We start from the raw sequence: 56,391 nt of genomic DNA on the forward strand, positions 1-56,391 counted from the left end.
CTCCCCCGGTGCAACCTCGAAGGCGAGGTGGGCGTTGTCGCTCCATCGCCAGGGGTTGGGCAGCGCACACAGGTACCAGGCGAGCGGCTGGTTGGCCGCCGGCAGTTCGACGAGCTGGTGCCGGCGCTTCGGGTCAACCCGCGGGCGGTCCGGCTGTCCGAAGGCCCGCAGGCAGTGCTGGTCGAGGGCCACGTGGCGCACCCCTGCAAGCCACATGATGTGGTACAGAGAACGCGACTCGATTCCCACCCTTATTCGTTCCGACATGAGCTCCCCACTGAATTCTCAATTGCCGAGAGAAGAGTTCCTCTCTATAACCAATTTTATCAAATTCCCCACCAATTCCAGATGCCTGTCATGCCGGAAACCATTCGGGTAGGGCATGTTAAATTCCTCCTCGAAGGCCCTTTCGTACTCCTCTTTTGGGAGGGGGATGGGACGGCGGCATGTCGCCTTGAGGTTGGACCCGCTGAGGTCGGTGACCTTCACGTCCTCGAAGTAGCGGCGCAGCATGGGCTCCAGCGTCTCGGGGGTGTGAAAGCGGAGCTTCTGCCATTTCCCCTTGACGAAGTTCATCTCGACGTTGTCCTCATCGAGGAAGCTCATCTTCGTGGTTGCGGTCTGTGAGGTGACCCGCTTGGCCTGCTCGTCGCGCAGCTCGCGGGCGAGGCTCCGTGTGCCGAGGCACACCACTCCGTCGGCGGCGCACAGGGCGTTGACGGTGGTCATCACCCAATGCTGGTAATCGAGCGAGGTGGTGGCGTTGATGACGGAGTCCAGCACGACGACGTCGTACAGCCCGTTGGCCCGGATGTCCTTGTCGATGTCGCGGATCATCCCGACGACGGCCCTGATGTCGACGGCGTATGAGCCGTCCCGGCAGCGATAGGGCTCGTAGTCGTGAATGTTGAAGCCCTTGGCACGCAGGTGCTTGGCGTAGTCGCCGTATCCGGCGCCGAAGTCGACCACGCGGTGCGTGGGCTTGAGCCAGGGCGTGACCAGCTGGTCCCAGGTCTCGGAGCCGTAGGCGAGCTTGCCCGCCTTGGCCTTGGAGGAGAACTGGCGGAGCCGCTTGGGCTGGACGATGTGCTGGTTCCAGACGGGCGCCTTGCTCTCGATGGCGCTCCAGTCGTACACGCCGTACTCGCCGGTGAGGTCGGCGTGGAGCTGGGCGGCGTCGGACGAGGCCACCGTCCAGGCGAGGAGGTCGAAGCGCGAGAAGGAGGCGACGACGGCGTACTCGGCGTTGAGGACGATGCGGCCCTGGTCATCGATGACGACGCTGCCCCAGGGGCCGTGGCCGGCGGTCATGTGGCCGATGGCGTTGACGAAGGAGAGGTTCTTGCGCTCGGCGACGCGAATGGACTGCCACGGAATCCAGGACCAGGCGCCGATCTCGCCGGGCTCGGCGTAGACGACGCTGGCCTCGGTCTCCACCCGGTTGTGCAGGAGGTTGAACTGGATCTCGTCCTGGAGGCGGACCTTGGTGCCGAGCATGACCGCGGGGGTGTGGGTCATGCCTATGGCCTTGAGGCCCTTCGTTCTCTGGTGGCCTGCGACCAGCGTGCCGTCCGCGTTGAGGATCACCGGCTTGACGACTCCGTGGCGGCGCAGCGACGCCTGGAGGCGGACGAAAGCCGTCTCGCTGAGGCGGCGCGGGTTGTAGTCGGCGGGGCGCAGTTGGTCGAGCGGGTACGCCTCGTGGAACGTGGTGGTGGGCGCCTTGCTCATGCGGCGTCGCTCTCCTGGTGGGCTTCCTGGAGGACGTGCCAGCCGAAGCCGAGGTCGCTGTTGGTGTCGTCCACGAACTTCGTGTAGATGGCATTGAGGGCTTCGACCTCTTCGGAGGTGATCCGGACGCGCTTGGACTCCCACTGGAGGTAGCCCCACTGGAGGTAGTCGACGGTGGCTGCGGCTCCGGTGCCCGCGCCGTCGGAGGTCAGCTCCAGCGTCTCGGGGAGCGAGGTGTCGTCCAGGAGCCGGTCGACGCTCTCGCGGTCGTACCCGGTGCCGGTGAGGTCGGGAATCTCGGAGAGGACTTCCGCGAGCAGGACGGTGTCGTAACCGGCGAGGTCGTTGGTCCGGTTGTCCACGATGACGATGCGGGCCGCGGCGTCGTCATCGACGTCGACCCAGGTGGCCGCGATGTGCTCCCAGCCGAGCTGCTGGGCGGCTGCGACGGTGTGGTTACCCGCCAGGATTTCGTTCGGCCGCCCGGTGTGGGTGCCCTTGTTGATCACGACGGGCCGGTACTGGCCGTTGACCGTCAGCGACTCGGCGATGGCCGGGATGTCGCCGGTGCGGGGGTTGCGGTAGTACGGGACCAGGTCGCCGATGGGGACGGCGAGCGGCTGGAGCTGTTCGGGGATGTTGGCGAGCGCAGTCACGGGCGTCCCTTGTGTAGGCCGTTCCCCGCGCCCTACGCACGCCAACACTAGACGATCAGCAGTGGGGTCGGCTCGGTTCGGTCGGTCGGTTGGCGTCCTCGGGAGCCTCGCCTGTCGTCGGCGAAGCGCCGCTGACGATCAGGGGGTTGGCCGCCTCGGCCCGGTAGTAGCCGAGTTCGGCTCGGATAGCGTCGAGCTGGCCGTCGGCGCCACCGCCGCGGCCTGCGTGGCCCCTTCGGCATCTGGCCCGTCGGCGACCACCAGATCGACGAGGACCCAGAGCACGAGCATCAAGCCACCCGGATGCTCGGCGCCACACGCCGCGCGCAGCGGAGCCGGATCTCACTTCGCCAAAACGCGACCATCGAAAGCAAGGAGGACTCGCGCAGGCGCCGACGATTTGCTTGATCAAAAATGGGTTGCTTCTTCGATAGGAAAGCGATGTGGATCACAAACGGTATCTAAAGGTTGCGTAAACAGGTCTGGACCAGGGAAGGTCTTCACGTCCCGGGCTGACCGCCGGGATGCGGGCACGTGCGCTGGTTCCTAGGCCATAAGTGCGCGGTCGTGCCCGCATCGTTACCGCAAAGGAATTCTACGTGAACCGCAAGTCCCTACGTATCTCCAGCATCGTCGCCCTCACCGCGGCGACGGTGGCCGTGGCCGCGCCCATGGCGACCGCTGCCGAAGGGCAGCACGCCCTCCAGGCTCGTCACGCGCAGCAGACCCAGCAGGTGAAAAACGCGCAGGACCCCATCGACCTGGTCGCGGCCGTCGAAGAGGCTGGCTTCGAGGAGCGGCTCCTCGCGCTCCCCTCGAACCCGACGCCGCAGCAGGTCGTCGAAGCCATGTACCCGGGCAACCCTGAAGCTCAGGAGGCCGCCCTGCCGCTCCTGGACGGCTCCAACCAGGCCTTCGCTTCGACCAATCCCGAGAATGTGGTGCTGTACGGCTGGTGGGACACCACCAAGCGCGTCGCCGCCTGCGTCGGCGCGGTCGGCGCGTTCGTCGCGGGCAATGCCCTCCTGATCTCCAAGGCCGCCAAGTACGGCGGTGTCGTCAAGGGCGCCAAGCTGATCGCGCAGGCCGGTAACCGTGAGGAGCGTCTGAAGCTGGCCATCGCCATCTTCGGCAACGTCACAGGCATCACCGGCATGGTGAAGGGCTGCGGCGGCTGATCTGCCCCAGGGGAAGGAGAGTCACACCATGCAGAACGTGTTCATGGGGGCATTCGTCCTCGCCGTCGTTGTGCAGAGCGCGACACTGTGCGTGTTCCTCGTCCAGCTCTGGCGCTCCCTAAAGCGCAAGGGGCCCGAGCCGACCGCGCTGACGGGGCTCGACGCCCTGACGGGGGCTGCGGTATTCGGCGGGTCCTCGACCGTCCTCCAGTGGGTGAACTCCACCTGGAACGACGTGAGCTGGTCGGACACGCTGCTGTTCGCGGCCGTGTTCGGCATCGCCACCGCCGGGTGCATGGCGGCGGTACGACGCAGGGGGCACGCCCAGGTGCAGCATGTGCTGCTCGTCGTTCCGCTGGGCTTCGGAATTATCGCGGGGGCATCCGGAGCAGCGGTGTGACCCTTCGGGGCTGAGCGTGGGGCTCGGGGCGGAGATCCGTCCCGAGCCCCACGTGGCCGCCTAAGCCGACTGCCTCGTAGCGCGTGCGAGAGCGGACCGCCGCCCGCGGCGCGAACGAGATCAGCACGGTGCGCCTGGAGGAATCCTGATCCGACCCTGTCCCGACAGGCGCCACCGGCAGGGGCGGCTGGGTGAACAGGCGCCGCACCGGCCGTCGAACGTCCGCAGCCTGGACGTTCGACCTCTCCGGGTATCACGGCCTTCCCTCTTCCGCGCGACCGATTACCCGTGCCTCATCGAGCACTTTCCTTGGTCGGAGGGTGATCGCCGCGGCGGTGACAGCGGCCGGCGCCGGACGCTATCGGTTGTTGCAGCGGCAGATGCCTGGGGGCAGGCACCAGGCATCGCAGGCGTTGCACCACTCGGCACCCGGCACGGGGGGCTCCGGGTGCTGGGCCTGCTGGGATGACGGGTCCTGGGTCATGCCGCCGTTCTCCTGGGTCGTCGTCTGGTGGCGATGGCTGCTTCGAGTGCCGCACCTGGGTGCACCGCGTTCGGGTCGGGGCTCTGGTGAATCCTTCGGCCCGGGTCTCGCTCGTCGGCGGCCCTGTCCGGCGGGCCGTCTCGTTCGATGAGCAGACGCAGGTACAGCTCCCGATCTTCCGGATTGCCTTTGAAGTCCTCTGCGCTCATGTCGCTCCGGAGTGCACGGGACCCGCTCCCGACGTGGGCGGGAGCGGGTCCGGTCGTGTTCGTGGCGCGCGGTCTGGGCGGCTCTGCGTCGGCGCGGAGCCGGTGCCTGGCGGGTAGGGCGCGGGGGGTTGGCCACCCGCCAGGCACCGAAGGGATGCCGCATGCCACGGCATGTTGGTGGGCCGGTTCCTCGGCTGTGGCCGTTCCCACCAACGAGATAGACCGTATCACCGTTGAGTGTTGGGATCTATCTGCTGGGAAGAGTGATCCCGCCCGTCATGCGGGGCTCCGCAGCCGGGCCCGTCCAGGGGCGCCGTCCCGCTCTGCTCCCCACCCTGGTTCGTGGCGCTGGCGACGAGCAGTGCCGCTTCGAGTTCCACGAGACGCGCCGCGACCATGATGGGGAAGCGGACATAGACGGAGCCACCGGCCTGGTTGAGCAGTTCGGCCGCGGCGAGGAAGGTCGCATTGCTGGCCTCGTTCAGCGCCTGCGGGTCGTTGTCGCGGCGGGCCTTGACCAGATGCCGCGCGGCCTCCCGGACGAGCTGGGCGGCGTCAGAGTCGTACTCCTCAAGGGCGTTGGCCGTGGCCGGCACCCCTTCGAACAGGTTGCGGTTGATGTTGCGCATGGTGCGGATGTCGTTCATCACGATGGGTCTCCTGACGGAAGGGGGGGCGGCCCGCTGAGGGCCGCCCCGGTGTGGGCCGTTCAGGCTGCGGGGGCGACCGGCTCGGGGTCGACGTCGTCCGCGTCCGCCTCCGCGTCCGTCTCCGGGGTGCTCTCCTGCTCCGTGTCGTCAGTCGCCTCGGCCTGCGGGGCGGCGGAGGCCGCCTCCGCCTCCGCGTCCGTCTCCCCAGTCACGTCGGCGGACGGCTCGGCGGCGGGCTCCAGGCCGGCGAGGGCGGCGTCGGCCTCCGCGACCAGGTCGGGCGCAGCCGCCGCGGGGTTGACCATGATCTCGCTGGCATCGGCGTGCGCCTTGGCCTGGCAGAGCTGGAAGCGGGCCTTCCGGACGAAGTTGGCGACCCGGTCCATCTGCTCCAGCCGCTTGCCCACCTGTCCCTCCAAGGCACGGGCCAGCTCCATCGGATCCGCCTTGCCGATGCTGTCCAGCAGATCGCACATCTCCTCGATCCGATCGAGGTCACTCTTGGTCTTGGCCTGCGCGCGGGCGCGCTGCGCCTTCTCCTCGGGGGACATCTCCTCGACGTCGACCATGGAGTCCTGCTGGGCCGCCTTCTCCTGCTTGCGCATGGCGTAGGCGAGGTGGACGAGCTGGTTGTCGCTCTTGTCGCCCTTCTTCCAGTCCTCGAAGACGGCCTTCTGGTTATCCCGGGAGAGGGCGGCGATCTGGACGGCGGCCTGGGTGCCGATGTGCCCGAGGTCGACGGCGGTCTGGATCTCGGGGCGCAGGTTGAGGAGAGCCAGGCGCTGGTTGACGTACTGGACTGACTTGGAGAAGGTCTTCGCGACGGCGGGCACCTGCTCGGAATCGCCGTCGAACTCGTCGTCCAGGACCTTCTTGAAGCCGCGCGCCTCCTCCAGCGGAAGCATGTCCTCCCGGTTCAGGTTCTCGGCCATGGCCTTCTTGAAGGAGTCCATGTCGCTGATCTCGGCGTCACCCTCGGTCTGGAGGATCTTCGTCTCGATGGTGATGTTGCCCGCCAGCCCGTTGGCGCGGAAGCGGCGCTCGCCGGCGACCAGTTCGTAGCCGCCTTCCGCGACCTTGCGGACGACGATCGGCTGGAGGAGACCGTGCTCCTTGATGGAGTTGGCCAGCTCGGCCAGGGCCTCCTCGCTGAAGGTCTCGCGGGGCTGGTTCGGGTTGCGGCGGATCTGGCGCATCTTCAGGGTGGCGAACTTGTGCGGCATTTCGGTCTCCAAGAGGTCGGCGGGGGCTTCTTCTCTCCCCCTTCCTTCTGGTTCTATTCTATATGCATAACGGAGAAGGGTCTACATTCTCCAGAAGATTTCCCAGGTAAAACGCCTGAGCGCGAGCTCACCCCCGTCGAACCCGCGCCCCACACCGCACTTCGCTCTCAGCTCGTGACAGCCACGCCCGCCGCATCCGGCAGCTCGACGCTCAGGTCTACCCGCCTTGGATCAACTACCGCCAGCGCGCCAAGCAGTCCCCACACCCCCTCGCCCCCCAGCTGAACGTTCGGCGCATCTCCGGACTCCTCCAGGCGAGCCAGCACGCGCCCCAAATCGACATCCACCCCGACGCCTCCATGTCTTGCTGCGCTCAACCCCGCCGACGGGGGCGGCGGACCACTTAGATCCCCACGCAAGTAAGTTCGCGGCACACCTCAGACCATGGGAGGACCGTTCACAATCGCGCAGCAAAGAGCGGGATAGGGGCGGCGGACCGAGTGCTTGCGCAGCGTACTACTGCCGTTACAGATCTTGCGGCGGTGCGCCATTCATTGTCAACCGACCTAGACATTAGACTGTCTCTGACCGTCAGCCCCAAAGCCCCGCCAGCGCCTCAGCATCCACTTCGCGCCGCCAATTCGAGCCACGTGTCGGCCTTACCCGAAGAAGGAGTAGCCCCGGCCATGCCGCTCGGAAACGTCCCGCTCGCCGGCAAGCTCGCCATCCTGCTTCGGCGGAAGCTCCGTGCAGACGGGAAAACTCCCAGCACACGTGCACTTGCCGCCGCAACGGCAGCAACGCCCGGGGGCAAGCCGGCGATGACACATCAGGTCGTGAACGACCTGATCAACGGCGTCAAGGACAACTCGACGATCACTCAACTCGTAGGACTCGGACGCGCTTTCGAATGCCCCGTGGCGTATCTTTTGCCGGGATACGACGATTTGACTTCACTGACGGTCTACGAGAGCCAACGAGACGCCCGCGAAGCACTGCGACTCATCCACGACTTGGACGAGGCAGGGGCCGCCGAACTCTTGCAGGCCGCACGTGAGATCAGACTGCGCCACGGCCGCAACGACCTCAGCGTCCCCGAGGTTCCCGAGTCACTACCGCCCGCTGCAGAACCACCGCGGCCCGGGCGGCGAAGGCGTCTCAGCTTCGAGGAAGCGGCAGAACGGGCTGCCTCTGATCTGGAAGGAACCTGAACGAATGGACGGCATCGTCTTCGGCCTGTGTGCATTGGTCTGCATAGCAGGCACTGTGCTCTCAGGCCGAGAGGCCTGGCGCCAGCGCAACCGCAGCGAATACGGCATCGCCCGCTTCGCCCGCACCGCGGCCTTCGGAGTCTGCGGAGTGGGTGTCCTCTTCGCAGTGCCCGCCATCGAAAGCGGCATCGAGTCCCTGACCGGCCTCCACAATGCGGCCAAGCTGGGCGCCCACATCTGCGCCGTCCTGTGGTGCGGAAGCCTTCAGCTGATGCTCGTGGACTGGTCGTACAACCGGCACGTCCTCAAAGCCAGCCTGTACGCCCGAGTCGCCTTCGGCATCTGCGTACTGGCCGCCATGCTTCCTCTGTTCATCGGAACCACGGCCGACCACGTGGAGTTCACGACGGAGTACGCGCGGATCCCCGGCGTCACCGTCTACCTGATGGTCTACCTGTGCTACGTCGCCGTGACCTGCGGCGAGATCGCGTTCCTCTGCTTCGGCATGGCGGTGTCCGCACGCCGGGGCCGCCACAGCTGGACGGCCCGAGGACTGGCTGTCTCAGCGACGGCCGCCCTCCTCGGAGTCGCCTACGCCGCGAGCAAGGGCTCCTACCTTGTCACCCACTACCTCGGCCACCCCTGGCCCCTGCGCTACGAGGAGATCGTCTCCCCGCTCCTGGCGGGCCTGGCCGTAATCGCTTTGATCACCGGCCTGACGATGGCGATGGTCGGCAAGCGGCTCGCGACCAAGAAGACGCTCGCCTCATCTGACGCTTGACAGGCGCGGAGGCAACTGCCGCCAGTGCAAAACCACTCGCCCTGGCTCAATGGCGCGGACGCCGCGGGCGCTGGCCGGGAACACCTCGATCTTGTCCAGCAGCAGTCTCGTGATGGCCGACTTCGACGTGTGCGGCGCGCTGTTCCACCACCGGACGAGTTCCTTGGCGCCGCCCAGCTTGAAGTTCGCCAGCTGCTCGGCGTAGCGCAGCCTAGACCGGCCGTCCTTGAGGCTGGCCGTGAGCTCACGTTCAGCGGCAATGAACGCCTCTTTGCTGATCTCTCGCTTGCCGTACAGGGCCCCCACCTCTGTGCGGCGTTCGACGAGATCCTCGATGTCGGCCCGCATCTCCTTGATCTGCTGCTTGACGGCCTCTTGCGCCGCGAGGATCTGGTCGCGGATGCCGGGCTTGAGGAGTTCCGCGACAACGTATTCGCCCACGTGCGTCTCCAGAAGCTCGGCATCAATGCGGACTTCTCCGCACCCACCGCGCCCCTGCCTGTCCTTCGGTCGGCACCGATACCCCGGAGTGCCCGCGTTCGTACGGGCCCCCTGCAGAGCGTGCCCGCATTTGCCGCAGTGGCTGCCCTCGTCGACGAGTAGATACTCGTGGGGCGCCTCCGGTGCCGCCGTCTTCCTGCTCTGCTCCCGTTCCAGAAGAGCCTCAAACTCTTCGCGGGTGATGGGGGCCGGGTGGCCGGCGTCCACGAGTTGGCCATCCTCGTCGTATCGCAGGCCTGCGATAGCCGGGTTCCGGAAGAGGCGCCCGACCGACGCGTCCTTCCACTCACCGCCCATGGTGCCCCGGTAGCCCTCGCCATTTGCCCACACGGCGATCTCGGCGTTCGACTTTTTGCCGATCAGCGCGCGGCTCACCATCTGACGCAGAGGGTCCACTTCGTCGTCACGCAGTCGCTGGCGCGACTGATCGTCGAACCCGTATAGCCGTGGCATGCGGTCGTCCGTTCTTCTCTCGTGCCCCGTGGCCACCCGAGCCTAGGCCGAGTCCCCCCGCGGGACCGTGACCTTGGCGGACTGATCACCACCGGCCACGACTGATCACTGCGCAGGCGAGGTTACGCCGAGGACCTTCCATAGCGCAGCTGTAGGGATCTTCACTGTGCTGCCCAAGGTAAGCGGCTGCACGGGAAAAGACCCTTCCTTGATCAAGTTGTAAGCCTTATGGGTTCCAATCCCCAGGGCGCGTGCCGCTGTCGTGACGTTCACCGTCGGCGGCAGTGCCAGCAGCTCTTCCAGAGTCATGGCGGCGCCTCTGGCGCCTGCGGCTGTCGAGGCGTTCTTGTCTGTCATCCGCTGTCGCGTTCTCCCCCGCGCCAACATGCTGTCCAGGATACGCCAACACTGGAGTGTTGGGGCAAGATAGGGCATCGGTTCGACAAGGACCGACACAGAAGATCCACAACCGAAAGCCACGAAGGGGATGTTCGTGTTCGAGCCGAGCTACTACCGGCGCTGCGCTTGCAAGGAGCCCGCAGTTGACGACGACGGAGCTCCCATACTCCTCGCCAACGGCGAGCCGAAGATGCGAATGCTTGACGCGAACTGCCCAAAACTCTCACAGAAAGGACATGGCACCTGGTACTTCTACTTCGAGCTCGAAGCCGGGGAGGGCGGGAAGCGTCGGCGCGTCCGACGAGGCGGATTCGCCACCAAGATCGACGCCAAGAAGAAGGCGAAGGAGCTGTACGACGCCGCCACGGCTGGCACCGATGTGCTGTCCGATGAGACGTGCGGTGACTTCTTCCTCCGGTGGATCAAGGCGAAGAAGTCCCTCGCCCGGACCACCCGCCACGGCTACGAGGAGCACATCAACCTCTACCTCCTGCCTCACCTCGGCCACATCAAGCGACGTGACCTCAAGGTCCGCCACCTCGACAAGATGTACGACGCGATCGAGAAGGAGAACGCCGAGCGAATCCTCCACCGCCTGCGCGTCGATCAGCTCCAGCAGGATCGTGACGACGCCCACCAAGCCTGGGTGAGGACTGCGGGCTACGCCAAGAAGGAGGAGCGCCGCGCCACCCGCCGCGCCTTCCTCGACGCCAACGCTGCGCTCCGCGAGGGCAAGAAAGGGCTGCGGAAGGTCACCTCCGCCGCCACCATGCACCGCATCAACGACACCCTCAGCTCGGCTCTCTCCTGGGGGATCAAGCGTGAGCAGGCGTTCGCCAGGAACTGGGCGCAGCTCGTGGAGCTGCCGCCCGTCACCCGGCCCAAGCCGCTCGTCTGGACGCCTGAGCGTGTCGAGCACTGGAAGCGCACTGGCGAGAAGCCCGGCCCCGTCATGGTCTGGACACCGGAGCTCACCGGCCAATTCCTCGATTTCGCCAAGGCCGACTGGCTGTACGAGCTGTGGCACAGCTTCATCTTCCTGGGCCCCCGCCGCGGGGAGATGGCCGCGCTGCCCTGGACGGAGGTCAGCACCGATGCCCTCTGGCTGCGGATCTCCCAGCAGATCGTCGAGGTCGCCTACAAGCTGTACGGCGAAGCGCCGAAGGCCGACAGCGTCCGCACCCTCTCGCTGAGCCTTGAGTCAGGCGACAACCTTGTCAGCTTCCGCACGAAGCAGGAGCAGAAGCGCCAGGAGTGGGGCGACGACTACGTCGAGAGCGGCCGTGTGTGGACGCACGAGAACGGCGAGGCGCTGCATCCTGACTGGATCTCCCGCCGCTTCACCCGCCTCGTGGAGCTGTCCGGCCTACCGCCGGTCCGCCTCCACGATCTTCGTCACCTCGCCGCCACCCTCTCCCTGCTCGCCAAGAACGACATCAAGGTGGTGCAGGAGAAGCTGGGCCACTCCTCGCGCCAGATCACCTCCGACACCTACACCAGCGTGCTCCCCGAGATGATGCGAGCCGAGGCCGAGTCGGTCATGGCCGTTGTCCCCCGAGACGTCCCCTTCCAGGTCCGCACCCCGCTCTCGATCCCCGAAGCAGCGTGGCAAGGCGACGTCGCTGTCTTCTTCACCCACGGCGCACGACAGACAGGCGACACCTGGGCCGTTGGAGCACAGATCCAACCCGGCGCCGATCTGCTCGGCATGATCACCCTCGCCGGCCGAGGCCAGGACACCGCCGCCAACGCGGCCGTGAAGTGGATACGCGACCATTGCGCAGCCAATGAACTGGAACTGGTCCGGGTCGAGAACTTCAACGAGCGGTATTCGGAAGAGCAGCGGGCGAACTTCTCACTCACACGCTTCACGATCGCCCGATCCGAGTCTCCCGACGTGGGCGTCTGGGCTCTGCCGACGGGGCTGCCTCCCGCAGCAGGGCGGACCGCACGCCGGGCCTCCAGGGGAAGCCAGAAGGCGGCCTGAGGGGCCCTCTGTCCCCTGAATCCGCCTCGTGTCCCCTGTGTGTCCTCTTGATCTTGGTAAACGGGTGAAAGATGGCCCGTCACGGTTTCCGTGACGGGCCAACCGGGCACGTACGCGCAGGTCAGAACGATTCTGCACGAACCCGCTGAGGTGGGGCGGGTGGGACTCGAACCCACGGCCGACGGATTATGAGTCCGCTGCTCTAACCGGCTGAGCTACCGCCCCTAACGGCGCGTCGCGCACATTTGTGCGCGCCGTCTGCCGCAGCATAGCCGCTCATACGATCTCCTGCTTCGGATGGTCGGCATCGCTCGACCATGAGGACCGCAGGGCTGCCCGCGCGGTTCCACCGGGCACGGAACCCGTACGAAGAAGGACCCCCGAGAGACATCTCGGGGGTCCTTCCGCACAGCTCTCCCGACTGGACTCGAACCAGTAACCTGCCGGTTAACAGCCGGCTGCTCTGCCAATTGAGCTACAGGAGACCGAGCTCCCCCGACTGGACTCGAACCAGTAACCTGCCGGTTAACAGCCGGCTGCTCTGCCAATTGAGCTACAGGGGATCGTCTCGTTGCATCGAACGCACCTAGCTGGGAACTCTCCGGGCGGCGCGCGCTCGCTGCGACACATACATTAGCGCAAGCAGGGGGGTGCTCCGCCAATCGGTATCCCTCGGGCGATCAGCAGGCGAGCGCAGCAAGCGAGCGACAGACGAGTGACAGACGTGCGAAGCCGACGCAAGGGAAGGGTGGCAGCCATGCGGTACCGGCTCACATTCGTGGCGGGACTGGCCCTCGGGTACGTGCTCGGGACCCGGGCCGGACGCGAGCGTTACGAGCAGTTGAGGAAGTCCGCCCGCGAGATCTCGCAGAACCCGGCGGTGCGCAACACCGTGGAGTCCGCGACCCAGCAGGGGCGCGAGGTCGCGGGCAAGGCCTTCCACACGGTCTCCGAGAAGGTCGGGGACAAGATGCCCGAGTCGGTCGCCGACCGGGTCCGGTCCCTGCGCGAGCGCGGACCGGGCGGCGGCACCGAGGACGACTGGGGCACCAGCAACACGTAGTCCACGGATCCAGGTCACGGGTCACGGATCACGGTGAGCGAACAGAGGTACGGGACACGTCCCGCGGTGCGGCAGAATTCCAGGCATGGGGATAGTCGCAGGGTTGGACAGTTCGCCCGATTTCACGCGCATCGTGGTCTGTGACACGGACACGGGCGCCGTACTCAAGCAGGGGTACGCCCCTCATCCGCTGGAGAGCGCCGAGAGCGGCAGGCCCTCCGATGTCGATCCACAGGCCTGGCTGCTCTCCCTCGGCGAAGCCGCGGGCGGCGGGCTCCTCGAAGGCGTGCAGGCCATCGGCGTGTCCGCGCAGCAGAACGCGCTCGTACCGCTCGACCAGCACGGCAACACCGTGCGGCCGGCGCTCGTCGGCAACGACCGGCGAGCGCAGGTGGCCGCCGTCGACCTCATCGACCGGCTCGGCGGCCGCGAGGCCTGGGCGCAGGCCGTGGGGTGCGTGCCGCAGTCCGCGCACCCCGTGACGAAGCTGCGCTGGCTGGCGAAGACCGAGCCGGAGGCGGCACGGCACGTGGCGGGGCTGTTGCAGGCGCCCGACTGGCTGGTGTGGCAGCTCCTCGGCCGGCCGGCCCGGCGCACCACCGACCGGGGCGGCGCGTCGGGCACCGGCTACTGGTCGGCGGCGACCGGCTCCTACCGCCCGGACCTCGTCGAACTGGCCCTGGGGCACCAGGCGATGCTGCCCGAGGTGATCGGGCCCGCCGAGGCCGCGGGGACGACGCCCGAGGGGCTGCTGATCTCCGCGGGCACCGGCGAGACGATGGCGGCGGCCTTCGGGCTCGGGGTGCGGCAGGGCGACGCCGTGGTGTCGCTCGGCGCCTCCGGGTCGGTGATGGCCGTGCACCACGAGGCCCTGACGGACGCCCGCGGCATCATCACCTCGCTCGCGGACGCCACCGGGATGCATCTGCCGGTCGTCCACACGTCGAACGCCGTGCGGGTGCTGCGGGGCACCGCGGAGATGCTCGGCCTCGCCGACCTGGAGGAGCTCTCCGCGCTCGCCATGAAGTCGACGCCGGGCGCGCACGGCCTGGTGCTCCTGCCGTATCTGGAGGGCGAGAAGACGCCGAACCTGCCGCACGCGGCGGGGACGCTGACCGGCCTCCGGCGCGAGTCGATGAAGCCGGAGCACCTGGCGCGGGCGGCCTTCGAGGGCATGCTGTGCGGGCTCGGGGACGCGCTCGACGTGCTGCGGGCCCGGGGGGTCGAGGTCCGGCGGGTGTTCCTGCTGGGCGCCGCCGCCGAGCTGCCCGCCGTGCAGGCCGCGGCGCCGATGCTGTTCGGTACGCAGGTCGTGGTGCCGCAGCCCGCGGACTATGCCGCGATCGGCGCGGCGCGGCAGGCCGCGTGGGCGCTGACCGGTCAACTGCCGCACTGGCAGGGGGCCGCGGCGCAGGTGTTCGAGCCCGGCGAGGAGCTCGCGGTGGGGCAGGCGGTGCGGCAGCAGCACGCGACGGTACGGGAGCAGACGCATCCCGGCGCCTTCGGCTACTGATGCGTCTCCTGATTCGCCCAGCGATTTGCCCAGTGATCTGCCCAGTGATTCTTGAGTGAGCCCAGTTCTTGACCGGGAATGAAATTTGACCCGGTCATGGGTCAATCGGTTGCACGGCCCTGGGTCGGGTGCCGGAGTATGGGGAGCGACCTCGCCCAACTTGCCGACACCCGACTCTGCGAGAGACCGAGCGTGCTCATACGACTCCTGCGGACGTACCTGCGTCCGTACCAGAAACCCATCGCCCTGCTGGTGCTCCTGCAGTTCCTGCAGACCTGCGCCGCTCTCTACCTGCCCAGCCTGAACGCCGACATCATCGACAACGGTGTCGTCAAGGGAGACACGGGCTACATCCTCGCCTTCGGCGGCATCATGATCGGCGTCACCGTGGTGCAGATGGTCTGCAACGTCGGCGCGGTCTTCTACGGCGCGCGGACCGCCGCCGCCCTCGGCCGTGACGTGCGGGCCGCCGTCTTCGACCGGGTGCAGTCCTTCTCCGCGCGCGAAGTGGGCCAGTTCGGCGCCCCGACGCTGATCACGCGGACCACCAACGACGTCCAGCAGGTGCAGATGCTGGTCCTGATGTCGTTCACGCTGATGGTGTCGGCGCCCATCATGTGCGTCGGCGGCATCGTGATGGCGCTCGGCCTCGACGTGCCGCTCTCCGGCGTCCTGGTCGCCGTCGTGCCCGTCCTCGGCATCAGCGTCAGCCTGATCGTGCGGCGGCTCCGGCCCCTGTTCCGCACCATGCAGGAGCGGCTCGACACCGTGAACCGGGTCCTCCGCGAGCAGATCACCGGCAACCGCGTCATCCGCGCCTTCGTCAGGGACGCGTACGAGAAGGAGCGCTTCCGGAAGGCCAATGCCGATCTGACGGACGTCTCGCTCGGCACCGGCAGGCTGCTCGCGCTGATGTTCCCGATCGTCATGACCGTCGTGAACGTCTCCTCGATCGCGGTGGTGTGGTTCGGCGCGCACCGCATCGACAGCGGCGGCATGCAGATCGGCGCGCTCACCGCGTTCCTCACGTATCTGATGCAGATCGTGATGTCCGTGATGATGGCCACCTTCATGTTCATGATGGTGCCGCGCGCGGAGGTCTGCGCCGAGCGCATCGAGGAGGTCCTGGACACCGACAGCAGTGTGGTGCCGCCGGCCGCCCCGGTGCGCGAGCTGCGCAGCCACGGCCACCTGGAGATCCGGGACGCCGGCTTCCGCTACCCCGGTGCGGAGGAGCCCGTCCTCAAGTCGATCCACCTGGTGGCCCGCCCCGGTGAGACGACCGCCGTCATCGGGTCGACCGGCAGCGGCAAGTCGACGCTGCTCAGCCTCGTGCCGCGGCTCATCGACGCGACGGAGGGCGAGGTCCTGGTCGGCGGCGTGGACGTCGGCACCATCGATCCCGTACTGCTCGCGAAGACCGTGAGCCTCGTCCCGCAGAAGCCGTACCTGTTCGCGGGGACGGTCGCGAGCAATCTGCGGTACGGCAATCCGGACGCCACCGACGAGGAGCTCTGGCACGCCCTGGAGGTCGCCCAGGCCAAGGAGTTCGTCGAGGGCCTGGAGGAAGGGCTCGACGCGCCGATCGCCCAGGGCGGCACCAACGTCTCCGGTGGCCAGCGCCAGCGCCTGTCCATCGCGCGGACCCTCGTGCAGCGCCCGGAGATCTACCTCTTCGACGACTCGTTCTCCGCGCTCGACTACGCCACCGATGCGGCGCTGCGGTCCGCGCTCGGCCGGGAGACCGCCGGGGCGACCGTCGTCATCGTCGCCCAGCGCGTGTCGACCATCCGCGACGCCGACCGCATCGTGGTCCTCGACGAGGGCCGGGTCGTGGGCACGGGCCGCCATCACGAGCTGATGGAGACCAATGAGACCTATCGGGAGATCGTGCTCTCCCAGCTGACGGAAGCGGAGGCCGCGTAATGCCCCCTGGCATCGGTGGACCGATGATGGGTCCCGACTCCCGGTCCATGGACTTCAAGGGCTCGGGCAAGCGGCTGCTCGCGCAGTTCAGGTCCGAGCGCGCCACGATGTACGGGATGCTCGTGGCCGGCGTCCTGAGCGTCGCGCTCTCCGTGCTCGGCCCGAAGATCCTCGGCCGCGCGACCGACCTGCTCTTCGCGGGCATCGTCGGCCGCGACATGCCCGAGGGAACGACGAAGGAACAGGCCCTCGACGGCCTGCGCGCCAGGGGCGAGGGCGGCACGGCCGACATGCTCTCCGGCGTCGACTTCACCCCCGGCGAGGGCATCGACTTCGGCGCGGTGGGCGAGGTCCTGCTGCTCGCCCTCGGCACGTTCCTGGTGGCGGGCCTGCTGATGGCCGTGGCGACACGGCTCTCGAACCGCGCCATCAACCGGACCGTCTTCCGGCTGCGCGGCGACGTACAGGCGAAGCTGTCGCGGCTCCCGCTGGCGTACTTCGACAAGCGGCAGCGCGGCGAGGTGCTCAGCCGCGCCACGAACGACCTCGACAACATCAACCAGACGCTGCAGCAGACGATGGGCCAGCTCATCAACTCACTGCTGACCATCATCGGCGTCCTGGTGATGATGTTCTGGGTGTCGCCGCTGCTCGCGCTGGTGGCGCTCGTCACGGTGCCGCTGTCGTTCTACGTGGCGACGAAGGTCGGCAAGCGGTCGCAGCCCCAGTTCGTGCAGCAGTGGAAGACCACCGGCAAGCTCAACGCGCACGTCGAGGAGATGTACACCGGGCACACCCTGGTGAAGGTCTTCGGGCGGCAGGAGGAGTCGGCGAAGGCGTTCGCCGAGCAGAACGAGCAGCTGTACGAGGCCGGGTTCAAGGCGCAGTTCAACAGTGGCGTCATGCAGCCGCTGATGTTCTTCATCTCCAACCTGAATTACGTCCTTGTCGCCGTGGTGGGCGGTCTCCGGGTGGCCTCCGGGTCGCTGTCGATCGGTGACGTGCAGGCCTTCATCCAGTACTCGCGGCAGTTCTCGATGCCGCTCACGCAGGTCGCCTCGATGGCGAACCTGGTGCAGTCGGGTGTGGCGTCCGCCGAGCGGGTCTTCGACATCCTCGACGCGGCGGAGCAGGAGGCCGACCCGGTGCCCGGCGAGCGGCCCGCGAAGCTGCGCGGGCGCGTCGAGATGGACCACGTGTCCTTCCGCTACGACGCGGACAAGCCGCTCATCGAGGACCTCTCCCTGGTCGTCGAGCCGGGGCACACGGTCGCCATCGTCGGACCGACGGGCGCGGGCAAGACGACGCTGGTCAACCTGCTGATGCGGTTCTACGAAGTGACGGGCGGGCGCATCACCCTCGACGGCGTCGACGTGGCGAGGATGTCGCGGGACGAACTGCGGTCCGGGATCGGCATGGTGCTCCAGGACACCTGGCTGTTCGGCGGCACCATCGCGGAGAACATCGCGTACGGCGCGACGAAGGACGTCACGCGCGAGGAGGTCGAGGAGGCGGCGCGCGCCGCCCACGCGGACCGTTTCGTGCGCACGCTCCCCGACGGGTACGACACGGTCATCGACGACGACGGCACGGGCGTGAGCGCCGGCGAGAAGCAACTCATCACCATCGCGCGGGCGTTCCTCTCCGACCCGGTGATCCTGGTGCTCGACGAGGCGACGAGCTCCGTCGACACGAGGACGGAGGTACTCATCCAGAAGGCGATGGCCCGTCTCGCGCACGGGCGGACGTCCTTCGTCATCGCGCACCGGCTGTCCACGATCCGTGACGCCGACACGATCCTGGTCATGGAGAACGGAGCCATCGTCGAACAGGGCACGCATGATGCCCTGTTGGCGGCGGACGGCGCCTATGCCCGTCTCTATGCGGCTCAGTTCGCGCAGGCCGTGGCCGAGGTGGACTAGGGCGTGCCCTGACTCCCCCGAGGGGCTGCCTCAGTCGAGGTAGCCCCTCAACTGGTCCGCGAACGCGTGGTCGCGGAGCTTGTTGAGGGTCTTGGACTCGATCTGGCGGATGCGCTCACGGGTCACGCCGAAGATGCGGCCGATCTCCTCCAGGGTGCGGGGCCTGCCGTCCGCGAGGCCGTAGCGCAGCTGGACCACCTTGCGCTCCCGCTCACCGAGCGTGGACAGGACCGCCTCCAGGTGCTCACGCAGCAGCAGGAACGCCGCCGACTCCACGGGGCTCGTGGCGTCGCCGTCCTCGATGAGGTCACCGAGCGCGACGTCGTCCTCCTCGCCGACGGGGGCGTGCAGCGAAACGGGCTCCTGCGCCAGGCGCAGGACCTCGCTGACGCGCTCGTGCGGCAGGTCCAGGTGGGCGGCGACCTCTTCGGGCGTGGGCTCGTACCCCCGCTCCTGGAGCATGCGGCGCTGGACGCGCACGACACGGTTGATGAGCTCCACGACATGCACGGGCACGCGGATCGTGCGGGCCTGGTCCGCGAGGGCGCGGGACATGGCCTGGCGGATCCACCAGGTCGCGTATGTCGAGAACTTGTAGCCCCGGGCGTAGTCGAACTTCTCGACCGCCCTGATCAGGCCGAGGTTCCCCTCCTGGACGAGGTCGAGCATGGTGAGGCCGCGGCCCACGTACCTCTTGGCCACGGAGACGACCAGGCGGAGGTTGGCCTCGATGAGGCGGCGCTTCGCCATCCGGCCCACGACCACCAGCTTGTCGAGGTCCAGGGCGAGTTGGGAGTCCAGGTCGGGGGTGTTGCTCAGCTTCTCCTCGGCGAAGAGGCCGGCCTCCACGGCGCGGGCAAGATCCACCTCCTCGGCCGCGGTGAGCAGGGGTATCCGCCCGATCTCGCGCAGGTACTGGCGGAACAGGTCGGACGAGGGGCCGCCGGTGTCGGCGCGGCTGCGGGGGGCGGGGAGGTCGAGGGTCTCGGGCTCCAGGGCCTCGGGGACCTCCGGGGCTTCCTGTACCGCCTGGGGCTCCGCCGCTTCGGGTTCGCCCTGCACCTCCGGGTGCCGGGTGGCTCGGCTCTGCGGCGGGACCGACTCCAGGACGTTCGTATCCGCATCCGCGTGCGCGGCGGTGTCGGCTTGGGTGAGGGTCTGGGTCTGCACGGGGGCGACCTCCAGGGTGATCGCTGCTGAGGCGTGCGGCAACGGGAGAGGGACGACGGCCTCGCCGCTGTCCGTCCCGGACACGATGTGTGGAACCGCGGGGGTGTCGGACCCGCTGTCTGCGGGTCGGCCGCGCTCCGAGGACTCAGGCACCGGAACCCAGTGTGGGGCACGACACACGGCCGCCACGAGGGGCGTGCGGTGACTTTTTGAGTCCGGTCCGTAACCGCGTGGTTACCGGCCGGGTAACCCTCAGCCGCCGAGGTGAACCCCCCGACGGCCACCGGGGGCGCCCCGGAGCGCCCGGGGGCTCGTCCCGGAGCGCGCGCGGCTTACCTCACAGCGCTTCGGCGCCCCGCTCGCGCAGCGCCTGGCCGTACTGCTGGAGGACCCACAACTCGCTCTGGACCGCCGCCAGATGCTGCGGGTCGCCGCCCGCGCCGAGCCGGGCGAGGCTGCCCTGGACGTCCCGGATGCGGCGGTCGACGGCGCGCAGCCTGACCTGGACCAGCTGCATGCCCGCGTACATCTCGTCGACGGTCTTGCGCAGGATCGCCTCGACGGCGAGCTCGGTGACCATGGAGCGGACCGCGTCGTCGGGCGCCGCGTCCCGGACGCGGACGAGGTACTCCTGCGGGTCCTGCGCGCCCTGCTCGGCGCCGCCCGCCTCCTCGATGGCGCGGCGCACCGCGGCGTAGGGCGGGGCGGTGAACTCGTCCAGGCCGTACGCGTCGAAGGCCGGGGAGACCAACTGCGGGTACTGCAGGGCCAGTTTGAGCAGCTCGCGCTCGGTGCGGTGGGCGGGGCTGCGCAGGTTGAGCGCGGGGCCGCTGAAGCCCTGGGGCGCGGACTCGTACGCCGGGGAGGAGCGCTGCGGGGCCGGGGCCGGGCCCCTGCCGCCGCGGTCGCGGGCCCAGCGGGCCAGCTGTGCGACGCGCTTGACGACGAACTGCGTGTCGAGGATGCCGAGCATGCCGGCGAGCTGCACGGCGACCTCGTGCTGCGCGCCGCTGTTCTTGATGCGGGCCACCACGGGGGCGGCCTCGTCCAGGGCGGCGGCGCGGCCCGCGGGGGTCTCCAGGTCGTAGCGCGAGACGATCTGGCGGAGGGCGAACTCGAAGAGCGGCGTACGCGGTTCGACCAGGTCGGCAACGGCTCCGTCGCCCTTGGCGAGGCGCAGGTCGCAGGGGTCCATGCCGTCGGGGGCGATCGCGATGTACGTCTCGGCGGCGAACTTCTGGTCGTCCTCGAAGGCGCGCAGGGCCGCCTTCTGGCCGGCCGCGTCGCCGTCGAAGGTGAAGATCACCCGGGCCGAGCCGTTGTCCATCAGGAGGCGGCGGAGGATCTTGATGTGGTCGCCGCCGAAGGCCGTGCCGCAGGTCGCGATGGCGGTGGTGATGCCCGCGAGGTGGCAGGCCATCACGTCCGTGTAGCCCTCGACGACGACGGCGCGGCTGGACTTGGCGATCTCCTTTTTGGCGAGATCGATTCCGTACAGGACCTGGGACTTCTTGTAGATCGGCGTCTCGGGCGTGTTCAGGTACTTCGGGCCGTTGTCGTCGTCGCGGAGCTTGCGGGCGCCGAAGCCGACCACTTCGCCGCCGATGTCGCGGATCGGCCACATGAGGCGGCCGCGGAAGCGGTCGATGGGGCCGCGGCGGCCCTCCTGGGAGAGGCCGGAGAGGGTCAGCTCCTTGTCGCTGAAGCCCTTGCCGCGGAGATAGCGGGTGAGGTGGTCCCAGCCGGCCGGGCTGTAGCCCACGCCGAAGTGCGCGGCCGCGGCCTGGTCGAAGCCGCGCTCGGCGAGGAACTTGCGGCCGATCTCGGCCTCGGCGCTCTCCAGCTGGTCCACGTAGAACTGGGCGGCGATTTTGTGGGCCTCGACGAGGCGGATGCGCTCGCCGCGCTGGTGCGAGGGGTTGTACCCACCCTCTTCGTAACGCAGCGTGATGCCTGCCTGGGCGGCGAGGCGCTCGACCGTCTCGGAGAACGTGAGGTGGTCGATCTTCATCACGAAGGCGATCGTGTCGCCGCCTTCCTGGCAGCCGAAGCAGTGGAAGAGACCCTTGCTCGGGCTGACCTGGAAGGACGGTGACTTCTCGTCGTGGAAGGGGCACAGGCCCTTGAGGTTTCCACCCCCCGCGTTGCGCAGCTGGAGGTAGTCGGAGACCACGGCGTCGATCGGGACCGCGTCCCGAACCGCCTTCACGTCCTCGTCATTGATCCTGCCTGCCACGTACGAATACTACGGCGCGCCTGTGACACTCCCGCCCGGCCGGTCACGTCAGGAGCGACGCCAGGGGGGTCGACGGGTCCGCGAGTGCGTCGGGGTCCGGGCGGACGCCCCGCCGGATGAGCTGCTGCACGGTCTCCGTGACGTCCCACACATTCACGTTCATCCCCGCGAGGACCCGCCCCTCGCGCAGCCAGAAGGCGACGAACTCGCGCTTGCCGGTGTCGCCGCGGACCACCACTTGGTCGTACGTCCCCGGGGGCGCCCAGCCCGAGTACTCCAGGCCCACGTCGTACTGGTCGGAGAAGAAGTAGGGCACGCGGTCGTACGTGACGTCCTGGCCGAGCATGGCGCGGGCCGCGGCGGGGCCGCCGTTCAGGGCGTTGGCCCAGTGCTCCACGCGCAGACTCGTGTCGAAGAGCGCGTGGCGGACGGCGGCCACGTCGCCCGCGGCGTGGATGTCGGGGTCGGAGGTGCGCAGCGACGCGTCGACGGCGATGCCGCCGCCCGCGGCGCGGTCGACCAGGTCGAGTCCTGCGGCCTCGGCGAGGGCCGTGCGCGGGGCCGCGCCGATCGCGGCGAGCACGTCGTGCGCCGGGTGCTCCTCGCCGTCGTCGGTGCGGGCGGCGAGGACCATGCCGTCCTGGCCGACGATCTCGGTGAGGCGGGCCCCGAAGTGGAAGCGGACGCCGTGCTCGGCGTGCAGGTCGGCGAACATCTGCCCGATCTCGGGGCCGAGGACGGCGTGCAGCGGCGTCGGCTGGGGCTCGACGACGGTGACCTCCGCGCCGTACTCCCGGGCGGCCGCCGCGATCTCCAGGCCGATCCAGCCGGCGCCCGCGATCACCAGGTGGCCGTTGTCCCTGCCGAGGGCGGCGAGGACGTGCCGCAGCCGGTCGGCGTGTGCGAGGCGGCGCAGGTGGTGGACGCCCGCGAGGTCGGTGCCGGGGACGTCGAGGCGGCGCGGCTCGGCGCCGGTGACCAGGAGCAGCTTGTCGTAGCGGATGACGGTGCCGTCGCCGAGGCGCACGGCCTTCGCTTCGCGGTCGACGGCGACGACGGTCTGGCCCAGGTGCAGTTCGACGTCCGCTTGCGCGTACCACCCCGGTTCGTGCACGAAGACGCTGTCGCGCTCCTCCTTGCCGAGGAGGTAGCCCTTGGACAGGGGCGGGCGCTCGTAGGGGTGGTCCCGCTCGTCGCCGATGAGGATCACCCGGCCGGTGAACCCTTCGGAGCGGAGCGTCTCGGCCGCCTTGGCGCCGGCCAGCCCTCCTCCGACAATGACGAACGTCTGATCCGCGTCGACCACTTGATGCCTCCTTGCCCGGGGTACCGGGGGTGTCCCCCGGAAGAACACAGCGTTGCCCTTCGGCCTCGCCGCAACAGGGAGCGTCCCGCACAGAGCGTGATGGGGGAAGGGGGCGTGGCCTCGACTGGCCACATTTCGTCACGCCTTGTGGTCACTCCATGGTCACTTACCGTGTTTCACCGCAGTCCCGCCGTCAGCCGGGTGTGCAGCGCGCGGGCCGCCGCGTCGGTGAGGGACGCGATCTGGTCGACCACGACGCGCTGGGCGGCGCGGTCGTCGGGCGCCGCGTCGTACAGCGCGCGGAACTGCGGGTCGAGTCCGTCGGGCGCGCGCGTGGTGAGCGCGTCGGCGAGCTCGGCGACGACGACGCGCTGGTCCGCGCGGAGCCGCTCCTGGGCGGGGCGCTGCATCACGTAGCGATCGGCGACGGCCTTCAGTACGGCGCATTCGTGTCGTGCCGCGCGGGGGACGACGAGCTCGGCGGTGTACCGCGTGAGGGGGCCCGGGCCGTACCGCGCGCGGGTGGCGCTCTCCGCGGCCAGGCAGAAGCGGCCGATGAGCTGGCTGGTGGCGTCCTTCAACCGGGCCTGCGCGACGGCCGATCCGTCGTATCCGTGCGGCCACCACTCCTGGTCCAGGAGTCGGTCGAGGGCCTGGGCGAGCTCTTCGGGGTCGGTGTCCGAAGGGACGTAGCGCCCGAGGGCGACGGCGTAGATGTCCTGGCGCTCGGGCTCGGCGTGCAGCGCGTTCGGATCGATGTGTCCCGCGTGCAGGCCGTCTTCGAAGTCGTGGACCGAGTACGCGACGTCGTCGGACCAGTCCATGATCTGCGCCTCGAAGCAGATGCGCTGTCCCGGGGCCTCCTTGCGGACCCAGTCGAAGACGGGCCGGTCGTCTTCGTAGACCCCGAATTTGGGGGATGCCGGGTCGGTGGGGTGGGCGCCGCGCGGCCAGGGGTACTTGGTGGCGGCGTCGAGGGCGGCCCGGGTGAGGTTGAGGCCCACACTGACGAGTTCGCCAGTGGATTCGGAGCGGACGAAGCGCTTCGGCTCGATGCGGGTGAGGAGCCTGAGCGACTGGGCGTTGCCCTCGAAGCCGCCGCAGTCCGCCGCCACTTCGTTCAGCGCCTGTTCGCCGTTGTGCCCGAACGGGGGGTGGCCGAGGTCGTGCGAGAGGCAGGCCATTTCGACCAGGTCGGGGTCGCAGCCCAGGGCGGCGCCCAGCTCGCGGCCCACCTGGGCGCACTCCAGGGAGTGCGTCAGCCGGGTGCGGGCGCTGGCGTCCCAGGCCTGGCTCCTGGTGCCGGGCGTGACGACCTGGGTCTTCCCGGCGAGGCGGCGCAGCGCCGCTGAGTGCAGGACGCGCGCGCGGTCGCGCTGGAAGGCCGTGCGGCCCGGCCTCTTGTCGGGCTCGGCGGCCCACCGCTCGACGGCCGCGTCGTCGTAGGCGCTGTAGACGCTGTGGACGTGGACGCCAGGGGGGGTGCGGGCCTCGGGTCGCGCCTTCGGTGCTGTGCCTTCCATGCACCGACAGTAGACGCAAGCAGTGACAAACAGGGATCTGGCCCCTGGGATTCGGCCTCCGCCGTCCGCCCTCCGCGTCCCCTCCCTCAGACGCTGGTCAGGCGGCGCCGCCGGGCCGGTGCCGGGGCGGTGCGCGCCTGGTCGTAGCGGTGCAGGACGAGGCGGGCGAGTGCCGGGTGGGGGCCGAGGGGGGCCGCGGCGATCCAGGGCGCGGCGGCCGCGGCCTGGGTGGCGAAGCGGCCCGGCGCGGTGAAGTAGGCGGCGACGGCGGTGCGCGTCCGCCCGTCCGCGGCCAGGGCTTCGAGCGCCTCCGGGACGGTGCGGGCGCAGGCCGGGGTGGGCGCGGCGTAGGCGGGTACGACGGGGACGCCCAGGCGTTCGGCGAGCAGCCCGGCGGCGGTCTCCGTGTCGGCGGCCGACTCCGGGTCGCGGGAGCCCGCTGCGGCGAGGACCACCGCGTGCCTGCGCCGCGCGCCCGCGCCCCGGGGCCGCTCGGGCCAGCCGGCCTGGACGAGCCGGGCGTGCAGCGCCTCGGCGAGCAGCGGGTGGGGGCCGAGCGGGGCGGCGACGCGGGTGTCGAGGTGGGGCGCGCCCGCGGCGGCCGCCGGCACGTCGCGCTTGACGTGCTGGCCGCGGCCGAGGAGCAGCGGCACGAGCACGGCGGAGCCGGACCGCTGGGCCGCGAGGGTCTCGGTGAGCAGCGGCTCGTTCAGCTCGATGTGGCCCAGGCGGACGGCGAGGCCGGGGCGTTGCTCGCGGATGCGCTCGGCGAGGGCCGTGACGGTGGTGAGGGCGCGCGGGTCGCGGCTGCCGTGGGCGACGAGGACGAGCGTGGGGCGGGGGTCGGGACGCGGGGCGTGGCGCGGTGCGGGGCGGCGGCTGCCGTCGGGTGAGACGAGGCTGAGCTGGGTGCCGAGCTGGCTGGTGATGCGGTCCATGATCTGCGCCGTACTGTCGAGGTGAGTGCTGCCGGACTCGTCGCGAAGAGCGGTCGACGGCGTCATGAACCGAGGATGGCGGGGAGATATTGCGGGCGCGTTGCGCGGCGGTGACGACTGTTTTCGGCGGGCTCACGGTGGGCGGCGGGGCGCGGTCAGGGGTGGGTCGGGGTGTTCTCGGGGGTCTTCTCGGGGGTGTTTCGGGGGCACGGATCACTGATGTCGTCGGTGGGGCGGTCTACGGTTGTGGCATTGATCGGATCGGGGGAGATCCGGCGGGCACGGGGGCGGATCAGCGATGGAAAAAGACAGGGACAGGCCGCGCAAGCCTCAGCGGCTGCGGCTACGGCTGCGGCTGCGGCTGCGGCTGCCGCACTCACGGCAGGGGCAGCGGCGTGCCGTACAGGCGGTGATGGCGCTGTGCGTGCTGGCGCTGCTGCCCACGACCTGGCTGTTCGTGGCGACGGACGGCAAGGTGGGCTCGGTCGCGGACGCGCCGCGCACCCGGGTCGCGGTGGTCTTCGGCGCCGGGCTGTGGAAGGGCGAGCCGTCGCCGTATCTGGCGCACCGGCTCGACGCGGCGGCGGAGTTGTACCGCAGGGGGCGCATAGAGGTCGTGCTCGTCACGGGCGACAACAGCCGCGAGGAGTACGACGAGCCGGACGCCATGCGCGCCTATCTCAAGGAGCACGGCGTGCCGGGTCGCCGCATAGTGAGTGACTACGCCGGATTCGACACCTGGGACTCCTGCGTCCGCGCCAAGAAGATCTTCGGCGTGGACCGGGCGGTGCTGATCAGCCAGGGCTTCCACATACGCAGAGCGGTCGCGCTGTGCGACGCGGCGGGCGTCTCGTCGTACGGGGTCGCGGTGGACGCCAAGCACGACGCCACCTGGTACTACGGCGGCGCCCGGGAGATCTTCGCGGCAGGCAAGGCCGCCCTGGACGCGACGTTCCACCCGGACCCCCGCTTCCTGGGCCCCCACGAACCAGGCATAGCCCAAGCCCTGACAACACACCGCGCGCCCTGAGGGGGCCGGCGGGCCCCGTCAGAGGCGGGAACTGCGCGGCCGGCCAAAGGCAACCCGCACCCGGCAACCATCAGATCCAGGCAGACGAGAAGCCGGGGCGCGGGACGGCGGAAGAGGGGAGGCCTCACCGCGGGGTGCGGGGACGACTGAGGCGGGGTTACCGCACGCGTAACACGCGGGCGCAGGGCACGTAACAAGCCCGACGCACGCTGACCCCATGCACTCCACGGCGACTTCGACCCACTGTCCGTACTGCGCGCTGCAATGCGGGATGGGCCTCATCAACGGCCCCCAAGGTGTGGAGGTCGTCGAGCGGCCGGGGTTCCCCGTCAACAAGGGGGCCCTGTGCGGCAAGGGCCGCACGGCTCCCGCCGTGCTCTCCTCCCGGGTGCGTCTCACCGAGCCCCTCGTCCGGTCCCACGCCACGGGCAGGCTCACGCCGGCCACCTGGGAGGAGGCCCTCGACCGGATCGCCGACGAGCTCACGCGCACGCGGGCGGAACACGGCGCGGACGCGTGCGGGGTGTTCGGCGGGGGTGGCCTGACCAACGAGAAGGCGTACGCGCTGGGCAAGTTCGCGAGGGTGGCGCTCGGCACGTCGCAGATCGACTACAACGGACGGTTCTGCATGTCGTCGGCCGCGGCGGCCGGACAGCGGGCGTTCGGGCTCGACCGGGGGCTGCCGTTCCCGCTGGCGGACATCCCGCGCACCGGCTGCGTGATCCTCGTCGGGTCGAACCTCGCGGAGACGATGCCGCCCGCCCTGCGGTACCTGACCGAGCTCAGGGCGAACGGCGGCACGCTGATCGTCGTGGACCCCCGGCGGACCCGGACGGCCGAGCAGGCCGACCTGCACCTGGCGCCGAGGCCCGGCACGGACCTCGCTCTGGCGCTCGGGCTGCTACACCTGGTCGTGGCCGAGGGCCGTACGGACGAGGCGTACATCGAGGAGCGGACGAGCGGATGGGAGGAGGCGCGGGCGGCGGCGATGGCGCACTGGCCGGAGCACGTCGAGCGGATCACCGGCGTGGCGGTGCCCGAACTGCGCGAGGCCGTACGTCTCTTCTGCGACGCCGACAACGCGATGGTGCTCACGGCGCGCGGGCCGGAGCAGCAGTCCAAGGGCACGGACACGGTGGGGGCGTGGATCAACCTGTGCCTCGCCACCGGCCGCGCCGGGCGGCCGCTGTCCGGGTACGGCTGCCTGACGGGGCAGGGCAACGGCCAGGGCGGGCGCGAACATGGCCAGAAGGCGGACCAGTTGCCCGGTTACCGCAAGCTGACCGATCCGGCGGCGCGGGCTCATGTGGCGGGGGTGTGGGGTGTGGACCCGGACTCCTTGCCGGGGCCGGGCAGGTCGGCGTACGAGTTGCTGGACGCGTTGGGCGGGGACATCAAGACGCTGCTGCTGATGGGCTCCAACCCGGTGGTCTCCGCGCCGCGGGCCGCGCATGTGGAGGAGCGGCTGCGGTCGCTCGACTTCCTCGCGGTGGCGGACGTGGTGCTGTCCGAGACGGCTCGGCTCGCGGACGTGGTGCTGCCGGTGACGCAGTGGGCGGAGGAGACCGGGACGGTGACGAACCTGGAGGGGAGGGTGCTACTGCGGCGGCAGGCCGTGTCCGCGCCGGCCGGGGTGCGCAGCGACCTGGACGTGCTGCACGGGCTCGCGGAGCGCCTCGGCCACGGGAAGGGCTTCCCCGCCGAACCGGAGGAGGTCTTCGAGGAGTTGCGCCGGGCGAGCGCGGGCGGGCCCGCGGACTACTCGGGGATCAGCTACGAGCGGTTGCGGGAGGACGACGGGGAGGGAGTGTTCTGGCCGTGTCCGGAGGAGGACACGGAGCGGCGGCGCGGGACGCCGCGGCTGTTCCTCGACCGGTTCGCGACCGAGGACGGGCGGGCGCGTTTCGTGCCGGTGGCGCACCGGGATGCCGCGGAGGAGCCGGACGCGGAGTATCCGGTGCTGCTGACCACGGGGCGGGTGCTCTCGCAGTACCAGTCCGGGGCCCAGACGCGGCGCGTCGACGAGCTCAACTCTGCCGCTCCGGGGCCCTTCGTGGAGCTGCATCCGAGGCTCGCCGCGCGTCTGGGGGTCGGGGAGGACGATCCGGTCGCCGTCGTCTCCCGGCGGGGCCGCGCGGTGGCTCCGGCCCGGGTGACGACGGCGATCCGCGCCGACACGGTCTTCATGCCGTTCCACTGGCCGGGCGAGGGGCGGGCCAACAACCTGACGAATCCGGCGCTGGATCCCGTGTCGCGGATGCCGGAGTTCAAGGTGTGCGCGGTGCGGCTGGAGCGGGTGGAGCGGGCGTAAGGCGGTGGGGCGGGCCCGGGGTCGAGGTCCGGGCCCGCGGTCGTACGGTGAGGCGGAGATCAGCAGGTGCGGCCGATGTACCAGGCGCCGTCCACGTCACCGGCCTTGCCGATCCAGGTGACGCCCGGACCCACGCACCTGGTCGTGTTGGGGCCCCAGTCGTCGATCTCGATCAGGACCTTCGAGCCGTCGCTCGTGCAGTGGTTGTAGTAGGCGTCGGTGTGGGTCTCGTAGAACCCGCAGGGGTTCATGACGGCCGCCGGCTCGGCGGAGGCCGAGGACGCGAGGGTCATGCCGAGGCCGAGGGCCATGGCACCGATGAGGGCCGGCAGGGAACGGCGTACTCGCATAGGGCGATTCCTTCTGGGACAGGGTGCTCGCGCACCGTCTCGCGCACCAGCAGGTGCACACGGAGAGCTTGGCGGTGCTCACGGAGCGTAGTCGCGCCAACTCGCTCGCACGAGTGGTTCGGATCACTGGATCGGGTGCATACGCGTTTGAGCTGCGAATTCGCTCAGGTGGGGCGAACGGTGCCGTGTGGGGCGGGAGTTACGTCGCAGCCCGGCCGCGAGCCGCGGCGCGTGGAGTCACTCGGCGGTCTCCTGCTCCACCCACTCCAGATAGGCCGCGCTGCCCCGCACCACGGGGGTCGCGATGATCTCCGGGGTGTCGTAGTCGTGGGCGTCGTGGAGCCATGCCTCCAGGGCGGCGTAGCGGCCTGGCGTCGTCTTGAACAGCACCTGCCATTCGCGGGCGGTCTCCAGCTCGCCCTCCCACCGGTACACGGACGTGACGGGTCCGGCGATCTGCGCGCAGGCCGCGACGCGCGCCCGCACCGCGCCGCCCGCGAGGTCCCGCGCCTTGTCCTCGGCGTCCGTCGTGGTCAGCATGGTCAGCACCCGCACGTTCGGTTCCTCGTCCATACGCCGATTGTGCACAGCCGACGAGAAGTCCGGCGAAGAGGGTGTGGAGCTGAACAATGGTTCAGGTCGGGGGTGTTGCATGACTACGCTGACCGCATGACCGAGCGCCTCACGCCGAAAACCACCCAGCGCCTCACGCCGAAAGCCAAGGAAGCCACCATCGGCGAGCTCGCCGAGCGCAGTGGCGTCGCCCCCTCCGCCCTGCGGTTCTACGAGAGCGAAGGCCTCATCACGTCCCGTCGCACCACGGGCAACCAGCGCCGCTACAGCCGCGACACCCTGCGCCGGGTCGCCTTCATCCGTACGTCGCAGCAGCTCGGCATGCCGCTCGCCACGATCCGCGACGTGCTCGCCCTGCTCCCCGAGGACCGCACTCCGAACCGTGCGGACTGGGCCAGGATCTCCGAGTGCTGGCGCGAGGACCTCGACACCCGGATACGGACCCTCCAGCGGCTGCGCGACAACCTCACCGACTGCATCGGCTGCGGCTGCCTCTCGCTCTCCCGGTGCGCGCTGTCGAACACGTGGGACACGCTGGGCTCGCGCGGGCCCGGCCCGCGCCGCCTGGTGGAGAAGAAGATCCCGTGCGCCACCGGGTCCTGCGAGACCACCGAGGAGACCCAGGAGGACGTGCCCGCGTGAGGGCCGACGGGGGGCCGGGTCACCCATTCACAGGCGCGGCCCGCGCTCTTCGGACACTTTCCGCGGATACGCCGGTGACCTGCTGGAACGCGTCCTTCGCTGCGTCAGGAACCGCCGAACTTGCCACTTTCTGATGCCTCATCAGGAGGCGTGTGCCGCCGAGTGCCACTTACCTCGGTAGAGCGGGGTTCGACCGACGCAGCGGCACTTGGGGGTGCCGCGGGCCGTGCTCGCGCGTAGGCCCCTCGGAGGAACGAGCACATGCGCAACGCCCGCCTGCTGACCGTCACCGCTCTCGTCGTGGCCACGGGCGCCCTGACCGCCCCCGCCTCCGCCGCTCCCGGCCCGCCCGCCGGAGGCCTGGAGATCCGGCCCGCCACCGTCACCCCCGGTTCCACCGTCACCGTGCACACCGCCGCCTGCGGCTCGGGCGGGACCGCGGCGGGCGACGCGAGCGCGGTGGGGGCGGGCACGTTCGCGCTGGCGCCCGGCACGCGCCGGGAGGGCGGTGAGGCCGCCGCCGGACGGTTCGAGGTGCCGCCGTCCGCCCAGCCCGGCACGTACGAGATCGTCGCGACGTGCTCCGGGTCCGGCGGCTCCGGCACGAAGGACAAGCGGGTCGCGGGCGATCTCGTCGTCACGATCACCTCCACCGCGGCCGCCGGCGACCGGCCCCGGCAGCTCCCCAAGGGACACGTGAAGACGGGGGTCGGCGGCGCGCTCGGTCCCGACCCCGTGCAGACCGCGGCGGGAGTGGCGGCCCTGGCCGTCGCCGCCGCGGGCGGTACCTGGCTCCTGCACCGCCGCGCGAGAGGCGACAGGATCTGACGGACACCCTCCGCTGTCCACCGGTACCGCCACCCCTGCCCCCTCCCGGCCCGTGTCCCCCCGCGGGCGGGGAGGGGGACGAGGGCCAGGACCGCCCGACCCCGAGGGGGCCGCCGTATGCACATCGGAACACGACTTCGTACGCGACTTCGTACACGCTGTGCTGTCGGCAAGAAGACCGGCAGCAAGAGCGGCAGCAAGACCGGCAAGAGCACCGGCAGGAAGACCGGAAACGCCGTCATAGCGACCGTCACCGCCGTGGCGCTCTGCTCCGGGGCGTGGCTGCTGAGCGGCGGTGCCGGAACACAGCCGCCGCCGCAGCCCTCCGCCGCCCAGGCCGCGTCGGCCGGCCCCGGCATCCGCCCCCAGCCGCCCGCCGCCTCCCGCGCCCCCGGCATCGCACCGCTCCCGCCGTCCCCGCCCGACCGCGTGCGGATCCCCTCGATCGGCGTCGACACCCCTCTGATGGGGCTCGGCCTGACCCGGCAGGGCAGCCTCGACGTACCGCCGCCGGAGCGCAAGAACCTCGCGGGCTGGTACGAGGCGGGCACCACGCCCGGCGAGCGCGGCACCGCCATCGTGGCGGGGCACGTCGACAACCAGGAGGGTCCCGCCGTCTTCTACGAGCTGGGCGCGCTGCGGAAGGGCCGCACGATCGAGGTGGAGCGCAGGGACGGCAGCGTGGCCGTCTTCACGGTCGACGCGAACGAGGTGTACGACGCCAAGGACTTCCCGGACCAGAAGGTGTACGGCGCCGCGGCGCGGCCGGAGCTGCGGGTCATCACCTGCGGCGGGAAGTACTCGAAACAGACCGGCTACCAGGGCAACGTGGTGGTCTTCGCCCATCTGACGTCGGTGCGCTGAGCGCTGCGCCACCGGCCCTCTGAGCCCTACACCACCCACTGCTCGTACGCCATCTTCACGACGAGCCCGAAGACGGTGGTCAGGAGCACGACCCGGACGAAGCCGCTGCCTTTCTTGAGGGCCGTGCGCGCGCCGAACATGCCGCCCGCGAGGTTGAAGACGGCCATGAGACCGGCCAGCTGCCACAGGACCGCGCCCTGCCAGGCGAACATCGCGAGGGCACCCGCGTTGGTGCAGCAGTTCACGATCTTCGCGGTGGCGGAGGCCGTGACCAGGTCGAGGTGGAGCACGGCGGTCAGGGCGAGGACGAGGAACGTGCCGGTGCCGGGGCCGATGAGACCGTCGTAGAAGCCGATGCCGAGGCCCGCGAGGCCGATCGCGGCGAGGATCCGCTTCGGGGAGGCGGGTCCGGTGGCGGGCGCGGTGCCGAAGGCGGGCCTGAGGATCACGAAGGCGGCGACGGCGAGCAGCACCACCATGATCACGGGCTTCAGCACCTCGGTGCTCATCCCCGCCGCGAAGAAGGCGCCGCCCATGGACCCGGCGAGCGCGACGAGGCCGATCCGCACGGCGGTCGGTACGTCGACGGGTGTCTTCCTGACGTACGTGACGGCGGCCCCGGTCGTCCCGACGATGGCGACGGCCTTGTTCGTGCCGAGGGCGTGTGCGGCCGGGGTGCCGCCGGGCAGTCCGAGCAGCAGGGCGGGGAGCAGCAGCAGTCCCCCGCCCCCGACCACGGCGTCGATCCAGCCGGCCGCGAGGGCGGCGAGGCAGAGGACGACGACCGTGGTCAGCGATATGTCAGGCATGATCGCGACCCTATGGACGCGATCACCGCGCCGTCCACGGAAATCGGTGGGTCAGGGCAAGACTTGAGGGACTTCTGAGGTCTCTTGAGAGACTTCTGAGGTCTTGTGTGGTCGTCTTCTGTGGTCGGTTCAGGGTGCGGCCTGCGGAGCGGGCACGCCCGCCGAGGGGCGGTCGGGGGCCGGGGGCGCCGACGGGTCGACGGTGAGGGCGAGGACCGTGGCGACCAGCGCGCTCACTCCGGCCAGCCCGGCGGCGAGCCCGCGACGGGCCCTGCGGGTGGGGTGCGGCGCGGGGGCGAGGGGTTTGCGGTGGCGTCCCATGACCAGCTTTCTCGTGAGGGGGGCGGTGAGGGGGCGGTTCGGCACTCGGTCAGCGGCGGCGAGGGCCGGGTAGTCGAGCAGGCCGAGGGTGGCGTGGACCAGGTCGGTGTCGGTGTGGGCGGCGTACGCGCAGAGGGCGAGGAGGGCGTGGGCCGCGCAGAGGCTCAGCACGTACCGTCCGCCGAGCGCGTGCAGCCGTGCGAGCCGGTCGGCGCCGACGCCGTGCTCGACGGCGGGGACGCGGGCCATCAGGAACAGCATGACGAGGACCCCGTACCCGGCGAGCAGCCCGGACAGGTGCGCCCCGGTGGCGAACAGCACGTCGAGCCGGGCGGACGGCTCCAGCTGTACGGCCCACAGCGCGCCGACGGCGAGCCCGCCGCCGGTGATGCCGGTGCGGAGGGCTCGGGGGCCGATGCGGGGAGGGGGTGCGGCTGCCTCGGGGGTCACGGCGGCACACTAGGCGCCGACGAGGGGAGGAAACGGCTGGTCAGCCCGGTAACCGGGATCCTTAAGGCACCCTTGAGGATCACCTCAAGGGGGGTTAAGCAAGGGCCGGCGAGGGGCCCCTACGGCACGGATGCGGTGCGGGGCAAACGGGTGGGTGGGTGGGCGGGTGGGAAGCATCCGCCGCGAAGCGGCGGGACAGAACACCCCCTCACAGGCACCCGGGGCGCCCGCTGAGCACACCGTTCCCCCAGGGAAACAACCCGGCCCCGGCCGGGTAACACCCGCACCGCACGCTGCGGGACATGACCTCCTCAGCGCAGCTGCCGCCTCCCGGCCCCGCACCGGGCACCGGTGTCGTGGTGATCGGCGCGGGCCTGGCCGGCACCCGCGTGGCGCAGCGCCTCGGCGCCGGCACCGTACTGATCGGCGAGGAGGACCACGCCCCGTACAACCGTGTGCTGCTCGCCGAGGTCCTCGCGGGCCGGTACGGGCCGGACGTGATCACCCTGCCGAGCCCGCCGGGCCCCGTGCTCCGCACCCGCGTGGTCCGTGTGGACCGCGCCGACCGGCGGGTGCACTGTGCGGACGGCAGCGTCGTCCCGTACGGCACGCTCGTCCTCGCGACGGGCTCGAACCCGGTCCTGCCGCCGCTGCGCGGCCTGTTCGCGCCGGGTGCGCACGAACTTCCCGGCGGGGTGCACGCCTTCCGGACCATGGACGACTGTCTCGCCCTGTCCGCGGCCGTGACGCCGGGCGTCCGCGCCGTCGTCATCGGCGGCGGCCTGCTCGGTGTCTCGGCGGCCCGGGCGCTCGCCGTGCGCGGTGCCCAGGTCGTCCTGACCCAGCAGGCCGAGCGGCTCATGGAGCGGCACCTCGACCCGGCCTCGTCGGAGCTGGTGCGCCGGCACCTCACGGACCTCGGGGTGGAGGTGCACACCGAGTGCCGGGTGCGCGGGGTGGGCGTCAGCGACGGTGCCGTGCGCCGCGTCGAGCTCGCCGACGGCTATCTGCTCGACACCGATCTGACCGTCCTGGCCTGCGGGGTGCGGCCCCGCACCGGTCTTGCGCTGGCCGCCGGTCTCGACGTGCGCCGCGGCGTCGTCGTGGACGATCTGCTGCGGACGTCCGACCCGCACATCCGGGCCGTCGGCGACTGTGCGGAGCACGCGGGCCGCGTCTACGGTCTGGCGACGCCCGCCGTGGAGCAGGCCGACGCGCTCGCCGCGGCGCTCGCCCGCGAACCCGCCGTGCGGGACGCCGCCCGCCCGTACACCGGCACCCGTACCCTCACGCGCCTCACCCTGCCGGGCCCCGGCCCGCTGGACCTCGCGGCCTTCGGCGACCCGGAGCCGCGCCCCGACGACGACGTCATCCAGCTCGCCGACGCCACCCGCGGCACGTACCGCAAGGTCGTCGTCCGCGGCGGCCGTCTCGTCGGCGGCGTCCTGCTCGGCGAGCTCGCGGCGGTCGGCGCGCTGGCCCGCGCGTGGGAGGCCGACGACCCGCTGCCCGACGACGACAGCCCCCTGCTCCACCTGCTCACTTCCGACGGAGGCCGCTGAGATGCCCACGCCCGCACAGACCCCGCACCCCCGCCCCACTCTCGTACTCGTCGGGCACGGCATGGTCGGCCAGCGGTTCCTCGAAGCCGCCGCCGAGCAGGGCCTCACGGCGTCCCACCGGATCGTCGTCCTGTGCGAGGAGCCGCGCCCGGCCTACGACCGCGTCCAGCTCACCTCGTACTTCTCGGGCCGCACGCCCGACGAACTCTCCATGACCGACCGCGCGTTCCTCGACGAGCACGGCATCGAGCTGTACGTGGGCGACGCGGCGGAGAGCTTCGACCGCGAGGCGAAAACGGTCACCGCGCGCTCGGGCGCCGTCTTCGCGTACGACACGCTCGTGCTCGCGACCGGCTCCTACCCGTTCGTGCCGCCGGTGCCCGGCAAGGACGCGACGGGCTGTTTCGTCTACCGCACCATCGAGGACCTGCTCGCCATCGAGGAGTACGCGAAGCGGCGCGCCACCACCGGCGCGGTCGTCGGCGGCGGGCTGCTCGGCCTGGAGGCGGCGGGCGCCCTGAAGGGGCTCGGACTCACCACGCACGTCGTGGAGTTCGCGCCGCGGCTGATGCCCGTGCAGGTCGACGAGGGCGGCGGCGCCGCGCTCCTGCGGACCATCACCGGCATGGGTCTGACCGTGCACACCGGCACCGGCACGCAGGAGATCGTGACGGGCGACGACGGCGCCGTGACCGGCATGAAGCTGTCCGACGGCAGTGAGGTCGCCACGGATCTGGTGGTGTTCTCCGCGGGCGTCAGGCCGCGCGACCAGCTCGCCCGCGACCACGGCCTGACGGTCGGCGAGCGCGGCGGCATCACGGTCGACGAGCAGTGCCGCACCAGCGACCCGCACATCTTCGCCATCGGCGAGTGCGCCCTCGCGGCGGACGGGCGCGTCTACGGCCTGGTCGCGCCGGGTTACGAGATGGCGCAGACGGCGGCCGCCACCATCGCCGCCCAGGAGGCGAGCTTCACCGGCGCCGACCTGTCGACCAAGCTGAAGCTCCTCGGTGTCGACGTGGCGTCGTTCGGCGACGCGCACGGCACGGCGGAGGGCTGCCTCGACGTCGTCTACACCGACTCGCGCTCGGGGACGTACAAGAAGCTGGTGATGGCGCCCGGCGGCGAGCTGCTCGGCGGCATCCTCGTCGGCGACGCGGACGCGTACGGGGTACTGCGGCCGCTCACCGGGTCCGTACCGCCGGTCCCCGCCGAGCAGTTGGTGCTGCCCGCGGGCGCGGGCGCCCCCGTCCAGCTCGGCCCGGAGGCGCTGCCCGGCTCCGCGGTGATCTGCAACTGCCACAACGTCACCAAGGACCAGATCTGCGCCTGCTCCTCGCTGCCCGAGGTGAAGAAGTGCACCAAGGCCGGTACGGGCTGCGGCAGTTGCCTGAAGGTGATCGGGCAGCTCCTCCCGAAGAGCGGTGACGGCGGGCTGTGCGGCTGCTTCGGGCAGACCCGCCAGGAGCTGTACGAGATCATCCACGCCCTGCGCATCACCTCCTTCCGCGAACTCCTCGACGCGCACGGCCGGGAGGAGGCGCGCGGCGGCGAGGGCTGCGACGAGTGCAAGCCGGCGGTCGGCTCGATCATCGCGTCGCTCGCCCCGACGATCGGCGCGGGCGGCTATGTCCTCGACGGCGAGCAGGCCGCGCTCCAGGACACCAACGACCACTTCCTCGCCAACCTCCAGAAGAACGGCTCCTACTCGGTGGTGCCCCGCATCCCCGGCGGCGAGATCACCCCCGAGAAGCTGATCGTCATCGGCGAGGTGGCGCGGGACTTCGGCCTCTACACGAAGATCACCGGCGGGCAGCGCATCGACCTGTTCGGCGCCCGCGTCGAACAACTGCCGGTCATCTGGGCGCGGTTGGTGGACGCGGGCTTCGAGTCCGGCCACGCCTACGGCAAGGCGCTGCGCACCGTGAAGTCGTGCGTGGGACAGACCTGGTGCCGGTACGGCGTGCAGGACTCCGTCCGCATGGCCATCGACCTCGAACTGCGCTACCGCGGCCTGCGCGCCCCGCACAAGCTGAAGTCGGCGGTCTCCGGCTGCGCCCGCGAGTGCGCCGAGGCCCAGTCCAAGGACTTCGGCGTGATCGCCACGGCCAGCGGCTGGAACCTGTACGTCGGCGGGAACGGCGGCGCCACCCCGCGCCACGCGGACCTCCTCGCGCAGGACCTGAGCGACGCCGAACTGGTGCGCCTCATCGACCGGTTCCTGATGTTCTACATCCGCACCGCCGACCGCCTGGAGCGCACCGCCGCCTGGCTGGACCGGATCGACGGCGGCCTCGACCACGTGCGCGACGTCGTCGTCCACGACTCGCTGGGCATCTGCGACGAGCTGGAGTCGCTGATGGCCGCCCACGTCACGCACTACCGCGACGAGTGGGCCGAGACCCTGGACGACCCGGAGCGCCTCGCGCGCTTCGTGTCCTTCGTGAACGCGCCGGGCGTGCCCGACCCCACGGTCGGCTTCGTCCCCGAGCGCGACCAGATCAAGCCGGACCTCCCCCTGCTGTCCATCAGCCCCCGCCCCCTGGAAGGAGCCTCACGATGAGCGACCCGACCCCCGCGCGCGTGCAACTGCGCCTGGAAGACGACTGGTTGCCGGTGTGCGACCGCACGCAGCTGATGCCGGGCCGGGGCATCGCGGCCCTGCTGCCGGACGGGCGCCAGGCGGCGCTCTTCCTCGACCGCGAGGGACGCGCGTACGCGATCGACAACCGCGACCCGTTCACGGGCGCCGCGGTCCTCTCCCGAGGGCTGCTCGGGACGGAGCGGGGGCGGCCGTTCGTCGCCTCGCCGCTCCTGAAGCAGCGGTTCGACCTGGAGACGGGGCGGTGCCTGGACGACGATGAGGTGTCGGTCGAGGTACACCCGGTGCGGGTCGCTTGACCGACTTACTTGACGGACCCGCTTGGCCGAGTTGCTTGACCGAGTTGCTTGACCGACCGTTCCAAAAAGACGTAGCGTTCTCCTCGTGGCCAGGACCAAGGAATTCGATCCGGACGCCGCGCTGCAGTCGGCCCTGGAGCTGTTCTGGCGGCGCGGCTACGAGGCGACGTCGATGGCGGACCTCGTCGAGGCGCTCGGCATCGGGCGCGCCAGCATCTACGCGACCTTCGGGAACAAGCACGAGCTGTACCTGAAGGCACTGGAGAGGTACGGCGAGCTCCAGCGGCCGCTGCTGCTCGCGGAGCTGGCGCAGCCGGGCCCCGCGCTGCCCGCCGTGCGCGCGCTGGTGCGCCGCTTCGGCGCGGAGTCCACCTCCGAGGAGGGCCGCCTGGCCGGGTGTTTCGTCACCAACACCGCGGCCGAGCTGGGCCCGCACGACGAGGCGGCCGCCCGCGGCGTCGAGCGGAACTGGGACCAGATCGAAACCCTCCTGCACTCCGCGCTCGTCCGCGCGCAGGCGCAGGGCGAACTGCCCGAGGGCCGCGACCCGCTGACGCTCGCCCGCATGCTGCTCGTCGTGCTGCAGGGCGTGCGGGTGGTCGGCAAGGCGTCCGCGGATCCCGTGCGGGTGCGGGACGCGGTGGAGCAGGCACTGGCTCTGCTCGACTGAGGGCCGGCCACCCTTCTGCGGCTGCCCTTCTGCGGGCCATCCCTTTTTATTTGCCCTTATATTGAACCGATCGGTCAAGAAAAGAGCTGTCATGACTGCTACCGCCACCCGCTCCCGCTTCGCCGGCCGCACCGCCCTCGTCACCGGCGGCGGCACCGGCCTCGGCCGCGCCATGGCCCTCGCCTTCGCCGCCGAGGGCGCGAACGTCGTCGTCGCCGGGCGCACCGAGGGCCCCCTGCGGGAGACCGCGGACCTCATCGAGGGCGCCGGGGGCAAGGCCCTCGTCGTCACCGCCGACGTCTCCCGCTCCGCCGACCTCGCGGCGCTCGTCGCCGCCGCCGTCGACCGCTTCGGCTCCCTGGACGTGGCCGTGAACAACGCGGGCGTCCTGCGCGCCGGGCAGCCGGTCGCCGAACTGCCCGAGGAGGACTGGCGCACGATGCTCGACATCAACGTCACCGGCGTCCTGCTCGCCCTCCAGGCCGAGGTGAAGCAGATGCGCACCCAGCCGACGGGCGGCACCATCGTGAACATCGGCTCCACCCTCGGCGCGCACACCAGCGCGCCGGGCACGGCGGCCTATGGGGCGACCAAAGCCGCCGTCTCCGCACTGAGCCGCGCGGCCGCCGCCGAGTACATCAGGGACGGCGTCCGCATCAACACCGTCAGCCCGGGCGCCTCCGCGACCTCCATGTCGCTCCAGCCGGGCGAGACCGAGGCCGGCCGGGCGGCCCGCATGAAGGAGGCGACGCCGCTGGGCCGCGTGTCGACGACCGAGGAGGTCGCCGCGGCGGTCCTGTACCTGGCCTCCGACGAGTCCGGCTCGGTGGTCGGCGCGGACCTGGTGATCGACGGCGGCGCGGCGGCCTGAGACCCGCCTCTGCCGCGGTTCGCGCTTCGCGGTTCGCGGTTCGCGGTTCGCGGTTCGCGGTTCGCGGTTCAAGAGCTGAGGAGCGGCGTACGTTTCACGCCGCTCTGCGCAGCTCCAGCGCCGCCAGCGGGATGAAGCCGGGGCCGTCCCCGGCGGTCGAGGCGTCCCTGCCGCCGAGACGCCGGAGCAGGGCGAGCGCGATCCGCTCCCCCTGCTCCTTCGCGCGCTCGGCGGCCGGGCCCCGGTGCAGTCCGTCGACGGAGGCGTGCCACAGCTGGACCCAGCGGCCGAAGTGCGCGGCGGTGAGCGGACGCGCCGCGTGCAGCGCGGCGTGCGGGGCGAACGCGTCGCGCCGGTACTCCGCGCTGCGGAACAGTGCCCGCTCCCAGAAGTCGGTGATGCGGGGCAGGTGCGCGTCGAGGACGGTGCCGGCGATCTCCGTGAAGAAGGGGCCGATCAGCGGGTCGGCGAAGGCCGCCGTGTAGAAGCGGCGGAGGAGCACGTCGAGGTCGGCGCGGGATGCGATGTCCACACGTGAAACTGTGCCACGGGCGGTGGGTGGGGTGTCCACCGCCGAAGGTCCCCTCAGCACCTCAGCACCTCAGTACCTCAGTGCAGGTCCGACGCCTCGAAGACGGCCTTGGCCGCCGCCCCGTCGGCGCGCTCGGTGAGCCGCCGCAGCTCGGCGCAGCCCGTCCTGAGCAGCCCGGCCTCCCGCGCGGCGCGGGCCCCGGTGTCGAGGCGGTGCAGGAGCAGCGGGTTGTCGACGAGGACCCGCGGGTCCAGCTCGACGCGGTTGCCGAGCGAGTCGCACAGGACCAGCCGGGCGGCGACGCCCTCGCGGTGCCGCACGGCGGTCAGCAGGTTGGTGCAGACGTGCTTGCGGCGCCCGAGGCCCCGTACCGCGAGCCAGCCGGGGCCCGCGGTCACCCGTACGGGGTGCAGCACCAGGTAGAGCAGCGCGGAGAGCGGGGCCCAGAGGCCGATGCGGGCGGGGGTGAGGGTGCCGCCGGCCCAGTCGATGAAGAGGACGAGCCCGAAGAGCCCGACCGAGCAGAAGACGGCGGCCCGCACATCGGCCCCCCAGCCCCGGTCCGACACGGTCGCGTACGGGGTCCCCGGCCCGTAGGGCTCATCCGCCCCGTGGAGAGTGGCCGACCCGTAGGGCTCATCCGCCCCGTGGGGCGCGTCCGGCCCGTAAGGCTCATCCGCCCCGTGGGACGCGGCCAGCCTGTGGGACGCGGCCGACCCGCGGGGCGCTTCCGGCCCGTAGAACTCATCCGGCCCGTAGGGTGCGTCCGGTCCGTGGGCCGCATCCGCCCGGTAGGGCGCAGCCGACCCGTAGGGCGCGTCCGGCCCGTAAGGCTCATCCGGCCCCTGAGCCGCGTCCGTCCCGCGGGGCGCTCCCGGCGCGTCCGCCCCCTGGGTCGCATCCGACCCCCGGGACGCATTCCTCCCCCAGCGCGCGCCCGTCTCGCCGCGCGCTCCAGTCGTCCGCGCGGCGCCCCGTCTCGTCCTGTTGTGTCCCATGTGCGGCACGGTACGACGGTACTCCGGGTCGCGTCGTCGCCCTTGACGCGCCGCATACACGCCGTGCGCCCACCTTGACGGCCCGCTGACGCGGCACGGCACGTCGTGCGTTCTGCCGCAGCGTGTCCGAAGGGTGACACTCGGCTGCAACACCCCTGTCGTAATCCCACCGCATGGTTGATCGTTGGGCCCGGCACACACCTACGTCACGCAGGGGGACGACCAGCATGGCCATCAGCCGCAGGACACTTCTCGGGACAGGTGCGACGGGCGCCGCGCTCGGACTGCTCACCGCGTGCGGGTCCAACACCGGGCGCGACGGCGGCGGCTCGGGCGGCAAGGGCCCGCGGCTCGCGCAGTGGTACCACCAGTACGGCGAGCCGGGCACCGAGCAGGCCGTGAAGCGGTACGCGGCCGCGTACAAGAAGGCGGACGTCAGCGTCCAGTGGCGGCCGGGCAACTACGACGAGCAGACCGCGGCGGCGCTGCTCACGGACTCCGGCCCCGACGTCTTCGAGGTCAACGGCCCCTCCCTGGACCAGATCCGGGGCGGCCAGGTCGTCGACCTCACCGACCTGTTCGACGGCGTGCGGGACGACTTCAATCCGGCCGTGCTCGCCCCCAAGACGTACGACGGGAAGATCTGGGCCGTCCCGCAGGTCGTCGACATGCACCTGCTCTACTACCGCAAGAGCCTGCTCGACGACGCCGGAGTGCGGCCGCCGGAGAGCCTGGACGAGCTGGTCGACGCGGCGAAGGCGCTCACCACGAAGGACGTGAAGGGCCTCTTCCTCGGCAACGACGGCGGCGCGGGCGCCCTCGGCGTCACGCCCCTGTACGCGGCGGGCCTCTCCTCCGTCACCGAGGACGGCGAGGTCGGCTTCGACGATCCCGCGGCCGCCCGCGCCCTCGGCAAGCTGCGTCAGCTGTACGCCGACAAGTCGCTGCTGCTGGGCGCGCCCGCCGACTGGTCGGACCCGTCGGCGTTCGTGCAGGAGCTGACCGCCATGCAGTGGTGCGGGCTGTGGGCGCTGCCCGCGGTGAAGAAGGAGCTGGGCGACGATTTCGGTGTCCTCGCGCTGCCCGCCGACGGGTCCGGCGGCAAGGCGTCGCTGCCCGTCGGGTCGTACGGCGCGGCGGTGAGCGCCCGCAGCGACCACAAGAAGGAGGCGAAGGACTTCCTGAAGTGGCTGTGGATCGACGGGACGGAGTACCAGGAGGACTTCGCGCTGTCCTACGGCTTCCACATCCCGGCCAGGCTCTCCCTCGCGAAGAAGGCCGACAAGCTGAAGGAGGGCCCGGCGGCGGACGCCGTGCGCTACTCCACCGAGTACGGCTACTCCGAGCCGCTGCTGTGGACGCCGGCGAGCCGCACCGCGTACCAGGACGCGCTGAGCCGGATCATCAAGTCCGGCGCGAATCCGGAGAGCGAGCTCAAGTCCGTCGTACGGAAGGTGCGGGCGGAGCTGGACCGGGTCAAGAAGAAGTCGTGAGCCGCGCCCCCGTCGACCGCGCCCCCGCCAGGAGCCGGCTCCTGGGCACCCAGAACCGCACCCTCTGGTTCTGGGTGTTCGTCGGCCCCTTCGCGCTCGGCCTGGTCCTCTTCACCTATGTGCCGCTCGCCTGGAGCGTGTACCTCAGCTTCTTCGACGCCCACAACACCGTCTCGCCCGACGACTTCGTCGGCCTCGACAACTACACGTCGATGCTGCGGAACGAGGCGTTCACCGACAGCCTCGTCACCTTCGCGGTCTTCTCGGCGTTCATCGTCCCGACGACCTTCGCGCTGTCGCTCGCGCTCGCCCTGATGGTGAACCGGCTGCGGCGCGCCCAGGCGTTCTTCCGGTCCGTCTTCTTCCTCCCGGCGGCGTGCAGCTACGTCGTGGCGGCGCTGATCTGGAAGCTGGCGATCTTCAACGGGGTGCGGTTCGGGCTCGCCAACACCGTCCTCGACTGGTTCGGCGCCGAGCAGATCGCCTGGCTCTCGACGACGGAGCCACCCTGGTACTGGCTGGTCATCGTCACCGTACGGCTCTGGCTCCAGGCGGGCTTCTACATGATCCTCTTCCTGGCGGGCCTGCAACGCATCTCCCCCACTCTCTACGAGGCGGCCGCCGTGGACGGGGCGCGGCCCGGCTGGCAGGTCCTGCGCCACATCACGCTCCCGCAGCTGCGCGCCACCTCGGTCGCCGTCACGCTGCTCCTCGTCATCAACGCCTTCCAGGCCTTCGACGAGTTCTACAACCTGCTCTCGACCTCCAGCGGCTACCCGCCCCACGCGCGCCCGCCGCTCGTCTACCTCTACTACACGGCACTCGGCCGGGAGCAGAACCTCGGCCTCGGCAGCGCGGGCGCGGTGCTCCTCGCGCTGATCATCGCGGTGGTGACGGTCGGCCAGGCACGCTGGTTCGGCCTCGGCGGGAAGGAGGACTGACAGCCGTGACCACACCGGTGAAGAGGCCGCTGGAGGACGCCCTGGTCCGCGTGGGCCGCGCGCTGCGCGTCGTCCTGCTCGTCGCCCTCGCGCTGCTGTTCCTGATCCCCTTCTACCTCCTCGTCCGCAACGGCCTCGCGTCCGAGGACGACATCACCTCCCCCGACTGGACGTTCTTCCCCTCGACGCTGCACTGGTCGAACCTCTCCGAGCTCTTCGCCGACCCGGCCGTACCGATGGCCCGCGCGCTGCTCAACTCCTCCCTGATCGCCGTCGCGACGACGCTCGGCACCCTCGTCCTGGCCTCGCTCGCCGGGTACGGCCTGGCCCGCATCCCCTACCGCCACGCCGACCGGGTCTTCTACGCGATCCTCGGCACGATGATGGTCCCGGCCGCCGTCACCTTCGTCCCGAGCTTCGTGCTCGTCTCGTCGCTCGGCTGGGTCTCCACCCTGCGCGGCCTGATCGTCCCGACCCTGTTCTCCGCCTTCGCCTGCTTCGTCTTCCGCCAGTACTTCCTGGGCTTCCCCAGGGAGCTGGAGGACGCGGCGCGGGTGGACGGCCTCGGCTACTGGCGTACGTACTGGCGCGTGGTCGTCCCCAACTCGCGCCCCGTCTTCGCGGCCGTCGGCACGATCGTGTTCATCGGCGCGTGGAACTCCTTCCTGTGGCCCCTTGTCATCGGCCAGGACCGCGACGCGTGGACGGTGCAGGTGGCCCTCGCCACCTTCACGACGTCCCAGGTCATCCGCCTGCACGAGCTGTTCGTGGCGGCTGCGGTGTCGATCGTGCCGCTGCTGGTGGTGTTCCTGTTCTTCCAGCGGTGGATCGTGGCGGGGGTGGAGAGGTCGGGGATCGACGACTGAGGGGGCGGCGGCACGCGGTGCCAAAGGGACATTCCGGCCGAGGTCGAAGATCTGGCCGGAAGACTTCTCCACCGCGCCACCCGTCACCGCCCCATCGCCACCCATCGCCACCCCACCAGCGGAGCTGCGGCTGAGCATGCCCGTAGCGGGTCCGCATGCTGACATTCGGCCGCCTCAAACGGCGTGATTCTCGCCACGCCTGATAGACCTGATGCTCAGATGAGCGACCTGCCGCCCGACTGCACTTCTCCAATGACTGGCACTCAGTGCCAATGCTCGATCATTCACGGCATGAACTCACATCTGAGTTAGCAGCGCTCATACGAGCGTTTTATGGGTTCTACGGGGGTTGAGCGTTCAAGCCTTGAAGGCAAGCGAGAGACCTGCGCTACCGCTGAGTCACTTTCGATCTAGCGGCGGACGGGTGGTTACGGCCGTATGACGCACAAGTGGACGTACCCAGATGCCTTCGATCTGGGTATGTTCCTGGCCGTCAGGGCAGCCACCGAGTCCTCCAGGAGCCGAGACCCGTGTCGGAAAACAAAGATCCCCACGTAGCTCACACGAGTGAGGGCGTTAAGTTCGTTTACGACTTCACCGAAGGCAACAAGGACCTCAAGGACCTCCTCGGCGGGAAGGGCGCGAACCTCGCCGAGATGACCAACCTCGGGCTGCCCGTCCCCCCGGGCTTCACCATCACCACCGAGGCCTGCAAGACGTACCTCGACAGCGGCGAGGAGCCGGCCGAGCTGCGCGACGAGGTGAGTGCGCACCTCGACGCCCTTGAGAAGAAGATGGGCAAGAAGCTCGGCCAGGCCGACGACCCGCTGCTCGTCTCGGTGCGCTCGGGCGCCAAGTTCTCGATGCCCGGCATGATGGACACCGTCCTGAACATCGGGCTCTCCGACAAGTCCGTGACGGGCCTCGCCAAGCAGTCCGGCGACGACCGCTTCGCGTGGGACTCGTACCGCCGGCTCATCCAGATGTTCGGCAAGACCGTCCTCGGCGTCGACGGCGACCTCTTCGAGGAGGCGCTGGAGGCCGCCAAGAAGGCGAAGAAGGTCGCGGTCGACACCGACCTCGAAGCGGCCGACCTGAAGAAGCTCGTCACCAAGTTCAAGAAGATCGTCAAGACGGAGGCCGGGCGGGACTTCCCGCAGGACCCGCGCGAGCAGATGGACCTCGCGATCCGTTCGGTCTTCGAGTCGTGGAACACCGACCGCGCCAAGCTCTACCGCCGCCAGGAGCGCATCCCCGGCGACCTCGGCACGGCCGTCAACGTCTGCTCGATGGTCTTCGGCAACCTCGGCCCCGACTCCGGCACGGGCGTCGCGTTCACCCGCGACCCGGCCAGCGGCCACCAGGGCGTGTACGGCGACTACCTGCAGAACGCGCAGGGCGAGGACGTCGTGGCGGGCATCCGCAACACCGTGCCGCTCGCCGATCTGGAGCAGATCGACAAGAAGTCGTACGACCAGCTCATGCAGATCATGGAGACCCTCGAAACGCACTACAAGGACCTGTGCGACATCGAGTTCACCATCGAGCGCGGGCAGCTGTGGATGCTGCAGACCCGCGTCGGCAAGCGCACCGCCGGTGCCGCCTTCCGCATCGCGACGCAGCTCGTCGACCAGGGCCTGATCGACGAGGCCGAGGCGCTCCAGCGCGTCAACGGCGCGCAGCTCGCGCAGCTGATGTTCCCGCGCTTCGACGAGAGCGCCAAGGTCGAGCAGCTCGGCCGGGGCATCGCCGCGTCGCCGGGTGCCGCGGTCGGCAAGGCCGTCTTCGACTCGTACACCGCGATCAAGTGGTCGCGCTCCGGCGAGAAGGTCATCCTGATCCGCCGCGAGACCAACCCCGACGACCTCGACGGCATGATCGCCGCCGAGGGCATCCTGACCTCGCGCGGCGGCAAGACCTCCCACGCGGCGGTCGTGGCGCGCGGCATGGGCAAGACCTGTGTCTGCGGTGCCGAGGAGCTGGAGGTCGACACCAAGCGGCGCTGCCTCACCGCGCCGGGCGGCGTGGTCGTCGAGGAGGGCGACACCGTCTCCATCGACGGCTCGACGGGCAAGGTGTACCTCGGCGAGGTGCCGGTGGTCCCCTCCCCCGTCGTCGAGTACTTCGAGGGCCGCATGCACGCGGGCGCCGACGACGCCGACGAGCTGGTCGCCGCCGTGCACCGGATCATGGCGTACGCGGACCGGGTGCGCCGCCTGCGCGTCCGTGCCAACGCGGACAACGCCGAGGACGCGCTGCGGGCCCGCCGCTTCGGCGCGCAGGGCATCGGCCTGTGCCGCACCGAGCACATGTTCCTCGGTGAGCGCCGCGAGATGGTCGAGCGGCTGATCCTCGCCGACGCCGACGACGAGCGCGAGGACGCGCTCAAGGAACTCCTCCCCCTCCAGAAGCGCGACTTCGTGGAGCTCTTCGAGGCGATGGACGGCCTTCCGGTGACGGTCCGTCTCCTCGACCCGCCGCTGCACGAGTTCCTCCCCGACATCACGGAACTCTCCGTCCGCGTCGCCCTCGCCGAGTCCCGCAAGGACGCCAACGAGAACGACCTGCGCCTCCTCCAGGCCGTGCACCGCCTGCACGAGCAGAACCCGATGCTGGGCCTGCGCGGCGTACGCCTCGGCCTGGTAATCCCGGGTCTGTTCACCATGCAGGTCCGTGCGATCGCCGAGGCCGCGGCCGAGCGGAAGACCGCCAAGGGCGACCCGCGCGCGGAGATCATGATCCCGCTCGTCGGCACCGTCCAGGAGCTGGAGATCGTCCGCGAGGAGGCCGAGCAGGTCATCGCGGAGGTCCAGGAGACCACCGGCGTCGAGCTGAAGCTGGCGCTCGGCACGATGATCGAGCTGCCGCGGGCCGCGCTCACCGCGGACCAGATCGCGGAGGCCGCCGAGTTCTTCTCCTTCGGCACGAACGACCTCACGCAGACCGTCTGGGGCTTCTCCCGCGACGACGTGGAGGCCTCGTTCTTCACGGCCTACCTGGAGAAGGGCATCTTCGGTGTCTCCCCGTTCGAGACGATCGACAAGGACGGCGTCGGCAAGCTGGTGAAGGACGCGGTCAAGGCCGGCCGCGCCACGCGCCCCGACCTCAAGCTCGGCGTCTGCGGCGAGCACGGCGGCGACCCGGAGTCCGTGCACTTCTTCCACGAGGTGGGCCTGGACTACGTCTCCTGCTCGCCGTTCCGCATCCCGGTGGCCCGCCTGGAGGCCGGCCGCGCGGCGTCCCACTCGACGGGCAGCGACCACCGGTAGCCCACAGACCCCGGGACCGTCGCCGCGTCCCCGACCCTCAGTACCGATGCGGCGGCGGTTCCGGTTCGCGATGAAGGGGCAGCACCCGTGCGGGGGTGCTGCCCCTTCCGTTTCCCGTGCGTTGCCCGGGCATGGTCGATGATCGACGGGATACTCCCCGGTCATGAGCTTGCTGGCAAAGACACATCAGGCAGACCGTCACCTGACCAAGCGGATCGCCGCCGGGGCTCCGCCCGGCCTGCACCGGGCGCTGTCGGCGGTGGAGGAGATGGCGGAGAGCACCAAGCTGTGGTGGGGTGCGGCCGCGGTGATGGCCTGCACGGGCGGCCGACGTGGCCGCACGGCCGCCGTCGCGGGCCTCGCGTCCATGGCGGTGGCACAAATCCTCTCCAACGGCATCGGCAAGCAGCTCGTCGACAGGCCCAGGCCGCCCAAGGAGTGGATCCCCCACGACGACGTCGAGGACCGCTCCGAGTCCTCGTCCTTCCCCTCCGGCCACACCGCCGCCGCCGTGGCCTTCACCGCCGCCGTCGCCCCGAGCCTGCCACTCGCCGGCGCACTGTGCGCGGTACCGGCCGCCATGGTCGCCGTCGAACGCGTACAGTCCGGCGCCCACTACCCGACGGACGTCGCCGCCGGCACCGCCATCGGCCTGACCTCCGCATGGCTCACCCGCAGCGTGCCCCGACTGGTTCTGCGCCACTGGGTGCGGGGGCTGCGGCCGGGGGCCCACTGAGGAGCCGGGCCACCTGCGAGCCGAGCAGCCGCCGGCCGCTGTACGCCGCGTGGCGGGCCGCCGCGGCCGTCACAGCCAGGCCTGCGGCCGCGGCACCGGGCCGGGGGCTGCCGCCGATGGTGCGTGCGTTGAGGATCCGGACCGCCTGCGAGCCGAGCGGTCGCCAGGGCGCCGGGCCGCCGGGGCAGAGCGCTGGTTCGGGAAGCGGCGTCGGCCGTCGGCGCGTGACTCACCCGCCGCGTTCCTCGGCTGGTTCTGCGCCACTGGGTGCGGGGGCTGCGGCCGGGGGCCCACTGAGGATCAGGAGCCGGGCCGTGTGTCGGTCAGAGTGCCGGCTCGGGTAGGGGGAGCAGGTGGGAGCGGTGGTGGGAGGCTTTGGCTGTGGCTTTGGGGCCGCCCAGTGCGGTGATGCCGATCAGGCGGTCGGCCTGGTAGTAGCCGTAGAGGAGGTCGCCGTCGGAAGTGGTCGGGTCGCCTTCCAGGAGGCGGCAGTGGTCGGCGAGGGCGGGCTGGCCGAAGGATTGCAGGCGGAGTCCGAACTGGTCGCTCCAGAAGGACGGCAGCGGGGCGAAGGGGGCGGGGTCGGGCCGGTCGGTACCGGTCAGACCCGCGACCAGGGTGCGGGCCGCGTGGCGCGCGGTGTCGCCGGGCATCGACCAGTGTTCGACGCGGCGCGGCACGGGGCCGTAGCGCGGGTTCGGGAAGCGGGCGACGTCGCCGACGGCCACCGCGTGCGGGAGGCCCCCGATGCGCAGGAGGGCGTCGCACAGGATGCCGTCGGTGAGGTCGAGTCCGGCGCTCGCGGCCAGCCATTCGGTGTTGGGCAGTGAGCCGACCGCCTCGACGACCACGTCGGCCGGGACCTCGGTGCCGTCGTCCAGCACAGCGGTGCGGGGAGTGAGCCCGGTGGCTGCGCGGCCCATCAGGAAGCGTACGCCCCGCGCCTCGTGGCGGCGCCGCAGCGCCCGGGCCGGCTCCTCACCGACCGCGAGGAGCATCGGCTCGGCCTCCGGCGCGACGACCGTCACGTCGCAGCCCGCCGTACGCGCCGTCGCCGCCACCTCGCAGCCGATGAAACCGGAGCCGATCACCAGCACCCGGACGCCCCGGCCCAGCCGGGCACGCAGGGCCGCCGAGTCCTCCAGGGTGCGGAGGACGTACCGGGGCGGGCCCCCGGTGAGCGGGAGTCGTCGTGGCCGCACCCCCGTCGCGGCCACGAGACCCTCGTACGCGTACGCCGAACCATCGGCCAGCGTGAGCGTGCACGCGGCCGGATCGGCGGACGCGACCGCCACGCCCAGACGCCATTCGACGTCCTCGACGCTGGGGCGGCGGCGCAATCGGGTGGTACCGGCGGGCACCTCGCCCGCGAGGACTTCCTTGGACAACGGCGGCCTGTTGTACGGGAGATGGGGCTCGTCGCCGAACACCGTGATCGCTCCGCGCCAGCCCGCGGCCCGCAGCTGCTCCGCCGCGCGCAACCCGCCCAGCGAGGCGCCCACGACGGCGATGCCCGCCGCTGCCCCTGCCGATGCCCCCATGGCCCGGCCCTCAGCCCTCGACCCGGATGGCCTGCAGCGGGCAGACGTCGGCGGCGTCCTCGGCATCGGCGCGCAGCGATTCGTCGGGCGAGTCGACGTACGCGAGGTGTCCTTCGCCGTCGAGCCGGAAGATGTCCGGCGCGGCGAACACGCACTGCCCGTGGTCCTGGCAGACGTCCAGGTCCACGGTGACGATGACCCTTCCCATTCCAACTCCTCTGCTGCGACTGCGACTGCGACTGCGAAGTGACGTCCAGTGGGCTTCAGCGGCGCGGCCGGCGGATGCCGCGGAACTCCCAGTCGCCGCCGAGCGCCGTGGAGAGGACCTCCTCGGACGCGGTGGGCTGGGCGCCGACGTCGGTGCGGACCGCCGTCGGCCCGGTGACGATGTGGTTGGTGAGCCGTCCGAGGCCCTCGGCCTCGACCTCGACGACGTCCCCGGGGCGGACGGGGCGGGACCCCGCGGGCGTCCCGGAGAGCAGGACGTCGCCCGGCTCCAGGGTGATCGTGCGGGCGATGTCGGCGACGAGGTAGTGCATGTCCCACGCCATCTCGTCCGTCGAACCGTCCTGGACGAGCGCGCCGTTGACGTATGTCCGCAGGTACTTGCCGCGGAAGTCCCAGCCGGTGACCAGGCCCGGCCCGAGCGGACAGAGCGTGTCGGAGCCCTTGACGCGGAGCATCGACCCGGCGTCGGTGTCGCGGAAGTCGTGCAGGCCGAAGTCGTCGGCGACGGTGTAGCCCGCGATGTACGGACCGGCCTCCGCGGGCGCGATGTTGCGGCAGGTGCGGCCGATGACGATGCCGATCTCGCCCTCGTAGTTCAGGTACTGGCAGCCGTCGGGGCGTACGACCGCGCCGCCGTGGGCGTTGAGGGCGGAGACGGGCTTGTGGAAGTACGTGGGCGCGGGCGGCAGCGTGGCCCCGAACTCCGCGACCCTGCTGTGGTGGTTGAGGTGCACGGCGATCACTTTGGAGGGTCGCACGGGAGCGAGGTGGTGCGCCTCGGACGCCTTGACGCGGCGGCCGTCCGGGGCCACGAGCTCGTCGCCGTCGCGCACGACCTGGACGGCGGCTCCGTCGAGGAGGACGCGCCGGTACTCGATGCTGCTCGTCCTCATGCGACTGCCTCCTTCGGGCCGGTGCCGGTAGCGGTATTGGTGCCGGTGCCGGTACCGGTCCAGCCGTCGGCCGGCCGGTCGAACCAGAGGTGGATCTGCCCGGTCCCGACGGAGTTCTCGTACGCGCTGTAGGGGCGCCCGGCGGCGGTGCAGCGCTCTTCGCCGAGGGCGCCGATCATCATGAGGTAGTGCCCGAACCGCGCTTCCGGCTTGTGCGTGAGGAACTCCGGCATCGTGCGCAGGACTTGTGCGTGGTCGCCGCGCTCGAACCACTCGATGCGCTGCCGGTCGGCGGCCCGCGCCTCGGGCGTACGGATGTGGGAGGCGTCGCTCGCCTCGTGGGCGCGCAGTTCGCGCAGCGGCCAGAACGTGTGCGAGAGGGCGCCGGACGCGATGAGCAGGACCTTGCGGCCGGGCAGCGCGCCGATGCCGTCGGCGAGCGCGCGGCCGAGCCGCAGGTGGTCCTCGACGTCACCGGTCTGGCAGACCCCGATCGAGACCCACTTCTTCTCGGGGAGGCCGTGGCCCAGGTACGTCCACAGGTTGATCGTGGCGTAGTACACGGGCAGGAAGGGGTCGTCGATCGGGGTGATCCAGGTGCCGTGCTTCTCCGCGAACCGTGCGACGGAATGCGCGAGTTCGGGATCGCCCGGGTAGTCGTACGGCATGCGGCACATGCCGCGCGGCAGCTCTTCCGAGGTGAAGAGACCGGCGCGGCGGGGGTGCGCGGAGACCACGAACTCGACGGTGGTCGCCCAGTGCGAGTCGAGGACGACGACGGTGTCGTAGTCGAGCGTCTCGAAGACGTCGGCGCGCAGGGTGCGCAGGCCGGGGACGAGGCTGATCTCGTGGCCCTCGTTGAGTTCCCTGCGGGTCTCCTCGGGCAGCACGATGGTCGGTACGTGGGCGAGCAGCCCCGCTCCGACGATCTCGCCCCTGGCCTCACCCGTGGCGGGCCTCGCCTCACTCATGGTGGGCCTCCCACCCCTTCGGCGCGGTCACGGTGTTCTTGAGGTCGCAGTAGAAGTCGAAGGACCAGTCGCCGCCCTCGCGCCCGATGCCGGAGCTGCGCGCCCCGCCGAAGGGCGCGGAGAGATCGCGTACGAAGAAGCAGTTGACCCAGACCGTGCCCGCCACGAGCCGCGCGCCGATCCGCGCCGCGCGGTCCCGGTCACCGGCGGCGAGGGTGGCGGCGAGGCCGAAGCGGGTGCCGTTGGCGAGACGCACGGCCTCGTCGTCGTCACCTTCGGGAAACGTCTGGAGGGTGAGGACCGGCCCGAAGACCTCCTCCTGGACGATCTCGGAGTCCTGGGCGACGTCGGTGAGGAGGGTGGGGAGGTAGTGGTTCCCGCCGAGCGCGGTGTTGCGGCCGCCGCCGGTGACAACCTTCGCACCCGCTTCGACGGCACGGCGGACGAACCCGTCGACACGCTCCACATGCCGGGGATGGATGTTGGGCCCGACGTCGGTGGCCTCGTCGCGCGGGTCCCCCTGGGCCAGCTTCGCCACCCGGTCGAGGAAGCGCCCGAGGAAGGCGTCGCGCACGGGCTCCTCGACGAGGATGCGGGTGGCGGCGAGACAGACCTGCCCGGCGTTGTCGTACTGCTCCACGGCGAGGTCGGCGGCGAGGTCCAGGTCCGCGTCGGCGAGGACGACCAGCGGCGACTTGCCACCCAGCTCGAAGCTGCAGGGCACGAGGTTCGCGGCGGCGGCCCCGGCGACGCGGCGGGCGGTGGGCACGGAGCCGGTGAAGCTGACGCGGCGCACGTCGGGGTCGGCGACGAGGGGCGCCCCGGCCTCCTCTCCGTACCCCTGCACGAGGTTGAAGACGCCCGGCGGCAGCCCCGCCTCGTGCGTGATGTCGGCGAGGAGGGAAGCGGTCAGCGGGGCCCACTCGGCGGGCTTCAGCACGACGGTGCAGCCCGCCGCGAGCGCCGGCGCCACCTTCCAACTGGCCAGCATCAGCGGAGCGTTCCACGGCGTGATCAGCACGGCGGGGCCCGCCGGATCCCAGCTGACGTGGTTCGTGTGGCCCCGCGTGTCGAAGTCCTCGTGGCCGAGGGCGAGGAGCCGGTCCGCGAAGTAGCGGAAGTTGTGCGCGACGCGCGGCATGACGCCTCGGCGGTGCGAGCGCAGCAGTGCGCCGTTGTCGGCGGTCTCGACCGCCGCGAGGTCCTCGGCGCGGGCGTCGACGCCGTCGGCGACGGCGTGCAGCAGCCGGGCCCGCTCGACGGGCGGCGTCGCCGCCCACCCCGGGAACGCGGTACGGGCGGCGACCACGGCGGCACGCGCCTCGCCGGGGCCGCCACGTGCGATGGGGGCGAGCGGGGTGCCGTCGATGGGCGAGTGGTCGGTGAAGGTGGGGGGCGTGGAGGAGGTGTTGGGGGTGGAGGAGGTGTTGGGGGTGGAGGTGGCCACGCGGGTGCCGTCGATCCAGTGGCGGGTGTCGATGGATACGCCCTCGACGGTCGCGGTGGGAGGAACCTGAGCCATCACTGCCTCCAGTTCGTTTGAACCCAAACAACGTACGAGCGGGGCCGGGTGGGGGTCAACCCCTCGTGAGGGCCGGGCTGTTCGGCTACCGTTTGGGATCAAACGAGTACCGGTCCGTCCCGGCCGTGAGGAGCCCTCAATGCCGTGCCGTCGACCGCTGATCGCCCTCCCCCAGCGGTACGCCGCGACGACCTCCGCCCTCCGCTACGCCGCCGTCGTCACCGCCCGCGCCCTCGCCGAGGCCGTGTTCCGCGCGGGCGGCGAGCCGTTCATGATGCTCCCCGGCCCACCGGACGAGGCCGCCGAACGGCTGTCGCGCTGCGCCGGACTGCTGCTGCCGGGCGGCGGGGACATCGCGCCGTGGCGGTACGGGGTGGGGGTGAGGGTGGCGGTGGGGGTAGAGAGGGAGCCTGGAGCGGGGGCGGGAGTGCACAGTGCCGTGTACGACGTCGATGACGCTCAGGACGACTTCGATCTCGCCCTCGTCGACCGCGCGTTGGCCGTCGGCCTGCCGACCCTGGCGGTGTGCCGCGGGCTGCAGGCGGTGAACGTCGCTCTCGGCGGCACGTTGCGCCAGGACATGGGCGGCCCCGGCTCGGACCACCGCCATGTGGTGCACCCGGTGCGGGTGGTGCCCGGTTCCACGGTGGCGCGGGCGATGGGGGCGGGTGGGGCGGGTTCCGGTGAGGTGCCGGTCTCCTGCTACCACCACCAGTGCGTGGACCGCCTCGGCCGGGGCCTGGCCGCCGTCGCGTGGGCGGCGGACGGGACCGTCGAGGCGCTGGAACTCGTGGGCGGGGATGGGTGGTTCGCCGCGGTGCAGTGGCATCCGGAGGATACGGCGGGGGTGGATGCGGGCCAGCAGGCCTTGTTCGACGCACTGATCCGGGCATCCGCAGCACCCCTTTAGGGACGCGAGAAACTGCGCGACCAGCCCCCACCGACCCGCAGCGACCACGCACCGGAACCACCCCCAGGGGCGCGGGGAACTGCGCGATCAACCCCCACCAACCCGCAGCGACCACACACCGGAACCACCCCCAGGGGCGCGGGGAACTGCGCGACCAGCCCCCACCGGCCCGCAGGAACGCACGAGGAGCGGGGCGCGGGGCGCAGGGCACGGAGTACCGGGCACGGGGTGCCGGGTGCCGGGTGCCGGTCGCGGGCCTACGCGGGCCGCTTGGGCCTGCGGCCACTGCGCCGAGGCACCGGCGCCGCACCGTTCAAGAGGTGCTGTCGCCGCTCGTCCCCCCGCTCCTCCGTCCGTACGACGATCCTGCGCAGCAGATCCGCCAACGTCTCGCACTCCTCGTCCGACAACCCCTCCGTGACGAAGGCCTCCTCGGCGTTGAAGGCGGGGAAGACCTCCCCCATCAGGCGCTCGCCCTCATCCGTGAGGCGGAGCAGGACGAGCCGGCCGTCGTCGGGGTGACCGCGGCGCTCGACGAGGCCCCGGCCCATGAGCGTGCGGGCGACCCCCGTGAGCGTGCCCTTGGAGATGCCGGCCTCCTCGGCGACGTACCGCGTCTCCGTCTCGCCCCAGATCCAGACGACGTAGAGGACCACGAAGGAGGTCCACGTCAGTTCGGCGCCGCGAAGCACGGAATTCTCGAAGTGCTGCCGTACGGCCGTCGCCGCGCGGTAGATGTTCGAGACGGCGGCCATCTGCGCGTACTGGACAGCGGTGCCGGTATCGCCGAGCTTGGCCCGGACCGCCTTCTCGGTCTCGCGGATGGTGCGGTGGCCCGTCACTCGGTATCTCCTTGTGTGGTTCGTGTGCTGGGTGGGGCTGGGCGGGGCCCGGGATCGGGGTTGGCCGAAGCTCGGCCGAGCCGGTGTCTACAGCGCGCGCTCCAACAGCGTCCCCCCGTTCCAGGTGACGCCCACCTGACGGTAGTACGCGCCGATCGGCTCCTCGACGGTGAGCGCGGCCAGTTCCTCCGTGGGCGCCTCGAAGAGGTCGAGTTCCGCCTCGCCCGACCAGGCCTGGCCGCCCTCGAAGGCGGCGGCGCCCGACTCGATCAGCTCGTCCAGGGCGAGGCCCTTCCCGTCGATGGAGGGGAGTTGACGGTGGTGGGCCATGGGGTGGGCGTTGACGAAGCCGTTGGTGGGCGAGGGGGCGCGCAGGGTGACCACCGCCTGGGCGAGACGGTGGTCGGCGGCGGCGAGCGTGGCGCCGAAGACCGCGCCGGGTTCGATACGGGGGGCGGGGCCGTAGGGGTGGGGGCGGGTGAGGTGGATGGAGCCGAGCTTCTTCGGGTAGCCCTGGTGGTTGCCGCGGGCGACGGCGAAGTCCTTGTCGACCCAGATGTAGACGCACCGGGAGTAGGTACGGCCGCGGTAGGCGCAGCGGACGACCGCGAAGCACTCCTTGTACTGGGCGCGGACGGGGTCGAGGAGTTCGGTCCTGTCGGCGCCGCAGGACTGCCAGTCGGCCCAGATGACGGCGACCGCGCCGGGGTCGTCCGGGGCGGGATCGAGGGGGGCGGGAAGGAGTTCGCGGACGCGGGCCGGGTCGGTGCGGTACTCGACTGTGAGGAGGTCGCCGGAGTAGTGCCAGGGGGGTGGGGGCACGATGGAGGACCGGCCGGTGGCGCTCTTGGGCGGCAGAAATCCCCTGAGTCCGGCCATGATCAGCCCCTTCCGCGGCTCGTTTGACCCCGTACGGTACGCCTGGGGGTGGGGCTGTGTCACCGGGGCGTTGTCTGGCGGGGGCGCCTTGGGCGGGGGCTGCGGGCCGGGGCCTGCGCGTGCGGGTC

50 protein-coding genes and 3 tRNA genes (1 of these 53 cut by a window edge) are annotated in these 56,391 nt (G+C 70.9%); 25 read left to right on the forward strand and 28 right to left on the reverse strand.

The window, feature by feature from the left end; all coding sequences use genetic code 11:
* The 3 genes from AB0H82_RS26275 to AB0H82_RS26285 form a co-directional block, all read right to left on the reverse strand.
* Positions 1-192, reverse strand: the beginning of a protein-coding gene (locus tag AB0H82_RS26275) for a hypothetical protein (protein ID WP_362996785.1). The gene continues 246 nt to the left of window position 1, outside the view; the window shows 192 of its 438 coding nt (coding positions 1-192); the start codon lies at positions 190-192; its stop codon lies beyond the left edge, outside the window.
* Between the two features lie 93 nt (positions 193-285).
* Positions 286-1,731, reverse strand: coding sequence for a methyltransferase domain-containing protein (locus AB0H82_RS26280; RefSeq protein ID WP_362996787.1), 1,446 nt, complete (start codon positions 1,729-1,731; stop codon positions 286-288).
* The gene (locus AB0H82_RS26285) at positions 1,728-2,387 is read right to left on the reverse strand and encodes a ParB/RepB/Spo0J family partition protein (RefSeq protein WP_362996789.1); all 660 of its coding nucleotides are present in this window, start codon (positions 2,385-2,387) and stop codon (positions 1,728-1,730) included. Before AB0H82_RS26285 ends, AB0H82_RS26280 begins: the two co-directional genes overlap by 4 nt.
* A gap of 599 nt (positions 2,388-2,986) precedes the next feature.
* Here AB0H82_RS26285 and AB0H82_RS26290 point away from each other — a divergent pair.
* Both AB0H82_RS26290 and AB0H82_RS26295 read left to right on the forward strand, forming a co-directional pair.
* Complete coding sequence (locus AB0H82_RS26290; protein ID WP_362996791.1) at positions 2,987-3,565, forward strand: hypothetical protein; 579 nt, start codon at positions 2,987-2,989, stop codon at positions 3,563-3,565.
* 28 nt (positions 3,566-3,593) lie between these two features.
* On the forward strand, positions 3,594-3,965 hold the full coding sequence (locus AB0H82_RS26295) for a hypothetical protein (protein ID WP_362996793.1): 372 nt from the start codon (positions 3,594-3,596) through the stop codon (positions 3,963-3,965).
* Between the two features lie 920 nt (positions 3,966-4,885).
* Here AB0H82_RS26295 and AB0H82_RS26300 read toward each other — a convergent pair.
* The gene (locus AB0H82_RS26300; RefSeq protein ID WP_362996795.1) at positions 4,886-5,308 is read right to left on the reverse strand and encodes a hypothetical protein; all 423 of its coding nucleotides are present in this window, start codon (positions 5,306-5,308) and stop codon (positions 4,886-4,888) included.
* Between the two features lie 59 nt (positions 5,309-5,367).
* A complete protein-coding gene (locus AB0H82_RS26305; RefSeq protein WP_362996797.1) occupies positions 5,368-6,531 on the reverse strand; it encodes a ParB/RepB/Spo0J family partition protein in 1,164 nt (387 codons plus the stop codon).
* A gap of 686 nt (positions 6,532-7,217) precedes the next feature.
* On the opposite strand from AB0H82_RS26305, the gene AB0H82_RS26310 reads away from it, so the two are divergent.
* Positions 7,218-7,742: a hypothetical protein gene (locus AB0H82_RS26310; protein WP_362996799.1), complete on the forward strand. Its 525-nt coding sequence runs from the start codon at positions 7,218-7,220 to the stop codon at positions 7,740-7,742.
* A 55-nt stretch (positions 7,743-7,797) separates the two neighbouring features.
* Positions 7,798-8,523: a hypothetical protein gene (locus AB0H82_RS26315; RefSeq protein ID WP_362996801.1), complete on the forward strand. Its 726-nt coding sequence runs from the start codon at positions 7,798-7,800 to the stop codon at positions 8,521-8,523.
* Here AB0H82_RS26315 and AB0H82_RS26320 read toward each other — a convergent pair.
* Both AB0H82_RS26320 and AB0H82_RS26325 read right to left on the reverse strand, forming a co-directional pair.
* A complete protein-coding gene (locus AB0H82_RS26320; protein ID WP_362996802.1) occupies positions 8,509-9,477 on the reverse strand; it encodes a recombinase family protein in 969 nt (322 codons plus the stop codon). The genes AB0H82_RS26315 and AB0H82_RS26320 overlap by 15 nt on opposite strands.
* Before the next feature lie 105 nt (positions 9,478-9,582).
* The gene (locus AB0H82_RS26325; RefSeq protein WP_362996804.1) at positions 9,583-9,834 is read right to left on the reverse strand and encodes a DNA-binding protein; all 252 of its coding nucleotides are present in this window, start codon (positions 9,832-9,834) and stop codon (positions 9,583-9,585) included.
* 136 nt (positions 9,835-9,970) lie between these two features.
* Here AB0H82_RS26325 and AB0H82_RS26330 point away from each other — a divergent pair, with 136 nt between their 5' ends.
* Positions 9,971-11,863 (forward strand): tyrosine-type recombinase/integrase, encoded by a 1,893-nt coding sequence (locus AB0H82_RS26330; protein ID WP_362996806.1) that lies wholly within the window; start codon positions 9,971-9,973, stop codon positions 11,861-11,863.
* Between the two features lie 151 nt (positions 11,864-12,014).
* Here AB0H82_RS26330 and AB0H82_RS26335 read toward each other — a convergent pair.
* From AB0H82_RS26335 to AB0H82_RS26345, 3 genes are all read right to left on the reverse strand, one after another.
* A tRNA-Ile gene (locus tag AB0H82_RS26335) sits at positions 12,015-12,088 on the reverse strand.
* Between the two features lie 187 nt (positions 12,089-12,275).
* Positions 12,276-12,348 (reverse strand) — tRNA-Asn (locus AB0H82_RS26340).
* A gap of 5 nt (positions 12,349-12,353) precedes the next feature.
* Positions 12,354-12,426, reverse strand: a tRNA-Asn gene (locus AB0H82_RS26345).
* A gap of 185 nt (positions 12,427-12,611) precedes the next feature.
* On the opposite strand from AB0H82_RS26345, the gene AB0H82_RS26350 reads away from it, so the two are divergent.
* From AB0H82_RS26350 to AB0H82_RS26365, 4 genes are all read left to right on the forward strand, one after another.
* Complete coding sequence (locus tag AB0H82_RS26350; protein WP_362996808.1) at positions 12,612-12,926, forward strand: YtxH domain-containing protein; 315 nt, start codon at positions 12,612-12,614, stop codon at positions 12,924-12,926.
* A gap of 85 nt (positions 12,927-13,011) precedes the next feature.
* Positions 13,012-14,439, forward strand: coding sequence for an FGGY family carbohydrate kinase (locus tag AB0H82_RS26355; RefSeq protein WP_362996810.1), 1,428 nt, complete (start codon positions 13,012-13,014; stop codon positions 14,437-14,439).
* A 192-nt stretch (positions 14,440-14,631) separates the two neighbouring features.
* Positions 14,632-16,365 (forward strand): ABC transporter ATP-binding protein, encoded by a 1,734-nt coding sequence (locus AB0H82_RS26360; RefSeq protein WP_362996812.1) that lies wholly within the window; start codon positions 14,632-14,634, stop codon positions 16,363-16,365.
* Positions 16,366-16,388: 23 nt separating this feature from the next.
* A complete protein-coding gene (locus AB0H82_RS26365) occupies positions 16,389-18,287 on the forward strand; it encodes an ABC transporter ATP-binding protein (protein ID WP_362996877.1) in 1,899 nt (632 codons plus the stop codon).
* Between the two features lie 30 nt (positions 18,288-18,317).
* Here AB0H82_RS26365 and AB0H82_RS26370 read toward each other — a convergent pair whose 3' ends face one another.
* From AB0H82_RS26370 to AB0H82_RS26390, 5 genes are all read right to left on the reverse strand, one after another.
* Complete coding sequence (locus AB0H82_RS26370; protein WP_362996814.1) at positions 18,318-19,610, reverse strand: RNA polymerase sigma factor; 1,293 nt, start codon at positions 19,608-19,610, stop codon at positions 18,318-18,320.
* A 184-nt stretch (positions 19,611-19,794) separates the two neighbouring features.
* Positions 19,795-21,693: a DNA primase gene (gene dnaG / locus AB0H82_RS26375; protein ID WP_362996816.1), complete on the reverse strand. Its 1,899-nt coding sequence runs from the start codon at positions 21,691-21,693 to the stop codon at positions 19,795-19,797.
* A 43-nt stretch (positions 21,694-21,736) separates the two neighbouring features.
* A complete protein-coding gene (locus AB0H82_RS26380; protein ID WP_362996818.1) occupies positions 21,737-22,999 on the reverse strand; it encodes an FAD-dependent oxidoreductase in 1,263 nt (420 codons plus the stop codon).
* 176 nt (positions 23,000-23,175) lie between these two features.
* On the reverse strand, positions 23,176-24,522 hold the full coding sequence (locus tag AB0H82_RS26385) for a deoxyguanosinetriphosphate triphosphohydrolase (RefSeq protein ID WP_362996819.1): 1,347 nt from the start codon (positions 24,520-24,522) through the stop codon (positions 23,176-23,178).
* 86 nt (positions 24,523-24,608) lie between these two features.
* Entirely contained in the window at positions 24,609-25,526 is a 918-nt protein-coding gene (locus AB0H82_RS26390) for a sirohydrochlorin chelatase (RefSeq protein WP_362996821.1), read from the reverse strand.
* 232 nt (positions 25,527-25,758) lie between these two features.
* Between AB0H82_RS26390 and AB0H82_RS26395 the strand changes: the two genes are divergently transcribed.
* Positions 25,759-26,490, forward strand: coding sequence for an ElyC/SanA/YdcF family protein (locus tag AB0H82_RS26395; RefSeq protein ID WP_362996823.1), 732 nt, complete (start codon positions 25,759-25,761; stop codon positions 26,488-26,490).
* Positions 26,491-26,707: 217 nt separating this feature from the next.
* On the forward strand, positions 26,708-28,801 hold the full coding sequence (locus AB0H82_RS26400) for a molybdopterin oxidoreductase family protein (RefSeq protein ID WP_362996825.1): 2,094 nt from the start codon (positions 26,708-26,710) through the stop codon (positions 28,799-28,801).
* Between the two features lie 59 nt (positions 28,802-28,860).
* Here AB0H82_RS26400 and AB0H82_RS26405 read toward each other — a convergent pair whose 3' ends face one another.
* The gene (locus AB0H82_RS26405; protein WP_362996827.1) at positions 28,861-29,151 is read right to left on the reverse strand and encodes a DUF6355 family natural product biosynthesis protein; all 291 of its coding nucleotides are present in this window, start codon (positions 29,149-29,151) and stop codon (positions 28,861-28,863) included.
* Positions 29,152-29,388: 237 nt separating this feature from the next.
* On the reverse strand, positions 29,389-29,724 hold the full coding sequence (gene cutA, locus AB0H82_RS26410) for a divalent-cation tolerance protein CutA (protein WP_362996829.1): 336 nt from the start codon (positions 29,722-29,724) through the stop codon (positions 29,389-29,391).
* Positions 29,725-29,820: 96 nt separating this feature from the next.
* Between cutA and soxR the strand changes: the two genes are divergently transcribed.
* The 3 genes from soxR to AB0H82_RS26425 all read left to right on the forward strand — a co-directional run bounded on the left by soxR (position 29,821) and on the right by AB0H82_RS26425 (position 32,058).
* Entirely contained in the window at positions 29,821-30,366 is a 546-nt protein-coding gene (gene soxR / locus AB0H82_RS26415) for a redox-sensitive transcriptional activator SoxR (protein ID WP_362996831.1), read from the forward strand.
* Positions 30,367-30,627: 261 nt separating this feature from the next.
* Positions 30,628-31,194 carry a hypothetical protein gene (locus AB0H82_RS26420; protein ID WP_362996833.1) on the forward strand — a complete coding sequence of 189 codons (567 nt, stop codon included), beginning with the start codon at positions 30,628-30,630 and terminating at the stop codon, positions 31,192-31,194.
* A 117-nt stretch (positions 31,195-31,311) separates the two neighbouring features.
* The gene (locus AB0H82_RS26425) at positions 31,312-32,058 is read left to right on the forward strand and encodes a class F sortase (protein WP_362996835.1); all 747 of its coding nucleotides are present in this window, start codon (positions 31,312-31,314) and stop codon (positions 32,056-32,058) included.
* A gap of 26 nt (positions 32,059-32,084) precedes the next feature.
* Here AB0H82_RS26425 and AB0H82_RS26430 read toward each other — a convergent pair whose 3' ends face one another.
* On the reverse strand, positions 32,085-32,867 hold the full coding sequence (locus AB0H82_RS26430; protein WP_362996837.1) for a TSUP family transporter: 783 nt from the start codon (positions 32,865-32,867) through the stop codon (positions 32,085-32,087).
* Positions 32,868-32,996: 129 nt separating this feature from the next.
* Positions 32,997-33,638, reverse strand: a complete 642-nt coding sequence (locus tag AB0H82_RS26435) for a hypothetical protein (RefSeq protein ID WP_362996839.1) — start codon at positions 33,636-33,638, stop codon at positions 32,997-32,999.
* A 302-nt stretch (positions 33,639-33,940) separates the two neighbouring features.
* On the opposite strand from AB0H82_RS26435, the gene AB0H82_RS26440 reads away from it, so the two are divergent.
* From AB0H82_RS26440 to AB0H82_RS26460, 5 genes are all read left to right on the forward strand, one after another.
* Positions 33,941-35,200 carry an FAD-dependent oxidoreductase gene (locus AB0H82_RS26440; RefSeq protein WP_362996841.1) on the forward strand — a complete coding sequence of 420 codons (1,260 nt, stop codon included), beginning with the start codon at positions 33,941-33,943 and terminating at the stop codon, positions 35,198-35,200.
* A 1-nt stretch (position 35,201) separates the two neighbouring features.
* Positions 35,202-37,763, forward strand: coding sequence for a nitrite reductase large subunit NirB (gene nirB / locus AB0H82_RS26445; RefSeq protein ID WP_362996842.1), 2,562 nt, complete (start codon positions 35,202-35,204; stop codon positions 37,761-37,763).
* The gene (gene nirD / locus AB0H82_RS26450) at positions 37,760-38,101 is read left to right on the forward strand and encodes a nitrite reductase small subunit NirD (protein ID WP_362996844.1); all 342 of its coding nucleotides are present in this window, start codon (positions 37,760-37,762) and stop codon (positions 38,099-38,101) included. The genes nirB and nirD overlap by 4 nt, the downstream gene beginning before the upstream one ends.
* Before the next feature lie 85 nt (positions 38,102-38,186).
* A complete protein-coding gene (locus AB0H82_RS26455) occupies positions 38,187-38,771 on the forward strand; it encodes a TetR/AcrR family transcriptional regulator (RefSeq protein ID WP_362996846.1) in 585 nt (194 codons plus the stop codon).
* Between the two features lie 91 nt (positions 38,772-38,862).
* Positions 38,863-39,642: a glucose 1-dehydrogenase gene (locus AB0H82_RS26460; protein ID WP_362996848.1), complete on the forward strand. Its 780-nt coding sequence runs from the start codon at positions 38,863-38,865 to the stop codon at positions 39,640-39,642.
* Between the two features lie 94 nt (positions 39,643-39,736).
* Here AB0H82_RS26460 and AB0H82_RS26465 read toward each other — a convergent pair whose 3' ends face one another.
* Both AB0H82_RS26465 and AB0H82_RS26470 read right to left on the reverse strand, forming a co-directional pair.
* A complete protein-coding gene (locus tag AB0H82_RS26465; protein ID WP_362996850.1) occupies positions 39,737-40,174 on the reverse strand; it encodes a hemoglobin in 438 nt (145 codons plus the stop codon).
* A gap of 77 nt (positions 40,175-40,251) precedes the next feature.
* Positions 40,252-40,743 (reverse strand): hypothetical protein, encoded by a 492-nt coding sequence (locus tag AB0H82_RS26470; protein ID WP_362996851.1) that lies wholly within the window; start codon positions 40,741-40,743, stop codon positions 40,252-40,254.
* A gap of 656 nt (positions 40,744-41,399) precedes the next feature.
* Here AB0H82_RS26470 and AB0H82_RS26475 point away from each other — a divergent pair.
* From AB0H82_RS26475 to AB0H82_RS26495, 5 genes are all read left to right on the forward strand, one after another.
* Entirely contained in the window at positions 41,400-42,665 is a 1,266-nt protein-coding gene (locus AB0H82_RS26475; protein WP_362996853.1) for a sugar ABC transporter substrate-binding protein, read from the forward strand.
* Positions 42,662-43,606, forward strand: coding sequence for a sugar ABC transporter permease (locus tag AB0H82_RS26480; protein WP_362996855.1), 945 nt, complete (start codon positions 42,662-42,664; stop codon positions 43,604-43,606). The genes AB0H82_RS26475 and AB0H82_RS26480 overlap by 4 nt, the downstream gene beginning before the upstream one ends.
* Positions 43,607-43,635: 29 nt before the next feature.
* The gene (locus AB0H82_RS26485) at positions 43,636-44,472 is read left to right on the forward strand and encodes a carbohydrate ABC transporter permease (protein ID WP_362996879.1); all 837 of its coding nucleotides are present in this window, start codon (positions 43,636-43,638) and stop codon (positions 44,470-44,472) included.
* 530 nt (positions 44,473-45,002) lie between these two features.
* The gene (ppdK, locus tag AB0H82_RS26490; protein ID WP_362996857.1) at positions 45,003-47,741 is read left to right on the forward strand and encodes a pyruvate, phosphate dikinase; all 2,739 of its coding nucleotides are present in this window, start codon (positions 45,003-45,005) and stop codon (positions 47,739-47,741) included.
* A 163-nt stretch (positions 47,742-47,904) separates the two neighbouring features.
* Positions 47,905-48,477, forward strand: a complete 573-nt coding sequence (locus AB0H82_RS26495) for a phosphatase PAP2 family protein (RefSeq protein WP_362996859.1) — start codon at positions 47,905-47,907, stop codon at positions 48,475-48,477.
* A 323-nt stretch (positions 48,478-48,800) separates the two neighbouring features.
* Here the strand turns inward: AB0H82_RS26495 and AB0H82_RS26500 are convergent, their stop codons facing one another.
* The 5 genes from AB0H82_RS26500 to AB0H82_RS26520 are packed head-to-tail and all read right to left on the reverse strand — an operon-like array spanning position 48,801 to position 53,632.
* Positions 48,801-50,018, reverse strand: a complete 1,218-nt coding sequence (locus tag AB0H82_RS26500; protein ID WP_362996861.1) for an FAD-dependent oxidoreductase — start codon at positions 50,016-50,018, stop codon at positions 48,801-48,803.
* 10 nt (positions 50,019-50,028) lie between these two features.
* Positions 50,029-50,226: a ferredoxin gene (locus tag AB0H82_RS26505; protein ID WP_362996863.1), complete on the reverse strand. Its 198-nt coding sequence runs from the start codon at positions 50,224-50,226 to the stop codon at positions 50,029-50,031.
* 55 nt (positions 50,227-50,281) lie between these two features.
* Positions 50,282-51,139 (reverse strand): fumarylacetoacetate hydrolase family protein, encoded by an 858-nt coding sequence (locus AB0H82_RS26510; protein WP_362996865.1) that lies wholly within the window; start codon positions 51,137-51,139, stop codon positions 50,282-50,284.
* Positions 51,136-52,110 (reverse strand): 3,4-dihydroxyphenylacetate 2,3-dioxygenase, encoded by a 975-nt coding sequence (locus tag AB0H82_RS26515; protein WP_362996867.1) that lies wholly within the window; start codon positions 52,108-52,110, stop codon positions 51,136-51,138. The genes AB0H82_RS26510 and AB0H82_RS26515 overlap by 4 nt, the downstream gene beginning before the upstream one ends.
* Positions 52,103-53,632, reverse strand: coding sequence for an aldehyde dehydrogenase (locus AB0H82_RS26520; RefSeq protein ID WP_362996869.1), 1,530 nt, complete (start codon positions 53,630-53,632; stop codon positions 52,103-52,105). The genes AB0H82_RS26515 and AB0H82_RS26520 overlap by 8 nt, the downstream gene beginning before the upstream one ends.
* Positions 53,633-53,771: 139 nt before the next feature.
* Between AB0H82_RS26520 and AB0H82_RS26525 the strand changes: the two genes are divergently transcribed.
* Entirely contained in the window at positions 53,772-54,542 is a 771-nt protein-coding gene (locus AB0H82_RS26525) for a gamma-glutamyl-gamma-aminobutyrate hydrolase family protein (RefSeq protein ID WP_362996871.1), read from the forward strand.
* 257 nt (positions 54,543-54,799) lie between these two features.
* Here the strand turns inward: AB0H82_RS26525 and AB0H82_RS26530 are convergent, their stop codons facing one another.
* Positions 54,800-55,384: a MarR family winged helix-turn-helix transcriptional regulator gene (locus tag AB0H82_RS26530; protein WP_362996873.1), complete on the reverse strand. Its 585-nt coding sequence runs from the start codon at positions 55,382-55,384 to the stop codon at positions 54,800-54,802.
* 87 nt (positions 55,385-55,471) lie between these two features.
* Complete coding sequence (locus AB0H82_RS26535) at positions 55,472-56,263, reverse strand: acetoacetate decarboxylase family protein (protein ID WP_362996875.1); 792 nt, start codon at positions 56,261-56,263, stop codon at positions 55,472-55,474.
* Between the last annotated feature and the right edge of the window lie 128 nt (positions 56,264-56,391).

Source organism: Streptomyces sp. NPDC050732 (assembly GCF_040654255.1).
Taxonomy (GTDB): domain Bacteria; phylum Actinomycetota; class Actinomycetes; order Streptomycetales; family Streptomycetaceae; genus Streptomyces.

Bases quoted from the DNA above. Each gene is read 5' to 3' on its own strand.
- AB0H82_RS26280 (WP_362996787.1), bottom strand. From the start codon at position 1,731: ATGAGCAAGGCGCCCACCACCACGTTCCACGAGGCGTACCCGCTCGAC.
- AB0H82_RS26295 (WP_362996793.1), top strand. From the start codon at position 3,594: ATGCAGAACGTGTTCATGGGGGCATTCGTCCTCGCCGTCGTTGTGCAG.
- AB0H82_RS26305 (WP_362996797.1), bottom strand. From the start codon at position 6,531: ATGCCGCACAAGTTCGCCACCCTGAAGATGCGCCAGATCCGCCGCAAC.
- AB0H82_RS26310 (WP_362996799.1), top strand. From the start codon at position 7,218: ATGCCGCTCGGAAACGTCCCGCTCGCCGGCAAGCTCGCCATCCTGCTT.
- AB0H82_RS26320 (WP_362996802.1), bottom strand. From the start codon at position 9,477: ATGCCACGGCTATACGGGTTCGACGATCAGTCGCGCCAGCGACTGCGT.
- AB0H82_RS26325 (WP_362996804.1), bottom strand. From the start codon at position 9,834: ATGACAGACAAGAACGCCTCGACAGCCGCAGGCGCCAGAGGCGCCGCC.
- AB0H82_RS26355 (WP_362996810.1), top strand. From the start codon at position 13,012: ATGGGGATAGTCGCAGGGTTGGACAGTTCGCCCGATTTCACGCGCATC.
- AB0H82_RS26365 (WP_362996877.1), top strand. From the start codon at position 16,389: ATGATGGGTCCCGACTCCCGGTCCATGGACTTCAAGGGCTCGGGCAAG.
- AB0H82_RS26385 (WP_362996819.1), bottom strand. From the start codon at position 24,522: ATGGAAGGCACAGCACCGAAGGCGCGACCCGAGGCCCGCACCCCCCCT.
- AB0H82_RS26390 (WP_362996821.1), bottom strand. From the start codon at position 25,526: ATGACGCCGTCGACCGCTCTTCGCGACGAGTCCGGCAGCACTCACCTC.
- AB0H82_RS26395 (WP_362996823.1), top strand. From the start codon at position 25,759: ATGGAAAAAGACAGGGACAGGCCGCGCAAGCCTCAGCGGCTGCGGCTA.
- AB0H82_RS26400 (WP_362996825.1), top strand. From the start codon at position 26,708: ATGCACTCCACGGCGACTTCGACCCACTGTCCGTACTGCGCGCTGCAA.
- AB0H82_RS26405 (WP_362996827.1), bottom strand. From the start codon at position 29,151: ATGCGAGTACGCCGTTCCCTGCCGGCCCTCATCGGTGCCATGGCCCTC.
- cutA (WP_362996829.1), bottom strand. From the start codon at position 29,724: ATGGACGAGGAACCGAACGTGCGGGTGCTGACCATGCTGACCACGACG.
- soxR (WP_362996831.1), top strand. From the start codon at position 29,821: ATGACCGAGCGCCTCACGCCGAAAACCACCCAGCGCCTCACGCCGAAA.
- AB0H82_RS26420 (WP_362996833.1), top strand. From the start codon at position 30,628: ATGCGCAACGCCCGCCTGCTGACCGTCACCGCTCTCGTCGTGGCCACG.
- AB0H82_RS26425 (WP_362996835.1), top strand. From the start codon at position 31,312: ATGCACATCGGAACACGACTTCGTACGCGACTTCGTACACGCTGTGCT.
- AB0H82_RS26430 (WP_362996837.1), bottom strand. From the start codon at position 32,867: ATGCCTGACATATCGCTGACCACGGTCGTCGTCCTCTGCCTCGCCGCC.
- AB0H82_RS26440 (WP_362996841.1), top strand. From the start codon at position 33,941: ATGACCTCCTCAGCGCAGCTGCCGCCTCCCGGCCCCGCACCGGGCACC.
- nirB (WP_362996842.1), top strand. From the start codon at position 35,202: ATGCCCACGCCCGCACAGACCCCGCACCCCCGCCCCACTCTCGTACTC.
- nirD (WP_362996844.1), top strand. From the start codon at position 37,760: ATGAGCGACCCGACCCCCGCGCGCGTGCAACTGCGCCTGGAAGACGAC.
- AB0H82_RS26460 (WP_362996848.1), top strand. From the start codon at position 38,863: ATGACTGCTACCGCCACCCGCTCCCGCTTCGCCGGCCGCACCGCCCTC.
- AB0H82_RS26475 (WP_362996853.1), top strand. From the start codon at position 41,400: ATGGCCATCAGCCGCAGGACACTTCTCGGGACAGGTGCGACGGGCGCC.
- AB0H82_RS26495 (WP_362996859.1), top strand. From the start codon at position 47,905: ATGAGCTTGCTGGCAAAGACACATCAGGCAGACCGTCACCTGACCAAG.
- AB0H82_RS26500 (WP_362996861.1), bottom strand. From the start codon at position 50,018: ATGGGGGCATCGGCAGGGGCAGCGGCGGGCATCGCCGTCGTGGGCGCC.
- AB0H82_RS26505 (WP_362996863.1), bottom strand. From the start codon at position 50,226: ATGGGAAGGGTCATCGTCACCGTGGACCTGGACGTCTGCCAGGACCAC.
- AB0H82_RS26510 (WP_362996865.1), bottom strand. From the start codon at position 51,139: ATGAGGACGAGCAGCATCGAGTACCGGCGCGTCCTCCTCGACGGAGCC.
- AB0H82_RS26515 (WP_362996867.1), bottom strand. From the start codon at position 52,110: ATGAGTGAGGCGAGGCCCGCCACGGGTGAGGCCAGGGGCGAGATCGTC.
- AB0H82_RS26520 (WP_362996869.1), bottom strand. From the start codon at position 53,632: ATGGCTCAGGTTCCTCCCACCGCGACCGTCGAGGGCGTATCCATCGAC.
- AB0H82_RS26525 (WP_362996871.1), top strand. From the start codon at position 53,772: ATGCCGTGCCGTCGACCGCTGATCGCCCTCCCCCAGCGGTACGCCGCG.
- AB0H82_RS26535 (WP_362996875.1), bottom strand. From the start codon at position 56,263: ATGGCCGGACTCAGGGGATTTCTGCCGCCCAAGAGCGCCACCGGCCGG.